At 48.8% G+C, this 50,928-nt stretch carries 45 protein-coding genes; 1 reads left to right on the top strand and 44 read right to left on the bottom strand.

Annotation, left to right across the window (positions count from 1 at the left end):
* The 44 genes from PVA01S_RS20070 to PVA01S_RS19855 all read right to left on the bottom strand — a co-directional run.
* Positions 1-389, bottom strand: a 389-nt coding sequence (locus PVA01S_RS20070) for an NAD-dependent epimerase/dehydratase family protein (protein WP_127609061.1), incomplete at its 3' end; no start/stop codon positions are given.
* Positions 386-1,603 carry a class I SAM-dependent methyltransferase gene (locus PVA01S_RS20065; RefSeq protein WP_127609060.1) on the bottom strand — a complete coding sequence of 406 codons (1,218 nt, stop codon included), beginning with the start codon at positions 1,601-1,603 and terminating at the stop codon, positions 386-388. The genes PVA01S_RS20065 and PVA01S_RS20070, both read right to left, overlap by 4 nt.
* Before the next feature lie 19 nt (positions 1,604-1,622).
* Complete coding sequence (gene rfbG / locus PVA01S_RS20060) at positions 1,623-2,690, bottom strand: CDP-glucose 4,6-dehydratase (protein WP_127609059.1); 1,068 nt, start codon at positions 2,688-2,690, stop codon at positions 1,623-1,625.
* A gap of 18 nt (positions 2,691-2,708) precedes the next feature.
* On the bottom strand, positions 2,709-3,476 hold the full coding sequence (rfbF, locus tag PVA01S_RS20055) for a glucose-1-phosphate cytidylyltransferase (RefSeq protein WP_127609058.1): 768 nt from the start codon (positions 3,474-3,476) through the stop codon (positions 2,709-2,711).
* Positions 3,477-3,499: 23 nt separating this feature from the next.
* A complete protein-coding gene (locus tag PVA01S_RS20050) occupies positions 3,500-4,498 on the bottom strand; it encodes a UDP-N-acetylglucosamine 4,6-dehydratase family protein (RefSeq protein WP_127609057.1) in 999 nt (332 codons plus the stop codon).
* Positions 4,495-6,366 (bottom strand): motility associated factor glycosyltransferase family protein, encoded by a 1,872-nt coding sequence (locus PVA01S_RS20045; RefSeq protein WP_127609056.1) that lies wholly within the window; start codon positions 6,364-6,366, stop codon positions 4,495-4,497. The genes PVA01S_RS20050 and PVA01S_RS20045 overlap by 4 nt, the downstream gene beginning before the upstream one ends.
* On the bottom strand, positions 6,353-6,964 hold the full coding sequence (locus tag PVA01S_RS20040) for a DUF8042 domain-containing protein (protein ID WP_127609055.1): 612 nt from the start codon (positions 6,962-6,964) through the stop codon (positions 6,353-6,355). The genes PVA01S_RS20045 and PVA01S_RS20040 overlap by 14 nt, the downstream gene beginning before the upstream one ends.
* A 158-nt stretch (positions 6,965-7,122) precedes the next feature.
* Complete coding sequence (locus PVA01S_RS20035) at positions 7,123-8,355, bottom strand: flagellin N-terminal helical domain-containing protein (RefSeq protein WP_127609054.1); 1,233 nt, start codon at positions 8,353-8,355, stop codon at positions 7,123-7,125.
* A 171-nt stretch (positions 8,356-8,526) separates the two neighbouring features.
* Positions 8,527-8,754: a carbon storage regulator CsrA gene (gene csrA / locus PVA01S_RS20030; protein ID WP_397375737.1), complete on the bottom strand. Its 228-nt coding sequence runs from the start codon at positions 8,752-8,754 to the stop codon at positions 8,527-8,529.
* Between the two features lie 28 nt (positions 8,755-8,782).
* Positions 8,783-9,214 (bottom strand): flagellar assembly protein FliW, encoded by a 432-nt coding sequence (fliW, locus tag PVA01S_RS20025; RefSeq protein WP_236595743.1) that lies wholly within the window; start codon positions 9,212-9,214, stop codon positions 8,783-8,785.
* 110 nt (positions 9,215-9,324) lie between these two features.
* A complete protein-coding gene (locus PVA01S_RS20020; protein WP_244932998.1) occupies positions 9,325-9,891 on the bottom strand; it encodes a DUF6470 family protein in 567 nt (188 codons plus the stop codon).
* A gap of 11 nt (positions 9,892-9,902) precedes the next feature.
* The gene (gene flgL, locus PVA01S_RS20015; RefSeq protein WP_127609052.1) at positions 9,903-10,823 is read right to left on the bottom strand and encodes a flagellar hook-associated protein FlgL; all 921 of its coding nucleotides are present in this window, start codon (positions 10,821-10,823) and stop codon (positions 9,903-9,905) included.
* Between the two features lie 25 nt (positions 10,824-10,848).
* The gene (gene flgK / locus PVA01S_RS20010; RefSeq protein ID WP_127609051.1) at positions 10,849-12,453 is read right to left on the bottom strand and encodes a flagellar hook-associated protein FlgK; all 1,605 of its coding nucleotides are present in this window, start codon (positions 12,451-12,453) and stop codon (positions 10,849-10,851) included.
* Positions 12,454-12,481: 28 nt separating this feature from the next.
* The gene (locus tag PVA01S_RS20005) at positions 12,482-12,982 is read right to left on the bottom strand and encodes a flagellar protein FlgN (RefSeq protein WP_127609050.1); all 501 of its coding nucleotides are present in this window, start codon (positions 12,980-12,982) and stop codon (positions 12,482-12,484) included.
* A gap of 21 nt (positions 12,983-13,003) precedes the next feature.
* A complete protein-coding gene (gene flgM, locus PVA01S_RS20000; RefSeq protein WP_054796328.1) occupies positions 13,004-13,270 on the bottom strand; it encodes a flagellar biosynthesis anti-sigma factor FlgM in 267 nt (88 codons plus the stop codon).
* Between the two features lie 109 nt (positions 13,271-13,379).
* Positions 13,380-13,799, bottom strand: coding sequence for a hypothetical protein (locus PVA01S_RS19995; protein WP_054796305.1), 420 nt, complete (start codon positions 13,797-13,799; stop codon positions 13,380-13,382).
* 106 nt (positions 13,800-13,905) lie between these two features.
* Positions 13,906-14,637 carry a ComF family protein gene (locus PVA01S_RS19990; RefSeq protein ID WP_127609049.1) on the bottom strand — a complete coding sequence of 244 codons (732 nt, stop codon included), beginning with the start codon at positions 14,635-14,637 and terminating at the stop codon, positions 13,906-13,908.
* Between the two features lie 80 nt (positions 14,638-14,717).
* Positions 14,718-16,580: an ATP-dependent helicase ComFA gene (locus PVA01S_RS19985; protein WP_127609048.1), complete on the bottom strand. Its 1,863-nt coding sequence runs from the start codon at positions 16,578-16,580 to the stop codon at positions 14,718-14,720.
* Positions 16,581-16,600: 20 nt separating this feature from the next.
* The gene (locus PVA01S_RS19980; protein WP_054796301.1) at positions 16,601-16,999 is read right to left on the bottom strand and encodes a glycosyltransferase family A protein; all 399 of its coding nucleotides are present in this window, start codon (positions 16,997-16,999) and stop codon (positions 16,601-16,603) included.
* A gap of 89 nt (positions 17,000-17,088) precedes the next feature.
* A complete protein-coding gene (locus PVA01S_RS19975) occupies positions 17,089-17,814 on the bottom strand; it encodes a response regulator (protein WP_127609047.1) in 726 nt (241 codons plus the stop codon).
* A 5-nt stretch (positions 17,815-17,819) separates the two neighbouring features.
* Positions 17,820-18,974 carry a sensor histidine kinase gene (locus tag PVA01S_RS19970; protein WP_127609046.1) on the bottom strand — a complete coding sequence of 385 codons (1,155 nt, stop codon included), beginning with the start codon at positions 18,972-18,974 and terminating at the stop codon, positions 17,820-17,822.
* An 88-nt stretch (positions 18,975-19,062) separates the two neighbouring features.
* Positions 19,063-21,681, bottom strand: a complete 2,619-nt coding sequence (locus PVA01S_RS19965) for a stalk domain-containing protein (protein WP_127609045.1) — start codon at positions 21,679-21,681, stop codon at positions 19,063-19,065.
* A gap of 160 nt (positions 21,682-21,841) precedes the next feature.
* Complete coding sequence (gene metK, locus PVA01S_RS19960; protein WP_127609044.1) at positions 21,842-23,044, bottom strand: methionine adenosyltransferase; 1,203 nt, start codon at positions 23,042-23,044, stop codon at positions 21,842-21,844.
* A 190-nt stretch (positions 23,045-23,234) separates the two neighbouring features.
* Positions 23,235-23,504, bottom strand: a complete 270-nt coding sequence (locus PVA01S_RS19955; protein ID WP_054799369.1) for an alpha/beta-type small acid-soluble spore protein — start codon at positions 23,502-23,504, stop codon at positions 23,235-23,237.
* 89 nt (positions 23,505-23,593) lie between these two features.
* On the bottom strand, positions 23,594-24,136 hold the full coding sequence (locus PVA01S_RS19950; protein WP_127609043.1) for a hypothetical protein: 543 nt from the start codon (positions 24,134-24,136) through the stop codon (positions 23,594-23,596).
* Between the two features lie 68 nt (positions 24,137-24,204).
* Positions 24,205-27,369 carry an S-layer homology domain-containing protein gene (locus PVA01S_RS19945; protein WP_127609042.1) on the bottom strand — a complete coding sequence of 1,055 codons (3,165 nt, stop codon included), beginning with the start codon at positions 27,367-27,369 and terminating at the stop codon, positions 24,205-24,207.
* A 494-nt stretch (positions 27,370-27,863) separates the two neighbouring features.
* A complete protein-coding gene (locus tag PVA01S_RS19940) occupies positions 27,864-31,784 on the bottom strand; it encodes an S-layer homology domain-containing protein (RefSeq protein WP_127609041.1) in 3,921 nt (1,306 codons plus the stop codon).
* Positions 31,785-32,039: 255 nt separating this feature from the next.
* The gene (locus PVA01S_RS19935; protein WP_127609040.1) at positions 32,040-33,152 is read right to left on the bottom strand and encodes an MraY family glycosyltransferase; all 1,113 of its coding nucleotides are present in this window, start codon (positions 33,150-33,152) and stop codon (positions 32,040-32,042) included.
* Between the two features lie 126 nt (positions 33,153-33,278).
* Positions 33,279-34,022: a WecB/TagA/CpsF family glycosyltransferase gene (locus PVA01S_RS19930; RefSeq protein ID WP_127609039.1), complete on the bottom strand. Its 744-nt coding sequence runs from the start codon at positions 34,020-34,022 to the stop codon at positions 33,279-33,281.
* Positions 34,019-35,149 (bottom strand): polysaccharide pyruvyl transferase CsaB, encoded by a 1,131-nt coding sequence (gene csaB / locus PVA01S_RS19925; RefSeq protein WP_127609038.1) that lies wholly within the window; start codon positions 35,147-35,149, stop codon positions 34,019-34,021. The genes PVA01S_RS19930 and csaB overlap by 4 nt, the downstream gene beginning before the upstream one ends.
* The gene (locus PVA01S_RS19920) at positions 35,122-37,182 is read right to left on the bottom strand and encodes a DUF5693 family protein (RefSeq protein WP_054796285.1); all 2,061 of its coding nucleotides are present in this window, start codon (positions 37,180-37,182) and stop codon (positions 35,122-35,124) included. The genes csaB and PVA01S_RS19920 overlap by 28 nt, the downstream gene beginning before the upstream one ends.
* Before the next feature lie 21 nt (positions 37,183-37,203).
* The gene (locus PVA01S_RS19915) at positions 37,204-38,913 is read right to left on the bottom strand and encodes a phospho-sugar mutase (RefSeq protein ID WP_127609037.1); all 1,710 of its coding nucleotides are present in this window, start codon (positions 38,911-38,913) and stop codon (positions 37,204-37,206) included.
* A 54-nt stretch (positions 38,914-38,967) separates the two neighbouring features.
* Complete coding sequence (gene fabZ / locus PVA01S_RS19910) at positions 38,968-39,399, bottom strand: 3-hydroxyacyl-ACP dehydratase FabZ (RefSeq protein WP_054796284.1); 432 nt, start codon at positions 39,397-39,399, stop codon at positions 38,968-38,970.
* Positions 39,400-39,583: 184 nt separating this feature from the next.
* Entirely contained in the window at positions 39,584-40,105 is a 522-nt protein-coding gene (locus PVA01S_RS19905) for a CDP-alcohol phosphatidyltransferase family protein (RefSeq protein WP_127609036.1), read from the bottom strand.
* Between the two features lie 117 nt (positions 40,106-40,222).
* Positions 40,223-40,342, bottom strand: a complete 120-nt coding sequence (locus PVA01S_RS27765; protein WP_372813690.1) for a DNA-directed RNA polymerase subunit beta — start codon at positions 40,340-40,342, stop codon at positions 40,223-40,225.
* A gap of 127 nt (positions 40,343-40,469) precedes the next feature.
* Positions 40,470-41,342: a flagellar hook-basal body protein gene (locus PVA01S_RS19895; RefSeq protein ID WP_127609034.1), complete on the bottom strand. Its 873-nt coding sequence runs from the start codon at positions 41,340-41,342 to the stop codon at positions 40,470-40,472.
* A gap of 68 nt (positions 41,343-41,410) precedes the next feature.
* On the bottom strand, positions 41,411-42,310 hold the full coding sequence (locus tag PVA01S_RS19890) for a flagellar hook-basal body protein (protein ID WP_127609033.1): 900 nt from the start codon (positions 42,308-42,310) through the stop codon (positions 41,411-41,413).
* Between the two features lie 16 nt (positions 42,311-42,326).
* Positions 42,327-43,325, bottom strand: a complete 999-nt coding sequence (gene mreB, locus PVA01S_RS19885) for a rod shape-determining protein (protein ID WP_127609032.1) — start codon at positions 43,323-43,325, stop codon at positions 42,327-42,329.
* A gap of 228 nt (positions 43,326-43,553) precedes the next feature.
* On the bottom strand, positions 43,554-43,841 hold the full coding sequence (gene spoIIID / locus PVA01S_RS19880) for a sporulation transcriptional regulator SpoIIID (RefSeq protein ID WP_054796282.1): 288 nt from the start codon (positions 43,839-43,841) through the stop codon (positions 43,554-43,556).
* A 181-nt stretch (positions 43,842-44,022) separates the two neighbouring features.
* On the bottom strand, positions 44,023-44,754 hold the full coding sequence (locus tag PVA01S_RS19875; RefSeq protein ID WP_127609031.1) for a M23 family metallopeptidase: 732 nt from the start codon (positions 44,752-44,754) through the stop codon (positions 44,023-44,025).
* A gap of 66 nt (positions 44,755-44,820) precedes the next feature.
* On the bottom strand, positions 44,821-45,882 hold the full coding sequence (gene spoIID / locus PVA01S_RS19870) for a stage II sporulation protein D (RefSeq protein WP_127609030.1): 1,062 nt from the start codon (positions 45,880-45,882) through the stop codon (positions 44,821-44,823).
* Between the two features lie 222 nt (positions 45,883-46,104).
* Complete coding sequence (murA, locus tag PVA01S_RS19865; RefSeq protein ID WP_127609029.1) at positions 46,105-47,439, bottom strand: UDP-N-acetylglucosamine 1-carboxyvinyltransferase; 1,335 nt, start codon at positions 47,437-47,439, stop codon at positions 46,105-46,107.
* A 136-nt stretch (positions 47,440-47,575) separates the two neighbouring features.
* Positions 47,576-47,827, bottom strand: a complete 252-nt coding sequence (locus PVA01S_RS19860) for a DUF1146 family protein (protein WP_054796281.1) — start codon at positions 47,825-47,827, stop codon at positions 47,576-47,578.
* Positions 47,828-47,973: 146 nt separating this feature from the next.
* Positions 47,974-50,490, bottom strand: coding sequence for a S8 family peptidase (locus PVA01S_RS19855; protein ID WP_127609028.1), 2,517 nt, complete (start codon positions 50,488-50,490; stop codon positions 47,974-47,976).
* Between the two features lie 199 nt (positions 50,491-50,689).
* On the opposite strand from PVA01S_RS19855, the gene PVA01S_RS27760 reads away from it, so the two are divergent.
* Entirely contained in the window at positions 50,690-50,911 is a 222-nt protein-coding gene (locus PVA01S_RS27760; RefSeq protein ID WP_372813644.1) for a zinc-ribbon domain-containing protein, read from the top strand.
* The last annotated feature ends 17 nt before the right edge of the window (positions 50,912-50,928 follow it).

The following is a 50,928-nucleotide window of genomic DNA, read 5'->3' as shown; positions in this document are numbered from 1 at the left end:
TTATTAAGAGGACCGTATTCAGCTTGAGAACCTGTACCAATCCACTTCGTGCAGTTTAAGGACTTTGCCAATCGTAACGTTTCGAGGCTGTAAAGGACATTATTCATCTGTTGAATAGAGTTTCTTTCTAGATTGCTAACTCCATCCCAAGCTAGGTGAAAAAAACACCTGAAATTTAAATCTAAATTGGAAAGCTGTTTATACCATCCACTAACATCATTTAAATTCCCCGGGACTAATATAATATTCTTATGATTAGACAAACGCTCTAAACTACTTTCTTTTCGGGTAATAACAGCAACCTTATATTCCTTTTTCAATAAACTTTTTACCAGCCAGGAACCAATGAAGCCCGTAGCCCCTGTAACTATAACAGCTTTGCTTGTCATAGTACCTCCAATAGAGATACTATGCTCTTAGGAGGGTTAGGAAGTGCATTCACATGTTTTGATATTTCATCCATGTATCCATAGCTAAATACGATTAGAGTATCAACCGGCTGTTCTGACAGAAAGGTTGTCGGAACAACGGGAATGTTCGTTTTAGGTGTAAACTTCCCATGAAAATTATGATTTTGATCGCACAAATATTTCAAGTATTTCGCATTATTTAAAGCAGCTAATGTCATAACTCCGCGGCCACCTGCCCCATAGCCGGCAATTTTTTTATTTGCTTTAATTTCTTGTTCAATAAAAAGATCCAGCTCTTTTATCCCGGTTTCTAATCGATTGGAGAAGCTATTGAGATCGTCCAATGTTTGATGTACACCTTGAGTTTCAGATTCATAAGTAATTTTTGAATTTTCGTTAGCCGCAACGATCAGCAGTGAATTTCCTCTTCTGCTTTGAAGAGGAACTAAATTATCTGTAATTAGCTTATAGCCACAGCGTTTTAGTAGTTGTTCCATTGTTTTCAACGATAAATAAACGGAATGTTCATGCTCAAATAAGCAATATTCTCGCTTAGCTATGATTTGATCTAAGTCGTGAACTTCGATAATGAGCAATCCGTTATCAGGGTTTAATATGTCTTTTACGGATAATAAAAAATCAACCGGATTTGGAATATGGTCAAAAGTATAAGTTAAAAGAATGACGTCAGCACTTGAAAATTCTTTGGGGATATACTTACTTGCATCGTTATCAAAAAGGCCCGTATATACCGGAACTCCACGTTGCCTACTAATCTCCGTTAACAGCTCTGACGGTTCAAAACCAAATACATTTGCGCCCAATTTTTTATATTCTAAAAGCTGACTGCCATCACCAGAACCTACTTCAACTACTTTCAACCCTGGCTTTAGGTTAAACTTATCTATCGTATTTGTAGCAAGCTGCTGCATAAATTGATTCGCAAAACCGGATTTTGTAACTGTATATGAATATTCTTTATAGTATGATCCGTAATCAATATCATGAAGTGTCTGACTAACTTGGCAGTCCAAACACACATAAATGTTGATATCATGTAAAAAAACCTCTTTGTTGACCTGCTTTCTAAGATCATCTGTCATAGGCATTTGAGGTAAATGTACCCACTTCTTTAAATTCGTACTCTTACATACCCTACAACTATCTCTATAACTTACAAAAACATCAGACATCTCTAATTCACTCCCGAATTTAGTTCGTCTTATTTCTTCCCATCAAATATTCATTTATTTGGCTCAGTGTATAGGTATGCATGTCTTTACCTTCAATCCAAGCTGTTGTCCAATTAACCACTTTATCTAAGGCTTTGTCTATCTCCCAAACAGGTGTCCAGTCAAGAATAATAGATGCCTTAGAACAGTCTAACTTTAAATTAGTTGCTTCATGTAATTCTATATCATTTTGAATTTCAAAGCTGCCGGATCCCCATTTTTCAGAAAGCTTTCTAACTACGTTCTCAACAGAAATAACATCAGAATCTCTTGGACCGAAATTCCAGGCTCCTGAGTATTTATGATCATCTTTATATAATTTCTCCGCTAACAATAAGTATCCGAATAATGGTTCCAATACGTGCTGCCACGGCCTAACTGCATGTGGTTTTCTAATAATAATTTTGGTTCCCTTTATTAATGCCTTTATAGAATCGGGAATCAATCTGTCGGTTGACCAGTCTCCCCCACCTATCACATTTCCGGCACGAACGGTCGCTACCCCTATACCTCTCTCTGCAAAGAAAGATTTTCTGTACGAAGTTGTAATAAGATCCGAACAAGCTTTACTTGCCGAGTATGGATCATGTCCACCTAGAGCGTCTACTTCCCTATAACCCCAAACCCACTCTTTATTCTCATAACACTTGTCAGTGGTTACATTAAGAATAACTTTTAAATGATTACTAGTCTTTAGGATCTCCAATAAATTCACGGTTCCCATAATATTTACACTATAGGTTTCCAGGGTATTAATATACGATTCACGAACAAGGGGTTGTGCCGCCATATGAATCACAACCTCAGGTTCAAATGACTGTATTGTATTTCTCAACAAATCATTGTCTGCTATATCCCCAATTACAGTTGGTATCAGAGCATTTAATCTACAGACGTTAAACATATTCGGTTCTGCCGCAGGTTGTTTCGAATAACCCATGACGTCAGCCCCTAATGAAAGGAGCAAAATCGAGAGCCATGAGCCCTTAAAGCCAGTATGGCCTGTAACTAATACCCGTCTTCCATTCCAAAATTGTTTGTCTAGCATTTGTCCCTCTCACCATCCCTACCATAATTTCCAAGGGGCTTGGTTTGAACTCCATAACTCTTCAAGTTTTATCTTGTCTCTTAAAGTATCCATGGGCTGCCAAAACCCATTGTGTCTGTAAGCAGATAATTGACCGCTGGAGGATAACTTTTCCAACGGGTCTTGTTCCCATACGGTCATGTCATTAGGAATAAGATCCAGTACCTCTGGTTCAAGAACAAAGTAACCTCCATTAATCCATGCACCGTCACCTTTCGGCTTTTCCTGAAAACTTGTAATTTTGTTTTCACTGAAATCAAGTGCCCCAAATCGGCCTGGGGGTTGCACGGCTGTTAAGGTTGCCAATGTAGCTTGTTTTTTATGGAAATGTATTAAATCACTTATATTAACATTTGATAATCCATCTCCATAAGTAAAACAGAAAGTTTCGTCTCCGATAAACTTCTTAACTTTCTTAAGACGCCCACCTGTCATAGACTGTTCTCCGGTATCAACCAAAGTGACTTTCCATGGTTCTGAATTATTCTGAAGGACTTCCATACGATTATTTTTCATATCAAATGTAACGTCAGACATATGCAAAAAATAATTTGCGAAATATTCTTTAATTAGATATCCCTTGTAACCAAGACAAATAATAAAATCATTTATCCCGTAATAAGAATAAATCTTTAAGATATGCCATAGTATAGGCTTTCCGCCTACTTCCACCATGGGCTTGGGACGAACGGATGTCTCCTCACTTATTCTGGTTCCCAGTCCTCCAGCTAAAATGACTGCCTTCATAATCATCCCCCAAAATTAACCGATTATATTAATACTTCCGTAAGGAGCCAGTCTCTTAATAAATTTTGCGGAATAGAGCTATTCTCTTGTGGCATTGGTTTAGAAACGATGTTGCCACTGCCCCATTGCTTTCCGGCAAAAAGCGAAGGAATGATATACATCTCTGCTTTTTCAAGGGCAATTCTTGACTCATCTTCCGTCATTAATTCCTCATACATCTTTTCCCCTGGCCGCAGGCCGATTTCATTGATTTTAATATCATGTACGGGAAGATTGTTTTTCGCACATAGTTCTTCTATCATTACAGTTACTAAATCAGACAACTTTACTACAGGCATTTTTAAAACAAACACCTCTCCGCCACTAGCTAATGCATTAGCTTCAAGCAGTAACGAGATGGCTTGAGAGGGAGTCATCATATATCGAACCATATTTAAGTCCGTTACAGTAACACATCTGTTCTCAAGAATTTGTTTTTTAAATAAAGGGATAACCGATCCTCTAGATCCCATCACATTCCCAAATCTCACCGATGAGAAGACCGTTGATTTAGGGCCTTTTTGATACTCTGCAGCGGATATTAATCGCTCTGCAGTTAATTTGGTCGCACCATAAGTATTAGTTGGAGATATAGCCTTATCCGAGCTGGTAAACAGTACTTTCTTTACGCCAGACTGCATGGCCGCCTGTATAACATTCTGCGTTCCAATCACATTGGTTTGAACAGCCTCAAACGGATTATATTCACAGGCCGGCACATGCTTCATCGCGGCAAGATGAAACACGTAATCAATATCTTCCATCGCCCGTAAAATTCTTTGATAATCCCTAACATCTCCAATTAGAAACCGCAGCTTTTCTTGTTGATCCTGAAAATCAATATTCATTTGATACTGCTTGAATTCATCACGGCTAAAAATACGAATTACCTTCGGATTGTCTTGTAATAACCGCCTAGTCAGATGATAGCCTATCGTTCCTGTACCGCCGATGATAAGTATTTTTTTATTATGATAGATCATACTGCCGCTCCATATTGATTCAATAGATTTTCCGTGACTTCGTTAAACATCGGTGTTACTTCTCGAACATCTTCTAAACATCCGTCTAGATAAGGCTTAAATAGTTCAGCGATGGCTTTGGCTTTAATCACTTTACTTTTCTCTAACCGTACCGCCTTAGCCTCGAGCGCCCTTATTAATAAGTCGTTCTGAAGTCGGTTCATTGGCTTTACGATAGTATTGTAAAAAGCGTTATTCTCCAAATCCTTTATTAGCAATTCGAAATTTTCCAGTTTTCTATCTAATTTATTGGGAGAAGACAATATGTACGTGCTTTTTAGAGTCTTCGTAACAGCCACAAGAGATTCTAAAATTTCGCCAACCCGCTCATGCTGTTGAACCATATATTGCACTCTCTCTACTACGAGTTGAAGCGAATAACTTTGTTTATTTTGATACCAATCCGTCACAACCTGCTTATGCTGCAATCGTTCCTTTACCAGCTCATCGATCGTGATAAAGGTGGTTCCCTCAATATGGGCCCCGCCTTTTGTCGTATTATAAATATTAGTCATGCCATGCAATCTGATTACCGATTCCATATGAGTTCTCATTCGATCAAAGCCAGGACTAGTATAAATATCATTACCGTGTACGTCTTTAATCAATTTAGCATTCGCTAACTCTTCTTCTGTCAAACTTGACGGTCTGTATTCGTAACCGATACCCTTGGAATAAAACTGATCTCCTTTGTACGCCAAATTTTGTCCAGCTAGAATAATCGGGTTACACCCTAATTTGTGAAGCAGTTCTAAAGCTACTACTGCAATCGTTGGTGCATCCGACACTTGCTCTAATGGCCTGCCATCGTTTCGATTAAGAAAAACCGTGGCCAAAGTATCCTGACTCGTAATCATATGAGCTAGCGGGCCAGGATAATGTTCGAGAGTTTCATATCCTACACTGCTTCCGTAAAACAACGGTATCGAGGTAATTTGATGTTTCCTTACATCCTCAAAAACATTGAGGTTCCACGGCATCGGATCATATGTACACGCTGCATCCGGGTATATACCATGTCCGATTAACGCTTTTATGGCTGATCCTACGCTAAATATATAAGCGAGACCGTTCTCCCTAATATAACGTATTGTAGGAATATCCTCTTCTAAGGATGGACCCGCCGCTACAACAATAGCCGGCTTATCCTTAAACTTATCTTTAAAATCTTGAATAATGTTGGGGGTTTTTATAGTGTAAGGCAGATTTTTTAGGCAATTCACGGTCCATCGCTTTTCAAACCTGAAATCGGCTGAAAAAGAAAACATTTGAAGATTTAAAGCTTCTCTAAACTGATTAACAAAGCTCATATAACGGACTGGATTTAGTTGCTCATAGCTTGGCAAAGTTACAAGCAACGTCTTACCGCTTACACTAGAAACGAAATCTCGTATAAATATGCTTTGGTCCTGCTCGTCTCTAGCAATATAAACTTTGCGCAGGCGTTTAATCGGTAAGTCTGCAAGAGACTTTTGAGACAGATATAGACGAAAAACTTCAAATTCAGGCTCATATAAAGTAAACGTTAAGTGAGGAAATTTCTTTAACAGCAAATCAACATGGTACCCCAACCCTACTCCATAGAAAAAAACATGCTCAAATTCGTCCAGTTGCTCAAATTGTTTGATAAACTGTTCTGATTCATTTAGCGGATTGTATTTGCTGTGTAAATAAATGGACCGCCCATTAGCACCATATACAACTGTATTTATTCCATTTTTTGCGGATTCCAGATGAAACGAACCTTCATTCTCGGAAGGCTCTTGAAGTTTAGCAATTGCCCCGTAGAAATTTTCTTCCAGCCACTTCATGTTCTTAGTTAAGATCATCACGCACAACCTCTTGATCAATAATCATGCTTATTTGAAAATGTAAAGATTCGTATCGGGGCAAAATCTCATGGGTTAAAATATCGCCAACCAGTGTCCAATCCCCATGTTCCATCGCTTGTTCCAAATCAACTAAAAAAGGGTGAGTTTCAAAAAAAGTTTGTTTGCATTGATCCCAACCAATCGGCAGGTGACAAGAAATCGTTATGTTCTCTAGCATGCGCTGTATCCATTCAAACCCTTCAGACCATTGCTGAAACAGTGTCCAGGTATCTTCCGAAGGCTCTCGGTAGAACTGCGACGACATTTGCTTTAGAGCCGGATTTGCCCGCATTAAATATTGCTCTGTAGAGAGCAATAAATTATCCCTGATTTCTTTTCTGGTAGCAACCATAGGTTTAATCGTACTATACCGGCCAACTTCTTCTTCTAAGTGTTGTATGTAATCGTCAAATATTTCTTTATCGTCAATTTTTATCCCATACAAGACCAAGTTTCTTTCTGCTAGGAGGCGGTCCATATCTTGGAATAATGCTTTAAGGGATCCCGCCTTTGAGTCATAATTAATACTCAACTCCTGAAATATCAGTTCCAACATGACTCCCCCATAAATGTCTTTTATCGTCGTTTTATATCAAATTTTGCAATGCTCGATGCTACTATTATCGGATTTTTGAAAACAAAATGTTAGAGGTATTATCCGGAATATAAAAAGAGATCCTAGCCATACTAGGATCTCTTTGGTAATAATTTTCATTAGCCCAACAATTGCAGAACGCCTTGTGGTTGTTGGTTCGCTTGTGCCAACATAGCTTGAGCCGCTTGCGTAAGGATGTTGTTCTTCGTGAAGTCCATCATCTCTTTCGCCATGTCTACATCGCGAATACGGGATTCGGATGCCGTCAAGTTCTCGGATGCCGTTCCCAAGTTATTGATCGTGTGCTCCAGACGGTTTTGCATAGCTCCCAATTTGGAACGCTCTGCAGATACCTTCTGCGTAGCTTCGTCAATCGCTTTGATGGCTACGTTAGCTCTATCTTGCTTATCAATTTTCAGGTCTTTCACACCAAGTGCAGTCGAGCCCATATCATTAACAGACAAGGAGACATTCTCATCCGTGTTCGAACCGATGTGGAACAGCAAGCTGCCGTCTTTTACTTGCTTGTCGTATGCACCGGAAGTTTCCGTGAAGGAAGACAATGCTTTAGTAGCTGCCGAATTGATGTTGCCGCTGCTGTCCTTGACAGTAAGAGTCAACCCGTGGATGGCATTGGCAAGACCTGTGTTGGAAGTAAGGGAGATGTTACTATTGCTATCAACAGCAACCGTAGCGCCGCTCAGTGTTGTTCCGAGTGTATTAAAGGTATCCAAACCAGTGAGGGTCGCAGTGTGGAAAGTACCGCTGGAAACCCAGGATACTTGAATGGTGCTGCCGCCGCTGATTCCCAGGGACTTACCGTTGACATCTGTCAACGCACTGAATGCAGTGGTGGCCGCTATCGCAGAAGCACCACCGCTAATAGCTGTGTTTGCAGATACATTACCGCCGGAAGCCGCATGCCTAGAAGCCAATTTACCGTCCAGCAGACTCTTCGTGTTGAACTGTGTGGTGTCACGGATACGGTCGATCTCTTTAGTCAACTGATCCATTTCGTTTTGAAGGTTTTTACGGTCTTGGTCCGTGTTCGTATCGGAGGAGGATTGAACAGCAAGTTCACGCATACGTTGCAGAATGCTGTGAGTCTCGTTCAATGCGCCCTCAGCCGTTTGGATCAAGGAGATACCGTCTTGAGCGTTGCGGCTAGCCTGGTCCAAACCGCGGATTTGGCCGCGCATTTTCTCGGAGATGGCAAGACCTGCTGCGTCGTCGCCGGCACGGTTAATACGAAGACCGGAAGACAGCTTCTCCAAAGATTTGTTAGCGCCAACCGTGTTCGTACCCAATTGACGATGTGTGTTCAATGCTGCAATGTTGTGGTTAATTCTCATTTCATTCTTCCTCCCTGAAGGTAAGTTTCATCCACATCCATGTGGAATCTATGTGCCTATTGATAAGGTCGGCCGCCCTCTCAAAATTAGGCCCTACGTATTATATCGGAGGTCGATTTTAAAATGTTAATAGCAATTTAGAAAAAATTTGTTGATGAATGTAAAACCTTGTTACTGGTCCCGCTTCTTGAAGAGCGCGCTCAAAGCGTCTAAGTTCACAGCACTTTTGGATGCTTCTTCGTTGGATTGCTTAATTGCTAAGTGCACCTCTTTACGGTATACCTGAATGTGTTTTGGTGCTCTTATCCCGACTCGAACGGATTCCCCCTCGGTACCAAGGATAACAAGCTCGATTTGGTCCCCGATCATGATGGACTCTCCCTTTTTACGCGAAAGCACTAGCACGGTTCATCACCTCTTTTGGCAGTTATTCCGAAACAGCTAATTCAAATAGCTTATGCTTGGTTGTATACACCGTATCGTGAAGAACCACCTGTTTAGCAAGCATTTTCTTCGTATTAATCACGATGGGAGCAAGCAGATTGGCCGTCGCCTCCTCCAATTTATCTTGAACCGAAACAATGGATTTAATGGCCAAAACCTCCGGGCTGTCAATCTCAATCTCCTCTTGAACACCTCGAGGAACCTCAAATTCATAGCTTTTAAAAAATACAAACGGGTCTGCCAATATAAAATGAAGCTCTTGATCTTCGATCGATTGCAGATAAGAAAAAGGTACACTCGGATCGGGTTCAATAATCGTAAACTTCTCATGATCTTCAAATCCCGGAATGCCGCCCGGAAAGCGAATGATCTGATCGTCACGAATTTCGATCTCTCCAAATAAGACTGTTTCCACCTTGACCAATGCTACGCATCTCCTGTTCTTTCTGAATTTCATCTTCCGTATAAACGAAAAAGCCATAGAACCAATGTCTACAGCTTTATTATGCGCTAGAAAGGATAGGATTACATTCTCTCATCCAGCCGAGGAGGTATAATCTCAACGCTTGGATACTGTGCAAGATAAATATCCAGTTTCCCTCTATAATAATTGTACTCCGGACGATTAGGATGCGTCTCTATGTTTACAGACCCTTCGCTGGTCTCAATCTCTAACGGTCCTGCATCGTATTTTACATCGACGTTGTCGAAAGAAGCTTCGCCCATGATTTTAAATTCAAAAAAATCAAACGCTTGATTACGGGCGATATCTGCAAATGCGTTTGCAGGATTAGTAATCTGCGCCATTCGGTTGCCATCCGCTACAATCTTCGCAATTCCTTGTAAAGCAATGCCCTTGGATTGACTGTATATCCGATTCATGACCGTAAGAAAGGGCCCATGTCCGACGGCGTCAAAAGCCCTGCTTTGTTCAATCGAGAGCTTCCCCTCACCCGCACGAATATCTTGCTTCGGACGAGAAGTGGTAATCTCCAAGGAGGCACGCGGCTGCCTCATATGCTGCCGTCCCAAATCGGCATCGATACCCAGCTTTCCGTATTCCTGCCTAATTTGAATTCTGGGAATATCCACCAATAGCCCCCCTAGCGAAGGAAATCCACCAAGCTGGTACTAATGATTTTCGACCCTACCGATAATGAGGCTTGATACACATTTTCATCTGTTTTTAAGTTCGTGATCACCTCGGCTATGTCCGCATCTTCGGTTTTCGACTGGAGCGTCTGAAGATTCGTATTGATATCTTGAATTCGAGCCTGGGCAAGCTCAATCCGGTTCAGCTTCGCTCCCACATCCGCTCTAGCCTCGAGGAATACATCCATACGGGTATCCAAGCGGCCTAAAGCATTCTCAATACCGGGAATGCTGCCATCCTCCAGCGACTTCGAAAGATCGTCCAACACGCGGAAAAGGTTATCGTTATTTTGCTTAACCGGATCGTTCGGATCATACGGTTCGCCAAACACTTTGTTACCCGGCATATTCGCCGCAATTCGAACGCCTACGCCAATCTCGAACTTGATTTCACCGTGGTCCACGGTAGCTCCCGCCGCAGTCGCTTCTTCATAAGGCGCCTTATCGGTCAACTGGCCGTTAAATACGTACTTGCCATTAAACTCGCTGTTTCCGATGTTAACTAGCTGGGCTCTCAATTGGTCGATTTCGCTCTTGATCGCGTTCAGAGCCTGTTGAGGGTTCGTCCCGGTAGCCGCTTTGACCGTCAACTCCCGAGCCCTCTGCAGCACCTCTCCGGACTGAGCCAGCATCGTGTCCGTATATTCAAGCCAGGACACCGCTGCATCGACATTAGTCTCATACTGATCGTTCGCCGAAAGCTCGCTTCGATAACGAAGAGAGAAAGTAATACCGACCGGATCATCCGAGGCTTTATTAATTTGACGTCCGGTTGATAGCTGATTCTGATGATTATTGATACGGGTCAAGTTGGTATTAATGTTGCGAAGCAGTTGATTATTTAACATCCCTTGGGTTACCCGAGTAGTCATGAGTGATCCTCCCCCTTGTTACTTATTAACGGCCGACCACACCCATGCCATTAATCACTTTATCGAGCATTTCATCAAATGTCGTAAGGGAACGCGCCGCGGCGCTGTATGCATGTTGATATTTGATCATATTCGCCATTTCTTCGTCCAACGAAACACCGCTGACCGCTTGCCTGCGCGATTCAACCTGATCAACGAGAATCTGCTGATTTGCTGCCTGACGCGTAGCCTCCTGACTCTGAACGCCCAGCTCGCCGACAATCGATCGGTAAAATTCATCAAATGTCCCGTCGGTCAGCACCGGCCTTCCGGTAGCGCTCGGGTCAAAGTTGATACGCTTGGTGCGCATATTAGCCAAAAGAAGGGCCATATCGTTGTTGCCTTTGACCACTGTTTCTTGACCTGCATCAAGGTAGGTCCGTGCCGAGGACGAAATATTGGCAACGTCATTCAAAATGACGGAATTAATCGTAACGCTCTCCGCATTAAATTCGGTATATCCAGGCTTAAGCGCAAAGAAAGCCGTACCGGATTTCAAAGGTGAATTTCCCCCGTAACCGAGTTGATGAAGACCGTTAAATCCGTTGACAATCACATCCACGTTATCCCCAAGCGTACGGTCTGCAATCAACCCCGTATATATTTTAGGCGTCGTTGTGCCATCCGGGTTTACGATGTTCAGCGTGGTTCCTTCCGGAACGACCATATCTTTGGGCAAGGTCACTTTGACTTCGCCTTCAACAAGTACCTTAAGCATACTGTCCAGTTGAAATTGATAATTGGAAACATAGTAATCACGGGATTGAATCATCCCGTTCACTTCGCCCGAGTTCAAATCTCCCGACACGGCCGCAGCCTCCAAGGACTCTCTTGTAAATGTGGTCGACACTTGGTTGCCGCTTACCAGTTGCAAATTTCCAAGCCTGACGTTATAGCCTCTGTCTTCTTCGGTATAAGAGACATTCATAATTTTTGAGAGATTGTCCATCAGCAGATCACGTTGATCGCGAAGGTCGTTAGCGTCGTTACCCAGGCCCTCAATCCGGTAAATTTCATCGTTCAGACGTGAAACCTGCGTTAGAATCTGGTTCGCCTCGCTTGCTTTCACTTCGATGTTCTGCGTCAGGTCACCGGACAAATCCTTCAATTGACGAGACATATGGTTGAAAGCGTCCGTCATGGCAAGCGCCCGCTCTTTCACAAGCACGCGAGCGGTCGTATTTTCCGGCGTCTTGCTCAATTCCTGCCATGCATTCCAGAAACCTTCAATCGTTTGGCGTATCCCGGTGTCCGAAGGCTCGTTAATAATCGCCTCCAGCTTCTCAAGCGTATCCTTCCGGATGGACCAATCGCCTAAATTTTTATTCTCATTATGAAACTGATCGTCCAAAAATCGTTCCCTAACCCTCTTGATGTGGTCGAATTCCACACCTTGTCCCATTTGCCCAGGCACATTACTGCGCATGAGACCCGGGTATTCGATCGGACGCGAAGCTACCATATTGACCACTTGCCGGGAATATCCCTTCGTATTCGCATTCGCAATATTATGACCCGTGGTCGTCAAAGCCGCCTGCTGTGTAAACAAGCTGCGCTTTGCAATTTCAATCCCGCCAAAGGTAGAACGCATGAAATGAAACCCCTTTCGCTACCGCGTCTTATGCTCTTGTATCAAAAAGTCCAGGACGTTTATAGCCGGAAGGCTGATGCTGTGGCCTGTGATACAGGACATCATCTTCCGGCGGGCCTACGATAAGGTCCAAAGAATAGTTGACGAACGCCAGCGAGTGCTCAATCAATTGCTGATTCAACTGATTTTGCTCTCTTAATTTTCGAATCGTATTCAACAATTGCCTCTGGGCCTCGATCAGCTTTTTCTTATCCTCGGCATCAAAGATGATCTTGGTAAGATCGCTTACGGTTACACGCTTGTTAGGCTTAAAACTCTTCTCGATCATGAACTGGCCTATCGCCTCTACCCGGTCCGCGTCAAGCTCTCCGATCTGCTTGATCCATTTATTTTCTTTCGTGACGATTTGCGTTAAAGCCTCAACGTCATTTTGGATTAGCGCAGCTTTCTTCAATTCCGCTAATTCCAGCAAGGAGAGATGGACATCGTTCAGTGCCGCCATAATTCGTATCAAAGCCTCAAATGCCATGCTCATCACCCTCGTTGTTTATCACTTAAGAAATGGAAATATTTTCTCCGCAAGCGTCCGCGCATCGACATGATACGTCCCTGACGACACCGAATTTGTCAAAGCTTCAATCTTCTCTCTCGAAGCCGGGCTCGCCCCCCGCGTCTCCAGAAGCTCCTTCGCTTCGCTCGAAATTTCCACCTGATCTTTCTTCTTGCCTATCCTCTGGCCTGTCGAGGCCTGCTGCGATTCTTGGTTCTTCTTATATTGATTAACTGCGCCGACCGGGTTACTACCATTGATTTTCATCAATATCACCTCATTCACATTCCATACAAATAATAAAACCCACCAGTAAAAGCTTTATTACTTTTATCGGTGGGGGGAGATGAAAAGTTTATATGTGATTGACAATTCCTTATTGATGCCGCTCGTGTAATCGATCCTTAATATTGAAGGTTACTTTGCCCTCCTGCTTTTCTTTCTTTCGCTGATCGTCTTCCATCATATTGCTCGCATCCTTCGCCAGCCGCGTACGGCAGGAATCGCAAATGGTATGATCTTTTATAGCTGTCCCGCAAACCTCACAGCTGTACGACATATTCGGGTTATTCTTAATGGAGATACGGCCCTCACGGATGAACTTCGTGATTTGCTTTACCGGTACCTCCGTTGCTTCGCTCAATTCATGGATCGTGCATGTCCGATATTCACGGAGATATTTCAAACATTTCTCATACTGGCTTTCAATATCCTTGATGCAGTTCGGACATAGGCCGTGCATGTTTTTCACATATATTTTACCGCACCGGTAACAGTTTGCCACATTCAGACTCATGACATACCTCCTTGTCTATAAGCCAACCTCTATACCCCTAGTTTAGCTCAAACAATGGGACAATGCACTTCCTTTTTTCGAAAAAGTGGTAAGATTCACACATGTCTTATCTGGCAAAAGCAAGACCAAATACCTGCACGGGCAAGGACTTGCGAATGACCCGGGCACACTCGTTCAAGGTGCTTCCGGTCGTATATACATCGTCTACAATGTAGAGGTGCGTACGCTGCGTGCAAGTGTACGAGAGCAGTTGACTGACCGCCTCCGGAATCAACTCAAACACTCCCTGCATATCGTCCAACCGGTCCGCTCTGCCCTTAAAGCTTTGCTTCGCGGTATGGCGGGTACGACGGAGTAGAGGAAGCACCGGAATGCCGGTCAAGCGGCTTACTTCGACAGCCATTTGCTCAGCCTGATTGAATCCCCGCTCCCCGTAACGCTCCTCGCTTAGTGGAACGAAGGTCATATAGGCTTGATCGGGCTTTGGCCAAGCCTCTTGCTCGAGCGCGAGCCGATGCAGATGATACGCGTGGACCAGCATATTTCCGAGCACGTGTTTGAGCGATTCTTTGCCACGGTACTTGTACAGCGCCAGCCATGATTTCATCTGTTCGTCATAACGAACGCAGCTGCGGTTTTGCACGAAGTACGTCTCCTCCCGCCTTGTGCAGTCCGGGCAGCGCTCGTGCCGGCCGCAGCGCGCACACTGTACGTTTCGTATCCATGGGATTGCCGCCTCGCAGGACCGGCACACCTGCAGCTGCGCCGAGACGCTCCCTTTACTCGCATTGCCGCATACCAAGCAAGTTCGCGCGCGCGGAGCGAGCTGCCCTTCCATACCTCGCACCCATCGTTTCCATAAAGAAAACCATCGTTCTTTCCACGGTTGAATGATGTCCAGATCCTCCTCCTAACGCCCTAGTCGATATATCCTCTTTTTCGAGCTAGCGCATTCATCTCCTTAATCTGCTTGACGGCCTGAACCTGAGATCTGGTCTTCTCCTCAGCGGCAAAATAAACGAATCCGTTCGGGTCCTGCGCAGAGCGTCCCGCTCTACCGGCCATCTGGACCAGCGAAGCGGCATCGAACATGGAAGACCCGGCCTCCAGAATAAACACATCGGATTTCGGAATCGTCACGCCTCGCTCCAGAATGGTCGTCGTCACCAGCAGCCGGATGGCCCCGGAACGGAAGGAGACCACCTTCTCCGCGCGCTCAGCATCCCTCGAGGACGTCCCCTCTATTCCATAACCCGGGAACGCACTACGAAGCAAGGTAACAAAGGAATCAACCGTTTTGATATTCGGCACAAACACAAACACTTGCGCGCCTCGAGTCAGAGACCTCTGAATCGCCGATTGTAAACGTGCCGGCAGCCGCTGTTCCTGCAGCAATCGCTTTATCGGAGAACATCGGAGCAATACCGGTTCGGGCAGCGGGCGCCTATGGTATCTTGCAGGTACCCGGGCATGCGGCAGGAGGCCTGCGCGCACCTGCTGCTGCAGCGCCTCGGGAGGTGTGGCGGATAGCAAGATAAAGGATCCGCCCGGCGAGCATACTTGTTCCACCGCATAGAGCAGCATAGGATTGTTGTGATATGGAAAAGCATCGATCTCGTCCACGATAACCAGATCGAAAGCTTCCTTAAACCGCATCATCTGATGCGTCGTCGCCAAGGTAAGCTCGCCTCGCTCCCAGCGCTGCTCACTGCCGCCGTACAGCGTGACGACACGAATGTGCGGGAATGCCTTCTCCAACCGCGGCTTCAGCTCCAGAACGACATCCCTCCGCGGCGTCACGACCGCCACCTTGCCGTGCGATTCGACTGTGTACTGGATCATCGGAAATATCATTTCGGTTTTTCCCGCCCCGGTGACCGCCCAAATTAAAAACCGGCCCATACCCGTTTTTTCACTGGTAAGGGATTTATTTGCTTTCAAAAAACTCAATGCTTCCTCCGATGCGGCAGCTTGTATCGGGCTTAGCCCCCATGATTCAAGGTAAGCGGTATTAGACTTCAACTGTAGCGGACCCTTACTAACCTCGCGTTTCATTCCGGTCGCTCGAATGCCCTGAACCAGCGGGCTGCAAGAGCGAACCCTGCCCATCGTCAAACAGCCCTCGCAATACGGACAATCGGCCCCGCACGACGGACAGCCCGACCATACAACAAGCCCCGCTTCCTCAGGCTTCCCCTGTATGCCTGTGCTCCCGCACCGCAGGCAGCGAGCCTGCGCCCTACGCCAATCGGCTAGTCCCAGGGCGTGACGAACGATCCCTGCCTGTATACCCGGGTGGAGCGCCAACCGCTTTTGCAGCCATGCCAGTTGGAGCAAATAGGGTAAGCCTGCATGAGACTCTGCTTGCCCCCAGGACTTCTCTTTCAGAAGCGCCTCCAGCTCCTCCAGCAATAAGCTTCTTCCTTCGACCCCCTGGGCTAAAGCCGACACTAGACGATCCGTTTCGATCCAAGCTGTTTTGGTCACCTCATCGCTTGCTTGCGGACGCCAAGACCAAAGTCTCCAGTGGTCCGTAGCGGAAGCCTTCCAACCTAACCCGGCGGCTGCCCGCCGCAACGCGGCCAAGTCGTCCCCCCTCCGTCCGTTCAAGCTCTTCACAAGAGCGTAGGCTTGTCCGAATGACAAAGACGGTTCCAGCACACGCAGACGAAAATCTCGAGCGTGTACCCGAACCGAATGATCCCGATCCGCCCGCAGTTCCAAAGAAACGTGCCAGGACTTCTCTTTCGCACTATCCAGCAAATAGACGAATGCTTTCATGCTACTCCTTTATCCGATGATCACATATATTTGAAGGCGGTTTCTAAACCATCTGCTTGATTAAGCTGGACAATCACAATCTGCTCATGCTCGTGCTTCAACATCCACTCGTCCCAATTGTCTTCCACACGCGTATGAATGTTCAGATGATGTTCTTTGCTTAACCGCTCGGCAATAGCGATCGTCTCGTCCGTAGATCCTTCGTCGGCAAGTGTCACCTCGATCGATTTACCCTTTATCCAGGAGAACAAATGCAGTGACCTCAAATACCACTCAATATCGCGTCCGTTATTCCTCGTTCGGAGCACATAATGCGTGATGCGATGGCTTCCGTGCCGCTTCCAACGCCAGTGAAGCGTATGGATGATTGCGATTCCCGCAGCGTAAAAGCCCATGATCCAAACCAAGCCTATCATCATAGCGGCTCCCTCCCTTAAGAGCAGTATATGCCGCTTCCATAAGGTTGGTGCCTTGGGAATCTAAATAAAGACTGCTGTCGTCCGGCAGCTTACAGGGTTACCCAGCCGTTCTTAATAGCGATAATGACCGCTTGCGTCCGATCATCGACTTCCATCTTTTGCAGAATACTGCTTACATGGTTTTTTACCGTCTTTTCGCTTATGTAAAGAAACTCGCCGATCATCTTATTGCTCTTGCCTTCCGCCATAAGACGAAGCACTTCCGCTTCGCGGCGCGTCAGCGGGCTATTGTCCATATGTACATATTTCACGCCGGCTTCCTTGGCCGCGTTACTGGTACCGGAGACGCCTTGCTCGTCCAAGTAAGTCATTCGGCGCAGTTGATTGATCAGCTTGCCTGTCACTTTGGGGTGAATGTAGGCATGTCCCGCGACAACCGAGCGAATCGCGTTAATGAGCGACTCTGCTTCCATGTCCTTCAGCAAATAACCGGAAGCTCCCTTACGAAGCGTCTCAAACACATAGCTTTCGTCATCATGAATGGAGAGAATGATCACCTTAATATCGGGAAAAATATCTTTCAGCTTCTCCGTTGCGACGACGCCATTCTCGACCGGCATGTTGATGTCCATCAGGACGATGTCCGGGTGAAGCGTATTGCATAATTCCAGAACCTGAATACCGTCTCCGCACTCGCCGACGACTTCCAAATCGCTCTCCATATTTAAAATCCGCTTAACTCCCTCGCGAAACAACTGATGGTCATCCGCAAGAACCAGCTTTATCGGGCGCTTGACATTGCCCATGATATCCATAATTCTTACTCCTCTCTGGAATCCGATTTAATTGGTATGACCATGGAAACTTTCGTTCCTACGCCCACCGTCGATTCAATATCCATTCTGCCTTCGAGAAGCTCTACGCGTTCCCGCATGCCCATCAATCCGTAGTGTGTGCCATTGGCAATCTTCTTATCTATGTTTTCGGTCGAAAAGCCCATGCCGTTGTCACTCACCGTCAATTTGACCATTTGCTGTTGGAAGGTCAGCTCGAGCGTCACATGAGTAGCCTGTGCGTGCTTGTGGACATTAGAGAACGTCTCCTGCACGAGTCGATAGATCGCAACCTCCATGCCCGAAGGCAGACGAATTTCTTTACCCACCATTTCGAACTTGGTACGTATTTTCGCTTTCTCTTCGTAATCCTGGACGAATTTACGAAGCGTCGGCACGAGGCCTAAATCGTCAAGCGCCATGGGGCGGAGGTTGAAGATGATTTTCCGAACCTCTTCAATTCCGCTCCGCACGCTTAGCTTCAGATCGCTTAATTCATTTTTTACCGCGTTATAGGCTTCCTTGGCCAACATCCGCTCGGTAATTTCCGTACGAAGCACCATGTTAGCCATATTTTGCGCCAGGCCGTCATGAATTTCCCGGGCAATGCGCTTACGTTCTTCTTCCTGTGCCAATATAATTTTCAAGCCCAATAGTTGGCGGTTCTTGGCGGATTCCAATATGCGCGTCACCTGGTTCAGGTCTCCTGACAAATACTCCAGAACGACGCCGAATTGAGACACTAACGTTTCCGCCCGCTCCAATTGTTTATCTACATTCTTGATTCGCTTCTGCAAATCATCGCGGCGATGTTTTAAATGCAGTTCCTTTTCCCTATGAATAGCCAATTGGGCCTGGAGTTGAGTAGCCGCTTCGTACGCGGCGCGAATATCTTCTTCATTGAATCGTTTGAAATCGCGGCTGACTTCCGTCAATCGGACGCGGGACCGCCGGTAATCGACCTCAAAACGATCCACCGTGTCGATCATCTTCTTCGTTTCTTCAATGACAAGCTGTAGCTCATTGTTAAGCGCTTCGCGTTCAGCCCGGACACTCTCACAAATCTCAAATATCTGGTACTTGCTGTTCTCCATCACATTAATGGCATTCTTGATGACGCGGTCAAAGACGTCGACTTGCATCCGGACAGTGCTCCTTCGCCATTTTTCTCGTTCGTTCTAGCAATATAGTACCATAATCACGAAAGAATGTGAGAGCTTGAAGCACTAATTATTGCATCGTGATTTGCTGAGTCTTAGCGTCCCAAGTCACCTTCCAGCCCAAATTCTCGGATAAAATCCGGAGTGGAACCATAGTTATATCACTTTTAATGACAGGCGCTACCTCGGCTGTGATGCGCTGACCGTTGACAAGCAAGTCTTTCTGATCGATCCATAGGTCGATCATCTTGGTTCCCCGGATGACCGTAACTTTGCGTTCCTTCTCGTCCCAACGAACCGTACCGCCCAGCGCATCCGTTACGAAACGAATCGGAATCAATGTATTTCCTTCCGTAATATAGGGCGCCTGCTCCAAAGTCAGGCTTTTCCCGTTCACCGTAACCGCCTTCTTGTTAATCGTCAACCCTACCGAATTTTGTGCCGGCTGCTGGACGCTGCCGCGATAAGTAAAGGCGATATCGTCGATTCCGATACTGCCTTTCGCCGCCCGTTCGTCCTGTCCGATTTCTTCATTAACCAAATACAAGCTTTTCACACGAATCGGATAATTCATTTTATATTCGGATAAGTCGGCTGTCAACTGCTTCCAGCCTTTCCAGTTAATATTGCGCGCCAAATCGACGTAATGGATTTTTCCGCTGTTATCGAGAATTTCGGCCCGCAGCCAGTTTAAGCTCTCGTCACCGTTCACTTTTACCTTCAGCATTTGCGGCTGACCTTCAATGAGCACTCCGGTATCCAGCGTCGCATAAGCCCATTTGTTGCCTGTCCCCTGCGTAAAATCATACTGCAGCTCGAGGTACTTATTATTCGTCTCGCTCGGCTTGATCTGTACGGACGCTTTAACTTCCGCGGGCTTCTGATCGGACATCGTCATGACAGCAAAATTGTCGAGGTCATACCAGGTTTTGTCGATCCCGACCGGAATTGTCGCCATTGTGCTATAACCGTCATAACGGGCGATCAGTTGAGCGCCAGTGCTGCCGTTGAGGCTTTCAACCGTCAGTTTCCCGTTAGCCGCCTGACCTTTAATGCCGAGAACCTCCCACTCGATGAGTTCCGCCGGAATCTCCCTCGTTTTGCCCGAGACGGTTGTCGCGACTACGGGGATTTTATAAGTCTCGCCTTCGGACAAAGCCAAGCTATCGGTCATGATCTTCATACTGGCGATTTGGTTCCTTCCGGCAACCTCCACGTCAGCCGTAAAGCTTGCTTGGCCGGATACGGCGGTTACTTTAGCCATACCCGCCTTGGTCGGTGTAAATACATTTTCTTTAAAGGTGCCCCTCTGATCGGCGACGCTCCACTGGGCGGTCATCGTACCCGCTTCCATCGGGTTGTAGTATTCGTCGTAAGCTTTGGTGCTAAGCGGCGAATGTTCCCCGAGGAACAATACGTTAGGGGCTTGGACGAATAAACCTTTTACTTGCCCCTTAGGGGCAATGGAGTAGACGCCTACACCATTCACAACTTTCCGTTGAATGCCGGTTTCCGTCTTGTTGACAAGCACCGGCTCGAATTCGCCGAGCGGTCTGGCGACCATTTGCGTAGAGCCGCCGCCGTCGAGATTCAATCCCTTCCATACGCCGACCTGAATCATAAACTGCTGCAGCTCGGTCATACTCAAGCCCTTGCTTTCGCCGCTGTAATCGGCTGTAATGAGATAAGCCGTTTTCTCGTCCTTCGAGTACCCGATCGCCGTTCGGGAACGGGTGCAGCACAAGCTAGCCACTTCACGCGAGAACTTTGCGGGCTGGCCGCCGTCCACCAGAATCGTGTGGCCACCGATCATCATTTTGAACTTGGTCACGTCGTACTTCGTATTCGGGTCCTGAGCAAGCACTTCATAGTCCGCCTTTATCGGATCTCCTACCTTCAGGTGGGCACGCACAAACTCGGCCGCTTTGCCCGATGCGCGCAAAATATACCCGTCTTGGGGAGCAATCATATTCACAACGCCGTTCTCCGGGATCTGCGTGATGATGCCGTTCTGCACCAGCACTTCGGTCGGATAAGTCACTCCGTCGTTGGAGCGGTCCACCTGCCCCCAGGCATTCGTGTACATGAAGAGGCCGTCGATATGACTATGCTCCCCGCCCGGCTCAAACCAGTAATACGTCTTATTAATCCCGCCAAGCGGATAGCTCGCTCCATCTTTCGCTATGATGTTTCCTTTAAAAGTAATTAAGTCCACAATCGGTTTATTGTTCTGATCGAGGGCGAATGTGTAAAAGCCCGGTAAATACGGCGGAGTCGCCATAAGCTGTCCGTTACTTATTTGCGGGCCCATCGGCACCCCTTCAGCCTGCGTGTTATAGAAATCTCCGTTCACCCCGGCTACGGCTTTCGTCTCTATAGCCATTCCGAGCACGGTCTGCTTTTTCGTAAACTGATTGTTGGTACCCGTCATCACATCCAATTTGACGTTCGAATTCGTCAAGTCCACTTCCACTACATTCGCGTTCACTTTTACGTCCTTATTGTTACGGGTCGTCTGCCAAGTGTATTTTTTCAATATAGCGCCTGACGTTAAAATTTCCTGGTTCACCATCGTTAGAACAGGTTGGCTTTGTGCAAAGGCAGCGGTTGTCGCTGACCAAGATGATAGGATAACGCTAGCTGCTAGTACGACATACGACAACTTTCGCCACTTCTTGTGCAAAATCACGCTATTAATCTCCTCTCTATTTCCGCTCTCCTTTCTATTAGACTCTTATTCTATGAGAAAAGTTACGTTCATTGCATAGTATAATATTCGACAAAGTCAAAAAAGACGATCCGAATCGAATCGGATCGTCTTGCTTAGACAGATCATGAACGCTGATATATTACAGTGCGTCTGCTTTCAACTGATCCGCTTTGTCCGTACGCTCCCAAGGCAAATCGATATCCGTACGGCCAAAATGTCCGTAGGCTGCCGTTTGCTTGTAAATCGGGCGACGCAGGTCGAGCATTTTGATAATGCCTGCAGGGCGCAGGTCGAAGTTTTTGCGAACGATTTCGACCAGCTTCTCTTCGCTCACTGTACCTGTACCGAATGTATCGACGGAGATCGATACCGGCTTAGCCACACCAATTGCGTAGGCAAGCTGTACTTCGCACTTGTCGGCAAGACCTGCGGCAACAATGTTCTTCGCAACATAGCGTGCTGCATATGCGCCAGAACGGTCAACTTTCGTCGGATCTTTACCGGAGAAAGCGCCGCCGCCGTGACGAGCGTAACCGCCGTACGTATCGACGATAATTTTACGGCCTGTGAGACCTGCATCCCCTTGTGGTCCACCGATAACGAAGCGCCCCGTCGGGTTGATGAAGTATTTGGTATCGGCATCGATCAAGTGCTCCGGTACAACCGGCTTGATGACATGCTCTTTAATGTCAGCTTGAATTTGCTCCAGCGTAATTTCTTCCGCATGCTGGGTAGAAACGACAATCGTGTCGACACGAACCGGCTTTGCTCCATCGTATTCGACAGTAACTTGCGTTTTACCATCCGGACGGAGGTAGCCAAGCGTTCCGTTCTTGCGAACTTCGGACAAGCGGCGGGACAATTGGTGAGAAAGAGAAATCGGCAATGGCATCAATTCAGGAGTTTCATTGACTGCAAAACCGAACATCATCCCTTGGTCGCCCGCTCCGATCGCTTCGATTTGATCGTCCGACATTTGACCTTCACGTGCTTCGAGGGCTTGGTCTACCCCTTGTGCGATGTCAGGCGATTGCTCATTCAAGGAAACAAGCACGGCGCAAGTGGACGAGTCAAAACCATACTTAGCTCGCGTATAGCCAATATCTTTAATCGTTTGACGTGCGATCGATTGGATATCGACAAACTCCGAACGGCTTGAAATTTCACCGATCACAAGCACTAAACCTGTAGCAACGGAAACTTCGCACGCAACACGCGCGTTAGGGTCATTAGCAAGAAAAGCATCCAGAACGGAGTCGGATATTTGGTCGCAAATTTTATCCGGATGACCTTCGGTAACGGACTCGGATGTAAACAAGCGACGACCGGTTGAATTGGACATTAGAACAACCTCCTACTGCTAGTATTAATTAATGAATAAGTCTACATGCAAAAAATTAACCTTTTCCGAGTGGAAAAGGTTTCTTTAATGTTTACCTTCATTCTGTATGTTACTGGATTTGTCCAACACTGTCAATGAATTCGGGACTTGTTCAAAAAAATTAACAATTAGTGCTTTAAATTGTTTCCAGCTAGAGGCCGAACAACGTTTCCTCTGCCTTTTTAATTAGGCGGGAAGTAATCGTTCCCCCGACAGCGCCTGCATCACGAGATGCGATATGCCCCCAATAATCCTCTTTCACTTGTTGGGACGGAATTGAACCAAGCTCTGTCGCAAACTCCACATTCATGCTCGCCATCTGTTTACCTACCGGTAGCCCCAGTTCGGCCGCAATTTCATACTTCAGAATATCCAACGCTTTTCCGCTCTCCGGTACGACCTTCTTGTTTGTTTTCGACATAATCGAAAGCCTCCTTCATCGGGATGTGGGTTTAGTATGACCGATCCGAAGGAAGTCAAACGTATAAATGATTGGTCGCAAGGGTAAAATTATGGAGTAGCTTTTGTACCATCGGCGTTTAAGATGGAATAGCTTCCGCGTACCATAACAAATATATCTTGTTTGTTTTTTGGATCCGGCTTAATTCCCCGTCCTTCGCGTGGAACAATAAGCAAATGATTCAGCTCGACCGGTGCGCCATTCGTAATATCTTTACCTATGGTAACGTCAGCGATACCGCTTTCATCGGAGCTGGTGACGAGTACTTTACCGCTTCGAACAATGATTTCGGTGCCTGAGCCGCCATAGAGAGCTTGCGATTGCTGGAGTTCAACGATAGTGAGGTTAGTCGTAGATGGAGCAGGTTGAGTAGAAGGATCCGGCGCTTTACCGCCGCTGCTTGTCTGATTCGCAAGGGCCTCTGTAATTTTCTTCTCGATTTGTTGATCCAAGTAGCTTTTGGTAATGACAGGATCGTTGACTGAGCCTGGTGTTACTGCCGTGTCAGAACTGCTGGCATTGGCTATGTATATGGTGCTCGTGCAAATCAGGACCATACAAAGCATTAACTTTTTCTTGAACGTGTTCAACATATATAATCACCTCTGGATAGGTTCTTAAAATAAAAGAGACCCTTTCGGGTCTCTCTTATAAACTTCTGTTACGGAGTCACAGTAACGTCAGTAGTTACAGATTTAGTACCGGAAGTAGCTTTCAGTACGAAGCTTCTAACCGTACCGCTAAGTGTGATAGTACCGTCACCAGCAACAGTTACAGTACCGCCTCCAACTACATCAGACACGGAGTAAAGAACGTTCGTGAATTGTCTGAAGTTGAAGATTTCACCTTTCGTGTACTCAATACCGTAGTTGTCAACTACTTTAAGATCCATAATTGTGTACGCTTTGTCAACCAAAGCAGTGCCTGCGCCGTTTTTCGCTGCATCAGCGGAGCTGTTACCAGCTGTCAAGGAAGCTACAGATACTGGATCCGTTTTGACATTAACGTTCACAACTTCTGTTTTTTGCTCACCTTTGAGGTTCGTGTAAGCAATCGTGATTGTAGCAGTACCTGCTTTGTTACCAACGATTGCCGCTTTACCTGCATCGGTAGGGTCAACAGTTTCAGTTACGTTGCCACTTGCGTCAACGGAAACTCCGAAACCATTATTATAAACAGCATGAGCTACGCTAGTGTTAGAAGAAGTTACTGCTGTAATCAGGTTTTCAGGAATCGCAACTTCGTTACCGGATTTGTCTTTTGCTTTGATCGAAACGACTCTGCCAAGAGCATTGTAGTACTCTTTAGCATCGCTATCTTTAAAGTTCTTAGTCATGCCGCTATCCAACACTGCAAACAGGTCTTTAACCGGCTCGATTCTGTAAGTCAGCTCAGTAGTGCTTGGAAGTACTTCAACTTCGTTGTCAACAGTTTTCAAAGTAACTGTTTTAGTTGCATCCGTGAAGCCTGTTTTATTTTCCAACAGTTTAACTTCCAGCTTCACTTTTTGAGCAGTGTTCGTTACATTTTGGCCAGTCAACTTGATTTCTTTACCGTTAAACGCTTTGAAGTTCGTGCTAGGAACATCTACTCCATCTGCTACTGGACCGGATACAGTACCATATGTTGCGTTAGATACGCTAACAGCAAGTTTGTAGTTAGCAGCGTTAGAACCAAGGGAGTCCAACTTCTCGCCGTATTGGTCAAGTACTTGCCATTTAACTTTGGAAGCACCGCCGTTAGTAGCTTTGTGAGCTGGCTCAGCGCTTACGAGTTTAATCGTATCAGCTACACGTTGGTCTTGAACCGTGTATTGTTGGTACTTATTAACTTGTACGTTTGCTGTGTAGATACCAAGGTTAACGTAAACTACTCCGCCTTTACCAGCAACAATGGAGTCTAGTTTAATCTGACCTTTGTGTTCACCGCTTTGAACAATTGCATCGTTACCGTTACCCAATGGACCGGTTGCGATGTTTGCTCCAGAAACGGAGATTGTAAAGCGCTTGTTCTTAGCATTGTCTACGATATCATCTGCGCTTAATTGGTTGCCATTAGCATCATAGGCCACGATTGGGATGTATTTATTTACATCGCCTGTTGCTAACACACCGTTGAAAGAACCAAAGTCTACGCTAGTTGCAAGCTTTGTCGATTTAACAGAGATTGTTGCAGTAGCAGAGGATCCGCTAACATATACAGTCGCTGTATATTCGCCTGCTTTATCAATGTTTTTGGACAAGCTGATTTTCAATTTATCTTTCTTAGCTGTAGTAGCATCAAACTTCAACGCTTCATCATTCCAAGGAGTGATGATAACATCAGCTTTCGTACGATCGCTCAAGGAAGCAAATGCGCCCGTAAATTTATCGTTGTCTTTGAAGACATCGCCATATTGATCGTATCTTGTGATTGGAAGCTCTACATACTCGCCTTCGCCATTCAAAGTTGTAGATCCAGTGGAATATACCGGTGCGCCAAGCTCAATTTTGGAAACCATTGGCTCTGTACCAATTTTGAATGTTTTTTGAGCGGAAATGTTGGAGTTCGTCAGGTAAATGTTGATCGGAACAACATCAAGCTCACTTGTAGTTGGAGTCCCTGCAGAGTTTCTAGTAGTGTCCAACTCAATTTCAAGGAAACCTGTATCATCATTTCTCTTAACGGTTTTAGTTTCGCCGCCTGCCATAGCCGTGTAGCTACCGCCGTTGATAGAAGCATTCTCACCGTATTGGTTTTCAGCTTTCACCTTAACGATTACGCTAGGGGATTTAGCAATTTTTTCACTTGGGTTAACGAAGCTCAGCTTAGTCAACTTCTCGTCTTCAGCAGTGAATTCGGCAGTGGATTTATCAATTGTAGCAGCATCCAAGCCAGTAACCGCTACAGAGTAAGAACCTGCAGTAATTTTAACATCATCCAAAGTCAAGATTGCGGATTTTTTGTCTTCGGAGAACTTAGTTGTTGTAGCAATTGCTAGGCTGCCTTTTTTCAGTGTTACTTGAGCTTTGTCAGTATCAACTGGTTTGTTGAAGTTTACAGTAACTTGTCTAACGCCAGTTGCTTTAGCTTCAGTTACGCTAACTTTGCCAGCTGGAACGTATTGTTTGTCAGCAGCGTAGGAAGACAATACGAGCAAGTCACGAGTAGCTGCGGAAGTACCACCGAAAGTACCGTCTTCGCCGCTAGTCAAGATTTTTTTCTCGATTGCTACTGCAACGTAACCTTTAGCCCAGTCGGAAACTGTTTTGTCGCTTACGCCAGCGCTTGCTTTCGCTTCAGCTTCCCAACCAAGACCACGAACCAGGAAAGTTGCGAGTTCTTGTTTAGTAACTTCGCCAGCAGGATTGTATTCACCAGGTGCATAACCGTCAGTCAAACCAGCAGCTTTCAAAGCTTCGATGTAAGGAAGAGCGTAGCCGTTAGCTGGGTCTTCTGCTTTAACATCGCTGAAGCTGGAAGTTTTCAAGGAAGTGTCAACTTCCAGATCAAAGATCAAAGCTGCAACTTTAGCGAATTGAGCGCGGTTCATTTTGTCTTTCAGACCAAATGTTTTTTCGCCTACGCCGTCGAAGATGCCGCCAGAGATCATTGCATCGAAAATTACTTTTTGTTCTGCTGTCAGATCTTTCAGATCGTCGAAGTCAGCAGATGTTTTCTTAGCTTCAGCTTCAGCGCCGAACGCAACGGAAGAAAACATCGAGAATGCCATAGCCAAGGACAAAATTGCAGATAAACTTTTTTTCATAACCTTTTTTTCTCCTCCTCGAATATCTTTCGGTTGTTGAGAGTTTTCTTTAGATAAATTATAGCTCATTTCCCTCATTAGCCGATTCACCCCCTTCCCAGAGTTTAGAGCAAAAATGATTTTAACTTAGTTAAGTCTGCAACGTATAAGTTTGCAGAAACTAGTAAACACTAATAATGTCCCTACTTAGAGACTCGCATGCCATTTAACATTATACACTGACATGCTACCAAAGGTAAAGAGCAAATTTTGTGAATATTATCCAATGTTTAATGCTCTTTCCTTGTTCCTTGCGTGATTCACTGTATTAAACGCAAGGTTTTTTAAAAAGTTGCGCCTCTCGAAAAACTTTTTTTGTTTTTCTGTCGTTTTTTTAACCCGCAAGCTTCGCTTCACTTTCATCTATCATTTCGTGTGCCGCTCACTTACGAAACTTAGTATATCGTGATATATCACTTTCGTCATTACTTAGTATTTTCCATACACCATACTCATTGGACATCCCTTGTATGTAACGAAACTATCTTCGTCTGCAGCTGCTTGCAGCGAAGATAGTTTCTTGTCGTGATTTCTTATTTCGGGAATTTCTTTTGCTGCTGCAGGACACGATAAGCGATAGTTGCAGCTTGCGCTCTGGTGATGTTGGAGCCAGCGTCAAAGCGGACTGTTTGTTTGCTTTGTCCCTCAAGCAAATCATTCGGAATTCCGTCCATCAATTTTGCTTTCGTGATAGCTTCAATAGCCGGAACAAACTCAGGATCCGTAATGTTAACCCCGTCGGTATAAGCTTTCTGAAGCGCTTGGGACGCTTTCGTGAGATCGGAGTTCATTTTCAAATCCGCCGCTCTTGCGATCATCAGAGCCGCTTGCGCCCGCGTTAGCGATTGGTCATGCCCGAAGATATTGCCGGCTTGGCCACGAATAATACCTGCACGGGCAGCCGCTTCAATATGCTTAAAGTCATACAGGCCAAAGCCGCTTCTCAAGTCGCTGCCGCGCGGAACATCGATAAACATGCCGTTATAAGTGCGATCCCCGGTATCGACACGTGTATCCGGGTTTTCTAACGGCAGATCGAAGATATTAACGAGCATCTGCACGAATTCGCCCCGGGAAATAAACTCATCCGGCAAGAAACGGTTCGGTTCCGTATCCTTGCTGCGCATAATGCCTTTGGAATACAAAGCTTCAATATAAAGCTTCGCCCAGTGTTTGTTCGTAGCCGTATCCAGATCGCCAAAACCATTGTCCATGTACATGACCTGGAAGTAGCCGAATGAATCGATCGGAACGGTAATCGTGTTGTTCTTCGGATTCACGACGCCGCCGATATTGCGCCATTCTCCGTTTGGTCTTGAAGGCGTGAGACTCCCATTCAAATTCTCAAATACATTATATTGATACACGGTGAGATAACGCCATGCATCGTCACGGATTACGGCATCGTATTTCAGAGTAAGCGTACCCGGTTTGCTTGGAACGACTAAATAATTGATATCGCGATTCTGGAATTGACCTACACTTGAATTAATGTCGGACGGTTCCGTCGGCAAACGGCCGCCGCCCTTGGTCAAAGCTTGCGTCATAAGCGCTTCTTTGTTTGGATCGCTGTCGGCAATATTCTCAATCGTACCGGCATCGATCCAGAAACGTTTACTTGCCGGTCTGAACCGTCCTGTCGTTTCATTCAAGAAATCTTTGAACGCCGGTGTTTCTGTTTTCTCGACACGTCCGTCAACCGTGCTGGCAATCGCAAACAGAAGGCTCCGCTCGGATGTAATGAACTTATCATTACGATCGTTACGAATCAGTTTCGTGTCTTTAGGGAACGTTAAGCTGACATCCCCCTCGAATACTTTAAACGAAGTGCCCATTTTCGCTTTGTATTGCAGACCTTCAATAGCTGTATTCGTATTGTTCAACACGATAGAACCCGCCTGTTGATTCGTACCGCGTACGACAGTGAATTTAATTTCGTTTTTGCCTGCTTTTAAATTTGTCACTTCATAACGGAACACGCCTGGATATGCCTTTTGCTCCAGCGCCTCTTCTTTGCCGACGAGAACTTGTGTTGCTTTCTCCGCATAAATCAGAAGCGTCTGATAGTTTTTGTTGATATTCAGCTGCGCCTTGCCGTCCGAGTTTTTAATCAATACAAGGTCTTGGAAGCCCGTAGAATTGCCCAGCGATAACGGATCAATGATGCGGTAAGGCTGCGGTTCCTTCGTAATACGAATTTGCTGCTTCACTTCGGACCCGCTTGCAGCCTTGACTCTTAAATTGAATATAAACTCCCCGTAGGTATCTGCAGGAAAGGTGTAATCGTTCACGCGCACATCGTCATACGCAGGATCTCCATTCGCCGGAGTTACGGTCGTAATGGTTTTGGCTATCGCTATTTCCGTCGACTTGCCCGGCAGCTGTACGGTTACATCAATGACAGCATTGTGGGACAACCCGTTCGTGACACGACCGATCAAATCAATCTGCGTAGCTGTCGTAATGTAGCTCTGAGCGTTCTTGACGAAGCGCGGATCGCTCACATTGTAGTCCAGATCGAACAAGGTAATGGTAGGACCGTTATCGGAAATAATGAAAAATTCGTATTTGAATGTAACCTCTTGACCATTGACCTTCACTTTGAACGTCAATGTCTTTTTACCGTCGGTGTTGAGCACGTTGTTGACGTTCAATCCCGCCCCGGAGATTCGGAACGTTTCAATGTCAGCCGGGCTGTTCGGATAGTCTATCGTTAACGGCTCTCCATTAAGGGTCGCCTCCATCGTTGCCGAGGCTTTATTAATAATACGTCCGGAAATACACACCTGCCCCAGCATAGCCGCGGCCGTACATTTCAGTTGATCCTTACCTGTAATCACCATACCGTTATAAACGTTGTCCAAGAGCAGCAACGGCGAAGAGGAGATTTGCAGATTATAGGTTTTCGTCGAAGCCAGTCTTGGTGCCGAGCATGTGGCGTCCGCGCACGGAACAACTTCCAGAAGAGCGGATCCGTCCGGAATTCCTTGTAATGTCACCGTCATCTCCCCGGTATGAGTCGCCGGTGCAGCCGGAGTTACAGCAGTAACCGGATAGATGCCGCCTGTATTGGCTGTGGCCGCGTCCATATCGTCATACGGCTGGCCGTTGATTTTCACCAGGACACCCGCCGAGTTGTTGGTCAGGACCTTCAATTTTGCTGGAAATCGGGTGATTTGCGTGAATCCGTTCGGCTTGTTCAGCGCAACCGTCTTCGTCGCATCTACAAACAATTGCACGTCTTGATTAATATACGGTTGGTCTTTATCGACAAAATCGAAAAAGAACTGTCTTTTAAAAGAAGGAAGACGGTTATCGGCATCGACATAATTAACCTCAAAAATCTGGTTGGAGCTTCCTGTCGCGACAGGCAACTGTACGGTTATATCATGAATGGAAAAATCGGGGCCATCCGGCGTCTCCGAATGAAACGTGTTCACACCCGCCGTATCATTGTTCAAATCGGGATCGGTCCCCGTACTGGTAAACCCGTTCGACGCAAAATCATAACGGACAGTATATTTCCCTGCCGTACCGGATATGTACAAATCGGCATACTCGTATTGGTATACAGACGTTGTTACATTGGACTTCAGCTTCAAACGAAGTTCGACGTCACTGACGTTGTTGGTTTCAATCGTCGGACGATAGAGAAGCTCTAACGGGGAGGTGGCTGCGCCCAATCCTTTAATGACTGCGTCATATGGATAGGCCTTGCCGTCATCATATAAGAACTTGCGAGTTAACGAGTACGTATTGTTGCCTTGCTTCGAAACAAAAGTAAGCTCGTTATTACCGGCTTCCAGATTCATGTCGCTGATCCGCCCGGTATTAAAATAAAAAGTAAATTTGTTGCGCGAAAAGCTGGCCGGATAATACGCCGTACCATTCAAATAAACGACGATTTCATCGGCATTCGTCGCTGTACCTGTGATGGCCTCAAGCGTACCGGCTCTCTTCACCGTTGAGTTGTCGTTAAGCTGTTGATCGTTCAATTTCAGGTCACTGATCGACAAGGCCGCCGAGAAGTTCGCCCACCCTGGTACGGATGTATATCCGAAGGAATCGTGTTTCATCTCGATTTTATTCAAGCCTTGCGACAGCATAATATTATTAAATGTAATTTCGCTGCCGTTTTGAACGGGTTTAATGGCTTTGTCTTCCGTTACCTTCTTCGTTGTCGTATTCGTAATCCGAAGGTAAATGCCTGCGACTTGGTTATCCGGTATTCCGGCAATATTGGCGCTCACCGTGACGGGATTCGTCGTAAACGTATCCACCGTAGCCGCCGAGCTTGGGGTATCGTCAGTCGCCGATACCGGAGCCGACACGTTATTCAAATTTGAGATGGTGATGGAAACCGCAGCCGCACTTACCGAAAGAGGCGTCCAGAGCGTTAGCAGCATGGCGAAAATAAGTAATGCGGATAACGCACGGTTGTTCTGGCGTTTCAAGTTGATCTCCTCCTTGCTTGCTTATGGTTATGTTGGTTATTCAAAGCATGGGTACGTAATAACGAACGTCTGAGCAGTTCCGAAAGTGCCTCCTTCCAACGCATTTCTACATGATTAGACACACTAACCCTGTATAAAGTCTCATGTACTTTACTTATCGGTTAGAGAAGTAGAAAAATTTAGGTTTGCACTGAAATTCCAACTACAAAAAAATCCCAAGCCGCGGAAGGCCTGGGATTCGCTAAGGAATTAAAATTAATTATTTCGAGATTTCGTATTCAATTGCATTGTCTTCATGGCTTTGTTCAAGAACTGAAGTACCGGCTTCTTTGTCTTACTAATAATCCCTATCGCTTCCGCGCCTAACACCAAGATACACAGAAGCACAGTGACGAGCAATACCGTTCCCCACAGCGTTTGCTGCTGGGACATATAAGAAAGCAGTACCGCCGACGTTCCGAACACTAGGGAGATCCCGTAAATGATCAGCACCGTTGAGCGATGACTGAATCCTAACTGCAGCAGGCAGTGATGCAAATGACTTTTGTCCGCGACAGAAATGGGCAGGTTATTCACCCAGCGACGCATAATGGCAAAGAACGTATCGGACAATGGCACGCCAAGAATCATGATCGGTACAAGCAGTGAAACGACCGTCGCTTGCTTAAAGCCCAGAACGGACAACGTAGCTAGCGTAAACCCGAGGAACAACGCGCCGGAATCGCCCATGAAAATTTTTGCCGGATGGAAGTTGTAGAACAAGAATCCCCCGATGCTTCCTAGCAAGACCGCACACAGCAAGACCACGGTCACATTCCCCATCATCAAGGCGAGTACAAGTATCGTGCAGGTTGCGATTCCCGATACGCCGGCGGACAAACCGTCCAGACCGTCGATGAGATTGATCGCATTGGTCACGCCAACGATCCAGAAGATCGTTAACGGCACCGCCAACCATTCGAGCGAAATAACACCGTCACCGAACGGCACGTTGACAAGATCGATTACAACGCCGGAATAAACGACAACGCTTGCGGCCAAAATTTGTCCGAGCAGCTTAAGCTTTGGCGATAAATCAAAGCGGTCGTCCAACGCTCCGATCACGACGACGATCGCTCCACCCACCAATAGGCCAAAAACGACGTCCGATTTCAGCGCGTCCATCGCAGGCGATACAACGAAGTAAGCGGCAACGAATGCGATGAAAATCGCCAGTCCGCCCAAACGCGGCATGATACGGCTATGTACCTTGCGGTGATTCGGCGCATCGACGGCTCCTACCCAAAAGGCAAATCGTTTCACCAGCGGTGTCATCAGCAGCGCGATCAGCATAGCTACGGCAAAACCGATTACGTATAACCAAGTCATTTGTGTGGTCACAACCCCTTTTTCTATGAAAACCCCAAACACTTCAAATTATACTCGTGCGGCCGGAGAAACTCCATACGCATTTTTTGTGAATTTGGGCGTTTTCAGGATGTTTTCATAGCTTATTCAAGGTTTCTGCACCGTTTCCTTCTCGCGAATCACTTTCAGAGCGAATTTCGGCAGAACAAGCATCCTTTTGTACCGCCACGGCTCCTGCAGTAAGCGATAAAACCATTCGAGGCGCAGCTTTTGGAAGAAGACCGGCGCCCGCTTCAGCTTCCCGGACAAGACGTCAAAGCTTCCGCCGACGCCCATAATGACCGGAACGCCCAACGCTTCTTTGTGCTGCGCGATCCATGGCTCCTGTTTATCCGCCGAACGTCCGACGAGCAGGATGTCGGGAGAGAGCGCCCGAATCGCCTCGATAACGCGGCTGTCCTCTTTTTCACCAAAATACCCGTCCCTGAAGCCTACCAACTGCAGAGCCGGATACAACTGCTTCAAACGATTGGCCGCCGCCTCGATAATATCCGGAGAAGCCCCGACCATATATACTTTCCAGCCGCGGGTTTCGCCTAATTTCATGAGCTCATGCATCAGGTCGTAACCCGCCACGCGCTCAGCCACCGGATTGCCCACATACCCTGCGGCCCATACAACGCCCGCTCCGTCCGGAACGACAAGCTCGGCTTGCTTCATCATCGTCATATAACGCGGGTCTTCCAGTGCGGTCATGACCATGATCGGATTCGCGGTAATAATTTGATGCGGCTTGCCCGTCTCAATGATCTTCGTTAAGTAGGCGACCGTTTCCTTCATATTCATCTTAGAGATCGGCACGCCGAATATGGTCACTTTGGGAAAACTCATACGTTCCCACGTCCTTTCGCATAAAATGCAGCGATTCGTTCAGCCGGACGTTGGGCTTCTTGTTTCAAGCGCTCGATCGCTGGCTGCTTCTCCCGCCGCCAGGCCTCGCGCTCAGATAAAAGGCGAAGCATCTCCGCGGCTAAAGCGTCCGCGTTCGGTTGTTTCGTATTCGCGGCCGATTTCATACCGAGTCGATTCAGGAACTGATCGATCTTCGGATCGTAGGACAGCCCGACCATCGGGACGGACCGGCCTGCCGCATAAATCAAGGCGTGCAGCCTCATACCGAGAAGTATGTCGCAGGAGGCCACTTCCGCCAGCATATCCTGCGGATGCGTGACATTCCGGACAACCGAAATCCGGTGTTTATAGATTTCCCCTAGAAGGTCTTGCACATACAAGGAGGCTTGTTCGTCCGCCGGCAGATGGAACGGCAGAAAACGAATGCTGGCCCCGCTTCGCTCCAACACCGTTCTAAGCGCATCCGCTGCCGCGTGCAGCTCGGATCGGTCTTCGTTCCAGAATCGGACGGAAACGCCAATTACAGGATTCGCAGCGAGCGACCTGGTTTCAGTCGGTTGCCCGCCGCCGCGAAGCGACAGCCCCATAACCGGATCCGGTACGACATCGACGCTGGACGCGCTAATTCCCATCCGGCCAAGCAGTGCTTTGGACTCCTCATCCCGCACGGTGATCGCCTCGGAACGCCGGAAAGCGGAACGAATCCAGCCATAGAACAGCTTGCGGTGAACCGGTCCGATGCCTTGCGCGTAAATAAACACAGGTTTGCCCAGCCACTGGGCCAGTCGGATAACGGCGATATAGTAAGGGATCGTCTTCGGACTCGTTTCATCCTGCAGCAAGCTTCCGCCGCCGCTAATGAGTCCATCGGCGCTGCGCAAAGCCCCCCAGACGTCACGAATCCTCATACGGTGGACGGCTTCCACGCCGTATGTGTTCGAGGTCCATTCTGGATTGACGGACAAAACGACAGGGGTCAGGCGCACACCCTGTCGTTCTCCTTGTTCCTGCAAAGCAAGCAAAATCGATTGAAGCACCGCTTCGTCGCCACTGTTGTTAAATCCGTAGTAGCCGGATATTACGATTCGTTTAACCGGGGTACCCAACGACGCCAACTCCTTACAACAATCTCCCAAACCGCGATCAGAACGAGCCCGATCAAGGTGCCGAACGCAAGCCCGTATACGACACGGATGGAGGAAATGACAAGCGGTGTATGCAGATGCGCGAACGTATCGACGATCGACGCTTGTCCGATGACTCCGATCATGATCAGAATCAACGCGTTCCTGTATTTATAGCTTAAATAAGCGCCTAATAAGAAGAGCGGATGCGCGATCAGGAATTCCTTGGTACGCGGACGCACGCCCAGCGTGTTCTCCAGGAACGAGCGGAAGTATCGCTCGAAGGCCGACGCCTGGCCTTCATTCCCGGTCCGGGATAAGTAATAAAATCCGGCCGCAGCCACCAGCGCGGCGGCGATGATCCACAGCACGCTGATATGTTTGGATAACAGTGCCCGAGTCCGCTTGATTCGTTCCCTGTAATTCATCGGTTCCAGGAAGAGCAGCCAGTAAATGCCCACGATAGCGATTGGCGCCAGATGAAGGAGGCTGACTCCGCGGAATTGTTCCAGTACAAGCATATACGTAATTTGGTTAAGCAAGCCGACGATAAACAACAGCCCGATAACCGAGATAAGCGACGAGCGCAGCAGCAGTCCTATCGCAAAACCCAGACGCGACCCTACCGGCTTCTCCCGCCGGCGCCGGGCCGCTTGGAGTGCGAACATGATGGCCAGCGAAGACGCACACGTTCCGGCCCCCAGCGCCAAGGCTTGTGCAAACAAGCTTGAGCTCAGCACGAACAGTCCGGCCGATCCGATCATGCCAAGCACAAATACCGCTAAGGCAATCTCCGGAATAAAATACGATATCGTAAGCGCAATAAGCGCGACCGCTCCAAGCCACAAGAGAAGCTTGGCCACCGTCTGCCAACTCGAGTGGACGAGCTGGAAGCTCTGCGCCGTTCCGAATTTATACCCGGCGGCCTCTATGCGCGGAAGCGCGCCGTCTTCTTGCCTGTCGAGCGCCTGATACATGGCATCCAGAGGATTGACGATCTTGCCTTTCTCAGCACTCTTCACGGCTCGCGCATTTAGAAAGATCATGCGAATGTTGCGATCCTTCACAGCCAGGACCAACCGGTCAGCTACGCCTTGAATCCGTCCGTCCATCTCTTCCGGCGTAATGTTCTCGGTCAGCTTGGTCGAGTCCGTTTCTGTAAAGGAGTGCAGGCGAACGACATTGTGATGAATACGCTTCGCCAGTCCATTAAAGCCCTTTTGCGGCGTCTTCTGCATTTCAATGGCGGCTAAACCGATGCGATGTTTGCGCATCATCTCGCCCATTTTATCCAAATTCACCGTATCTTCCGCACTGACAAAGCCAGGAACCGCATCCCCGTCTACGATAAACCACTTGACGCCGAGCTTCTGAAGCTCGCCCAGCAGCTTGTCCATCGGGTTCGTTTGGAAAGGCCGGCGATTCGACATCCGAACGACTAACGAGAACCCTTGATCTTTCAACTTCTTCATCGTGGTCAAGTCCGGGTCCATCGTTTGCATGAGCGCTTCTTCCATGCCCATCTCAATGATCATGCCCGGTTGATTCTTGTAGCTCCACGGACGAAGCTTCACATTCTGCGCACTGAACGCTTCCGTGATGGTTTGCTGCAGCTGCCCGACCGACTCCTTCTCCGTGAATAAAATGTACGTAAAATTCTCATTCGGAGAAATCGGCGTTTGGGTCAGCGCAGTCGCTTCGTGGGAAGAGAATACTTCGATACGGCGGCCCAGCTTCAGCTCGTTCAATGTCGATTCATACACCGCAAGCGAGCGAACGCCATGCTGCCCAAGAAGCTTCAATTGTTCTTCGATAAACCTGCGGGGATCGGGCTGCGTATCGGATATTTCAAGCAAATCCCGATAGTCGAAGACGACTTCTACATTTCGTCCTGATCCCTGCTCCGTCTGATGTCGTTCATACGCCACGGGAAGGGAGGCCAGCATCCCGAGGATGACCAGCCACCACAAACCTTTCATCGCCAGTTGATTGAATCGCAAATACCTTTCCTTCACGCTGTCAGCTCCCAAATTATATCAATGAAATTGATCGACGCGGGACATTACGGTTTGAACGAGACCTTGAATGGCACTCGCAGCGCCCTCGCCGGAAGTTCCGCGAACGGCGAAATACACTTTAATTTTCGGCTCGGTCCCCGACGGACGCAGGCAAAACCAGGAATCGTCCTCGAGCGTATACTTCAGGACGTTCTCTACCGGCAGCCCGTACAGCCCTTGAGAGAAGTCCTCGACCTTCACGACCTGCAGTCCGTTGAGCTCGACCGGTGCATTCGCGCGCCAATCCTGCATAATCGACTGGATTTTCTCTACGCCGTCTTTACCCTTCAAGGTACGGGACTCCAATTTCTCCAAGAAATAACCGTACTTGCCGTAAAGCTCCTGCAGCACGTCGTATAGCGTCTTTCCTTGACTCTTGTAATAAGCGGCCGCTTCACAAATCAGCATGGACGCGATGACCGCATCCTTATCGCGCGCATACGTACCCGCGAGGTAACCGTAGCTCTCCTCGTAACCGAACAAGAACTGCGCCTCGCCGGTCCGTTCGTATTGCGTCATTTTTTCGCCGATGTACTTGAATCCCGTTAGCGTGTTTACGACTTGGGCACCATAGTTTTGCGCGACAACCGCACCCATCTCGCTCGTCACGATGGTTTTGACGACAACGCCGTTCGCTGGCAGCTCGCCTCGCTCTTGCAGGCTCCGCAGCAGGTAATCGACCATAATCGCACCCGATTGGTTGCCCGATAAGACGAAATATTCGCCTTGCGCGTCCTTCACAACGGCCCCCATCCGGTCGCAGTCCGGGTCCGTGCCGATAATAATATCGGCGTTAATTTTCTTCGCTTCCCGGATGGCCAGCGTGAACGCTTCGCGCTCTTCCGGATTCGGCGATTTCACGGTGGAGAAGTTCGCATCCGGCAGCTCCTGCTTAGACACCACATGCACTTGGCTGAATCCGATGGTGGCCAGCGCCGCACGCACTGACAGGTTGCCCGCCCCATGCAGTGGCGTAAAGACAATGCGGAAATCATCGCTGATCCGCTGCACAAGCTCCGGATTCAGGCTAACCGACGTAACGGCGCGAATATACGCCGCGTCGACGTCGTCGCCGATCCATCGAAGGAGACCTTGTCTTTCCGCTTCCGCTCTGGACAAGCGCAGCACGTCGGCGAAAGATTGAACGCCGCGAATCTCGGCAATCACTTGTTCCGCCTGATCCGGGACGAGCTGTCCTCCGTCGTTGCCGTATACTTTATAGCCGTTATATTCCGGCGGATTGTGGCTGGCCGTAATAACGATCCCGGCGTCGGCCTTCAGGTACCGGACCGCGAACGAAAGCTCCGGCGTCGTACGGAGCGATTCGAACACGTACGCTTTGATCCCGTTGCCGGCCAGCACTTTCGCCGCTTCAAGCGCAAACTCCGGTGATTGATTCCGGGAGTCATAAGCAATCACAACCGAAGGCGCAGCCGCGTCCGACTTCAACAAAAATTGCGCCAACCCCTGCGTAGCCCTGGCGACCGTGTACGCGTTCATCCGGTTCGTTCCCGCACCGATGACACCGCGAAGTCCCCCAGTTCCGAACTCCAGATCGCGATAGAATCGATCTTCGATTTCTTTGGCGTCTTCCGAAATGGAGCGAAGCTCCTCTTTCGTTGCTTGGTCAATCGCTTGATCGTTCAACCACAATTCATACTGTTCCTGTACGCGTGTCTGTGTACTCATGTTCTCCCATCTCCCTCTACCCATGTATTCGATGTATGTAAAGTATGATCGGTCTCAATTTTTATCGGCTAGCGCGAACATGATTTCACCTTCCGCGACCACGCGATCCCCTACCTTTGCGGTTGCCTGCCCTTTGCCTACCGCACCCTTCATTCGGGTAATGACAACCTCCAGCAGCAGCGTGTCCCCCGGTTTCACCTGATCCCGAAAACGGAAGCCGTCCACGCCGGCAAGCAGTCCGATTTTACCTCGGTTCGCTTCGGCTTGCAATAAGGCGACAGCCCCGACTTGAGCGAGCGCTTCCGTAATAAGGACGCCCGGCATGACCGGATATCCCGGGAAATGACCTTGAAAGAACGGTTCGTTGATCGTGACGTTCTTAAGACCGACAGCTCGAACTCCGGCTTCGACCTCCAAAATTCGATCTACCAATAGGAACGGGTACCGATGGGGAATAATAGCTTGCACTTGTTCGGCGTTCAACATGATGATGCTCCTTCCATAGCGATTTTCGGTTCATTCGGATAATAATTCGAGGTTCGACATACCCTAACGGATGTCCCCTTCATGATCTGCAGTAATGAAGGTTGATATAAGGGAGCTTATGTTAAGGTTTACGGCGCAAGCAGCAAACCCGTACATAAGCTCTTTATATTGAAAAGCAGCGATGTCATGAGCTGACGCTTCGTTTATTTAACAAGTTGAACTGCAGGATGTAGATGATCGAGGTTACGAGTGAAACGACGATCACAAACCACAAATAGGCTTGCGCATACGGCAGCTCAAAGACAATCATCAGGATGGCCAAGTAGTACAATACCGTCGTCAGCTTACCCATTGCGTTCGCCGGCACCGTCTTCTTCCCGCGGAAGTGAGAGACGGCCGATCCAATGATCATACCCGCATCCCGTAAAAACATCGCCAACGCCGCCTCCCATGAAATCATATGGGACAGAACGAGCGATAAAATCACCGCAATCAGCATCGCCTTGTCGGCCAGCGGATCGAGCATGCTCCCGATAGATGTTACGAGGTTGTTCTTCCGGGCGATATACCCGTCCAATACATCGGTCAAACCGGCGGCGAGCAGCACAAAAAAAGCGCTTTTGACGAATCCAGCCTCAAATACAAACCAATAAACGGGAATCAGCAGAAAGCGGGATAGCGTCAAAACATTGGGCAAATTCCACACAACACTCGTTCCCCCTATGAGCAATCAGGCCTTGGTGTTCCCATTCCATTCATTATACCTTTATCACCTAAAAAATAAAACTCCCATATCGGGAGTCTTCGTAATCATCACGCCGTTTTATGTACTAGCAAAAATCAGGTCGAACAAATGACGCCAGGTGGCCAAATCAAACACTTCGCTCATTGGCTGCTTGCCTATATACACATACCCTATCGAAAGTCCTATGAAAAGCGTCACCACGCATACGATCGGTATCCAAGTCCATCGGATGAGGCCGATGACTATTTTTTTCCATCGTTTCGTGGGGGGCGTCGCCTTTTGTCGGTTATCGCTCAAGCGCCCTACCTCACTTTACGTATGGCCCTTATACGCGCAAATTGTTGGCCAGATTCGTCATTTGATCCGCTGAGGTCACCGCGCGAGAATTCAAGGTGAAGGTGCGCTGAATCGTCAGCAGCTCGGTCATTTCGTCCGCTAACCGGACATTGGATTGCTCAATAAATCCTTGCCGTACCGTGATCGGGTCGATGTTGTTGTTATCTGCGGTGACCGTCTGTAAAATTTCTTCCCGCTGCTGAGGCGTGATGTCGGCCGCTAAGCCATACAGGTTATCGCCGACTTGCTGAAGCAGCTGCGGGCGAACGACGCGAACCGTCTTGATCTGTCCTATCTCGATCGGCATAGCGGTCTTGTCCACTTCGTTATAAGCCAAGACTACGCCATTCGGCTGAACGTCTATGCGGTGGCTGTTCGGCACCCGAATCGGGTTATTATCCGCGCCGACGATGTAATGCCCGTCTTTGGTCGTCAAGTAACCGTCCGGATCTTCAGGATCGATCGAAGGCGAAATTTCGAATGCCCCATTGCGCGTCCAATGCGTCGTGGTCACCGGGACGTTATTCGTATCGAGCGTCACCTCGGCGATCTCAAACAAGCCATTGCCTTCGATCGCCAAATCCAGCGGGTTGTCCGTCGCCTGCAGCGAGCCCTGCTCCATGTTCACATGCGCTTCAACCAGCTTGCTCCCCCAGCCTTGATTATAGCCGAGCGGCGTCAAACGGCCTTCCTTCTGGAAGCTGCCGGGCTGCTGCTTCACGCTAGTAAGCACGTCCTGAAAGGACGCTTCTTTGCGCTTATAGCCTGTCGTATTTACGTTGGCGATGTTGTTGGCGATCAAGTCGAGCTTTTGCTGAATCGAACGCATACTAACAGATGAATTAATCATCGAGTTGTTCATGTGTGATCCTCCTGAATCGTATCAAGCGTCAGGCCCGGCTCCAACCGGAAGCGGAGGTCCAGCGGATCCTAGATTCGCCCGATCTCGTTAACCGCTTTTTCCATGCTTTTATCATAAAATTGGACCATCTTCTGGTTCGCTTCATACGCCCGCAATGCCGACATCATGTCGATCATGGACTGACCGGCGTCGACGTTAGAACGCTCCACGTACCCTTGCCGCACTTCGACCTGGTCGGCGGCATCTATCGGGCGGAACCCGCCTTCATCGGGATTGCTTAACCGATACAGACCGTTCCCTTCGCGAACCAGTTCATTCGGATTCTCGATACGCATAATCATCATCGCCATCGGGTCTCCGTTCTCCCCGGCAATGGGTTGTCCGTCGACGTTCGTAAATATGCCCGTTTGCGTGACGCGAAAGTTCGTGATCGGGGTCCGGGTCCCCGGCTCTACCAGCACGATAGGCTGACCGTCGCGGCCAAGCACCCGATGACCCTCGGAATCGATCATTTGCCCGTTCGCATCCAGCGAGAACTTCCCGTTCAGCGAGTACCGTTCCTCTCCCTCGGCATTCAGAATCGTGAAGAACGCCTGCGGTTGAATGATGCGTTGTCCGTTCTCATCGACATATTTACCCGAGCTGTCGAACGTGGCCCCGGGCACTACAATGTTCGAAACAAGCGCAAAATCGAACGGATTATTCGTCTCCTGCACATCCCCTTGCGCATGAAGAGAGACGTTCTCTTCAGCCATGACGCCGGTGTTGATCCGGCCGACCGTAGCTGAACCGGGCTCGTCCTTACCGCTGCGCACCCGAGCAATAAGCAGCTCGGGGAAAGAGCGGTTGATACCTGTCCCACCCTTAAAGCCTGGCGTATTGATATTGGCGATGTTGTTCGTCACGATATCATGCTTGCGCTGCTGGGCGATCATGCCGGAAGCAGCGGTATACAAGCCTCTTAACATCGGGGTCCGTACCTCCCTAGAATTTACGCTTGGTTACTTTATCCAGGTTGTCGAGCATGATGCCTGTCCCTTTGACGACGCAGTGCATCGGGTCTTCGGCAATCAGAACCGGGACCTTGAGCTCGTCCGCCAGCAATTGATCGATACCATGCAGCATGGCCCCGCCGCCGGTTAAGATGACGCCACGGTCGATGATGTCCGCCGACAGCTCCGGCGGCGTCCGTTCCAATACGGTCTTCGCAGCCGTTACGATAGAGGATACCGGTTCCCACAACGCCTCCTGGATTTCCTTCGAGTCGATGGTAATGGTCAACGGCAGCCCGCTTACCATATCCCGCCCGCGAATATCCATCTCTTCCCGTTTGCCGTCCGGATGTACCGTTCCAACCTTAATCTTGATATCCTCGCTTGTCCGTTCACCGATCAGGAGCTTGTACTTGCTTTTAATATATTTCATGATGGAAGAGTCGAACTTGTCCCCCGCGATCTTGATGGAGGAGGAGGTGACGATGTCGCCCATAGACAACACGGCGACGTCCGTAGTCCCTCCCCCGATATCGACGACCATGTTGCCGCTCGGCTGAAAAATATCCATGCCGGCGCCGATCGCCGCAGCCTTGGGTTCTTCCTCCAGAAAAACCTCCCGCGCCCCGCTCCGCTCGGCAGCTTCCCGTATGGCCTTCTGCTCGACGGACGTAATGTTCGTCGGGGCGCAGATCAGAATGCGGGGATGGCTGTACCACTTTCTTCCGCCAACTTTTTGAATGAAGTACTTCAACATCATTTCCGTTATTTCGAAATCGGCGATAACACCGTCTCTCAACGGACGAATGGCGACGATGTTACCCGGCGTCCGCCCCACCATGCGGCGGGCCTCTTCGCCGACGGCGAGCACCCGTTTTGTCTCGCTTTCAATCGCGACAACGGACGGTTCATCCAGGACCACGCCCCGACCTTTCACATGAATCAGGACGTTAGCGGTCCCCAGATCTATGCCGATATCCTTACTTAACATTCCAATCTTATCCTCCCTAACCAACCGTCCATCCTTCATTAATAGAAGCGGCACTACGAATGATATACGTTTCCTATTAATTTCGACGTTAAATCGGAAATTCCTCTTTTTTGCAAATGGTTTTTCGACAAATCTCGCTTCACGGGCGGGCTGGTTCGGGAGAGAGGACAGTGACTCGGCTTCGCCCGTACAGCGGTTTCCCACCTCGGCGCGTCGCGCCGGGAGCGTTTACTTTACCGTCACAAGCTTATCTTGCGATTTCGGGCTGCGCGTTTTGCGATACTTGATTTTCGTCGCTTCTCCCCCGCGCAGGTGACGGATCGACTTGTGGTACTCCAGAATGTGCTTGACCTGATTGGCAAGCTCCGGATTGATTTCCGGCAGACGCTCCGTGAGATCCTTGTGCACCGTGCTCTTGGAAACACCGAACTCCTTGGCTATTGTGCGAACCGTATGCTTGGTTTCCACCAGGCAACGGCCGATCTTAATGGTTCGCTCCTTGATGTAATCGTGCACTCCCCTCGCCTCCCTACTCGAGTTAGTTTGGTACATTATATGAGGGGTGTTCGCTTATATTCTTTGTTTCACGGTTGTGACAAGCTTAGAATGTACAATTATTTTCAAGGACGAGCCGGCGAAGCCCCCGGACAAGCGTTCCGAAAAAAAAAAGCAGGGGGTTCAAGTCCCCCTGCATTCCTTATGGTTGAACGATATGCTGCTCCGGATTCAAGGCCGGACCGCCTTGACCTTGGCGAAGCTCAAAGTGAAGATGTACGCCTTGCTCTTTCTCAAGTTCGTTGCGTCCCGCCATCGCGATGACATCGCCTTTCTTCACTTCCGTGTCTTTCGCGACCTTCACGTCCGCCAGGCTTTGGTACACCGATACGAGACCGTTGCTGTGCGTAATCTCAATGAGGTTGCCGACGATCGGATCTTTCTGCACCGCGGTTACCTTGCCGCTCATCACGGCCATGACGTCAAACGCTGTGTTGTCATGTTTGGCAAAATCCATTCCCATGTGCGGAGTGAACGTATCGCCGTATTCCACCATCGCCGCTTGTCTCACTTCGTTCGAAGCTTTGTTGTCGAAGAACGGGAGAATCACTTCCAGCTCATTGCGGTCTTTAAACGGCCATTGCAACGTTTCCTGCTTTGCGGATGTAGCGACAGCGTCAGAACCGGATACGTTATCCGTAACGGTCCCGGTCTTTGCGGGGTCAGTCCCTACCGTGGTGTCGGAGTTAAACGTGCCCGCACCCTGGTACACCCACATTAACGTTAAGATGATTGCCGCTGCTGCCATGTACGTTGCTGGAAACACCCACTTTTTGCCGAGCAATCTTTTCCAGGATGAGGTATTGCCGCCTTGCGCTCCTTCGATAGTTTTAGGAGCTTCTTGTTTTTGTACATCTTTCTTTTGATCATTCATCTATTATCACCTCGCTAACCAGTCTTGCCGGATTTGCGAGATTTATACGCGGCTAAACCTAGCTTTTTACAAACTTTTTCCTTTCAATAAGGTAGAGGCCTTGCCGAAGTCGATGCCGGTATAGAAATACTTCACGATCTCCTCCGCTTTCCGCCCTTCTCGCGCCATGCCGTTGGCGCCCCACTGGCTCATGCCGACCCCGTGACCGTAACCGAACGTAACAAATGTCCATGTCCCGTTCGCATAGCTCCATTGGAACTGGCTGGAGTTCAAGCCTAGTTTCTCGCGAAACTCGCGGCCAGTGAAAGATTTGCCGCCCACAGTCAGGCGCTTGATCCGATGACCAGCGCTACGCTCCATCACTTTCAGCCCTGTCTTCGCGCCGGCGGTTACCGGTACGGCTGCCGGGAGTCCCAGCTTGCGCTGCAGCTCGCGGGCCGTGAACGTCACGGTTTCCTTGTAGCGCGGCGATAGCTGCGCATCCCAAGGACTCGCCACGCTGCGCAAGTAAGGCAATTTCAAGTTCCAATAATCCTCCGAGTTTTCCGTGTACCCGTTGCTGGTAGAGAAGAAGCTCGCATCGATCGGCTGGCCCTCATACGTAAGCACGATATCCTTCGTCTCCTCGACCGACCGCCTCAGCTTGGCCATATTCGTCGCATATAGCTCCGGCTCCCATCGGCGCCTTAGCTCCTCGTCGTTTACATAGGCCTGATGCGCCGTCGTATCGGTAACCACCGCCTCCGAGCCGGGGACCTCGATCCTGTCTCCGCTCAACACCCTGCGGACGATATACGTGCGCGCAGCCATCGCCTGCGCCTTCAGCGCTTCCAGCTCGAACTCGACAGGCATCTCGGCGGCAACAACTCCAAGCACGTAAGTTTCCAGCGCGATGCGATCGGTCATTTGTTTGCCGCTGACGTAGACGGGAATCCGCATCGAGGCCGCTTCTTCAGCTGAGGGCGGGCTCCCTTCATGGCGGACCGCTTGGGACGATTCATGCTTTCCCCCGGGCGTATGTACAAACAGCCAAGGAACGATCACGATGACAGATAAAAACCCTGCCAACCACAAAGCGAACCAGCGGGCCCATTTCGACTGCGTGCGTGAAAGCTTGTACTTCATCATCGGCTCGCGCTCCTCCGTCCTCTGTTGCATCTTAAACCGTGCTGCAGGTATTTTCAGTTTATGAGGCCAAAAGATAGAATAGAACCCGAAAGAAAGAGACGCCTCCGCACATGCGAATTGAAAGATTCAAGGCCGGAAAGCTGCCGGCACAGCGCCCCCAGACACAGCAAAAAACCGATTCTTCTTGAAAGAATCGGTTCACACGTCAGTCATGAATATAGGTCAAGCCAAAGTCGGCTGCACCACAAACAACGGCAGGGTATCAGGCTCCCTTTGCTTTTCCGTTTCCGGCAATTCGATAGGCATCCGTTTAATATCCGCCCCGAGCCGGGAGAGCTTCTCCGCAATCTCGACATACCCGCGGTCGATATGGTGAATGCCTGTAATCTCGGTATCGCCTTCGGCGGCCAGCGCCGCCAGTATCAATGCCGCTCCGGCGCGCAGGTCGGTGGCGCATACTTTCGCGCCCTGCAGTTTCACACCGCCGCTAACGACGGCAGTCCGGCCCTCTACCTTAATCTGCGCGTTCATGTTCGTCATCTGCTCCACGTGCATGAAGCGGTTTTCGAACACCGTTTCCGTTACGAGGCTGGTACCGTCTGCGGTTAACAATAGCGCCATCATTTGCGACTGCATGTCGGTCGGGAATCCCGGGTACGGCAGCGTCTTCACGTCCACTGCACGAAGCGGCCGATCGGTGGTGTACACGCGCAGCCCGTTCTCGTCTTCATCGATTTGAACGCCCATTTCCTGCATCTTGGAGATAACCGGGCGCAGATGATCGCCAATCGCGCCTTCAATGTATAAGTCGCTGTTCGTGATTGCGGCAGCAATCATATATGTACCTGCTTCGATCCGATCCGGAATGACCGTATGAACAGCACCTCTCAGCCGTTCAACGCCGTCGATGCGAATGGTTCCCGTTCCGGCTCCCCGAATCGTGGCCCCCATGGCGTTCAAATAATTGGCGAGGTCTACAATTTCAGGCTCCTTGGCCGCATTCTCGATCAGCGTCGTGCCTTCGGCAAGCGTGGCCGCCATCATGATGTTCTCGGTCGCCCCAACGCTCGCAACGTCCAAGTAAATTTTGGCGCCCTTCAGTCTGCCGTTAATCCGCGCTTCAATGTACCCTTGGCCGAGCTCGATCTCCGCACCCATGGCCTCGAATCCTTTCAGATGCTGATCGATCGGCCTGGTTCCGATCGCGCAGCCGCCGGGCAGCGAAATTCTTGCTTGGCCCATCCGCGCCAGCAGCGGCCCCATGACGAGGAAGGAAGCACGCATTTTACGCACCAGTTCATATGAAGCTTCACACGTTTGAAGACGGACGGCATTGATGCGAATGGATTCCTGTTTATATTCAACTTCAACGCCCAAACTCTCAAGCACCTTATTGATCACCAAGACGTCATCCAAAGGAGGCGCATCATGGATGACACTCTCCCCTTCCATTCCCAGTAAAGAGGCTGCGATAATCGGCAGCACGGCATTCTTGGCGCCGTGAATTCGCACTCTGCCTGATAATTTCTTGCCGCCGCGGACGATAATTTTGCTCATCTGGATCCCCCTCCGCGTATCATTGTACGTTTTCGTTTATCGATCACGATAGCATTCGTGACGAAGGTTGATTTTAATACGGTTGTACTATCCATTGTTGACAAGATTCTCCTTGGTTATTCGAATACCCGGGATTTCAAAAGATTCCGGAGAACCACGTCGACCAGGCCAAGTAATCGATCACGAACTGCGCAACCTGATAACCGAGCGCGACGGAGAGCAAAATTTGCAGCAATTTGGCCTGCATGCTTCGAGGCCGCTTAAACAAGCTATCAAGCTTCAATTCCTGCAGTGACCACCAGGAAACGCCGATTAACACAAGCACAAGCACAATATTCAGCATGCCCTTCATACCGATGGAGGCGTTCATTTGATCTACATAGTCCATTGGAAATCCACGCTCGCTTTCTCGTTCTCTTCACCATCCCGTATTTGCTTCATCGGTTGACAGTGAGTCTCTACTTGCATGTTTACCCCGGAGCTTGCAGGATTAATCGGTCTTTGGAACCACATGTTAACCGGGCCGTCCCGCTCTTACGGCAATGCCCCTGCAAGCAACTGAACGAATTCGGCTCGCGTCGCTTGTTGATCGGGCCGGAATGTACCGTCGTCGTAGCCGCCGACCAGACCTTCCGCCTTCATCTGCTTCAACAGACCTGCGCCCCAATAATTTTCTTCGATATCGGAAAAAGGCGCCTGTCCCCGGAGCTTGCCGCTCTTGTTCAGGCTGCGCGCAAGCATCGCCGTCATCTCCATCCGGGTAACGGGTTGATCCGGCCCGAACGTACGGTCGGGGTAGCCTTCGATCACGCCGGCCTGCGCCGCTTGGGCGATATAAGTGTAAGCCCAATGCGTGCTGCTTAAGTCCGAATACGCAATGCTCCGCAGTTTATTCAGTTGAAACGCGCGTGACAGCACGGCCGTCGCTTCCGCTCGTGTAATCGGGCGATCCGGTTGAAACGTGTAATTATCATAACCGTTAATGATTTGGCGGTTTGTTAATCGGACAATCGCCTCTTGCCCCCAATGTCCGCGAATATCGCTATACCCGCCAGTGAGCGGCTTGCTATCGACCAGCAGCTGATACATCCGATTGTCGAACGGTTGATTCGAAGTGAGCTTCACGTAGTAAGTGCCGGGATCAAAGCGCCCGGATAATTTCTGGTTATCCGCAAAGTCGTTCATCGAGCCGGCCATTGATTTCAACGTACCGTCGAATAAAGTCATGTAGATTTGGACCTGCGACGGAATTTCGCTGACGACGATCTGCACATAGCTGTCCTCTTCGATGCGGAACTGATACCAATCGATATCGTTCGATTTATCGAGCAAGCCGTTGTATGGCATACCGAGCGAAACAGCCGTCGCCTGATAGGAACGGTTATTCGGCTCATTCGGATCGATCAGCTTCGCGTTGTACTCGATTTTCAGCGTATACTCGCCTACGATCGGATTTTCGTATTCCTTCACGTTCGTTACGCGGATATAGTAGCTGCCCGGGAACACCTCCGACAATTCGTAGCTTTCCGTCACGCCGTCGTCGCCCGAATCTACCGTCACCGACCTCTCGCCTTGTCTCTGCACCAATAAGACCGGGTCGATCCGCGCCGTATCGGTCGACAACGTCACTCGAATAGAGCCGGACTGCTCGACCGGAATTTCAAACCAATCGGCATCGTGGTACTGATGGAACGTGCCTTTGATCGTTTGACTTCGGGCCGGGAGCACATAGGCTTTATACTGTTTATCGTTATCTTCAAAAGGATCGCGGTACGTTTCGAAGGAAGTGGTCCATTGGTACGGAACCATGGAACTGAAGCTGCGATCTTTCAATTGAAGCTGTATGTAACTGCGTCCTTTCGTCACCTTAAAAGGAACGGTCTGTCCGTTCTGCGCCGACTTGCTCGTAAGGACGCCGGAAGCGTCCGTGTGCTGGATGTTAACCGTCTGCCCCGGATCGATATCAAAGGTAACATTAACCGTCCCGTCATAGGGCGCGTCCATATAATACCAATCGGTATCCGATCCTCCGGCGAAGGCGGCAGCCGTCTTTTTGCTGATAGAGATCGATTTCGCCTGATCCTTGCGTTGATTCGGTTCGTACATGTCGAGGGAAAATGGTTCGGTCAACAACCGATCGACGCGCAAACTGCCGTACCCGGTCGAGGAATCCCACCCGCTGGCGTCCAAATCATCGGCGGTTTGACGAATCCACTGCCGAATTTGGTAAGCCTTCATCTCCGGATTCCGCCCCCAGATAAGCGCTGCCGCTGCCGCCACCTGCGGCGCAGCCATGGAGGTGCCGTCTTTGTTCTCATAAGAGCCGCCGAGCCCCGTCGTAAATACGTTCCACGGCGCCACAACGTCGATTTCGAGACCGGTATTCGATCGGGGGTCGATCTGTCCGTTCTCGGTCACTCCCCCTACGGCGAGCACTGTCGGATAAGCAGCCGGATATTTAACCCGGTTACCTTCGTTTCCGGTTGCGGCTACCAGCAGCACATCCCGCTCCTCCGCATACTTGACGATATCGCTTAAATAAGCCGAATATTTATTCAGCCCTAAGGAAAGCACGACGATTTTGGCCCCGTGATCAACGGCATAGCGGATTCCTTCACCCAGCTTCTGCTCGTCTCCCGAGCCATCCGCCTCGAGCGCCTTAATCGGCATCATGCGGGTTTTCCACAGCATGCCTGCGACTCCGCGGTCGTTATTGCCGACTGCGCCGATAATACCGGCGACGTTCGTCCCATGCCCGTTGTCGTCTTCCGGCGGCAGCGACGGCTGAATCAGATTGACGCCTTTTACCAGGTTCGGCTTCAGATCCGGGTGCGACAACTGGACGCCTGTATCGACGATGGCAATCGTCATGCCTGTATTTTCTTGCGTTACGTCCCAGGCTTCGCTCATATGAATTTGCTGCAGGTTCGATTGCTTCGTCAAGAACGGGTCGTCCGCTTGAGCGGCAAAAACCGTCCCGATGCACGTCAGGAAAATCGCAAGGCCTGTGAACGATGCGATCATGGTTTGTTTGAACGTTTTGGGGTTCATCGTCATCAAAATCCTTTGTACTGATTTTCACCTGCCACACTTCATTATCCCATTCTAAGCGTTATGGCTAGAGGGTGCAACTGGATATTTTTTTCGCGTGTTCCTCAGATGCGTGGCCGGTTGTCCGTTCGAGTTTACATATGAATTTACCGGGGCCGTTCCTTCATACGCTAGCTATGCAATCCATAAATTCATATGAATGAGAGTGATGCAGATGGCGGTGTCCTTTTGTTCGCATTGTAATGAAAAGCTGCAAGAAGGTTCTCTGGTCTGCAAGTACTGCGGAGCTCTGGCAAACGAAGCGGCAGAAGCTTCTCGGCCCCACAGCGATGATACGACAACATCCCGCAAAGGCAGGTACGTGTACATTCTCCTCATCGCGATCGTCATCCTCGTCCTACTCTTCTTCCTATACAGCTAACCGATTTGGGGCAGCCT

Source organism: Paenibacillus validus NBRC 15382 (assembly GCF_004000985.1).
In the GTDB taxonomy this organism is placed as follows: Bacteria; Bacillota; Bacilli; order Paenibacillales; family NBRC-103111; genus Paenibacillus_G; species Paenibacillus_G validus.
Note: the sequence above shows the minus strand (reverse complement) of the source record. Positions and strands in the feature narration are given on the sequence as shown.

Excerpts from the sequence above, each read along its gene's own strand:
- PVA01S_RS20050 (WP_127609057.1), bottom strand. The coding sequence starts at position 4,498 with ATGATCTATCATAATAAAAAAATACTTATCATCGGCGGTACAGGAACG.
- PVA01S_RS20035 (WP_127609054.1), bottom strand. The coding sequence starts at position 8,355 with ATGAGAATTAACCACAACATTGCAGCATTGAACACACATCGTCAATTG.
- PVA01S_RS19935 (WP_127609040.1), bottom strand. The coding sequence starts at position 33,152 with ATGACTTGGTTATACGTAATCGGTTTTGCCGTAGCTATGCTGATCGCG.
- mreB (WP_127609032.1), bottom strand. The coding sequence starts at position 43,325 with ATGTTAAGTAAGGATATCGGCATAGATCTGGGGACCGCTAACGTCCTG.
- PVA01S_RS19950 (WP_127609043.1), bottom strand. The coding sequence starts at position 24,136 with ATGTTGAACACGTTCAAGAAAAAGTTAATGCTTTGTATGGTCCTGATT.
- metK (WP_127609044.1), bottom strand. The coding sequence starts at position 23,044 with ATGTCCAATTCAACCGGTCGTCGCTTGTTTACATCCGAGTCCGTTACC.
- PVA01S_RS19895 (WP_127609034.1), bottom strand. The coding sequence starts at position 41,342 with ATGAACAACTCGATGATTAATTCATCTGTTAGTATGCGTTCGATTCAG.
- PVA01S_RS19955 (WP_054799369.1), bottom strand. The coding sequence starts at position 23,504 with ATGTCGAAAACAAACAAGAAGGTCGTACCGGAGAGCGGAAAAGCGTTG.
- PVA01S_RS19975 (WP_127609047.1), bottom strand. The coding sequence starts at position 17,814 with ATGGATATCATGGGCAATGTCAAGCGCCCGATAAAGCTGGTTCTTGCG.
- PVA01S_RS19875 (WP_127609031.1), bottom strand. The coding sequence starts at position 44,754 with ATGAATGATCAAAAGAAAGATGTACAAAAACAAGAAGCTCCTAAAACT.
- PVA01S_RS19890 (WP_127609033.1), bottom strand. The coding sequence starts at position 42,310 with ATGTTAAGAGGCTTGTATACCGCTGCTTCCGGCATGATCGCCCAGCAG.
- PVA01S_RS19855 (WP_127609028.1), bottom strand. The coding sequence starts at position 50,490 with ATGAACCCCAAAACGTTCAAACAAACCATGATCGCATCGTTCACAGGC.
- PVA01S_RS19930 (WP_127609039.1), bottom strand. The coding sequence starts at position 34,022 with ATGAGTTTTCCCAAAGTGACCATATTCGGCGTGCCGATCTCTAAGATG.
- flgK (WP_127609051.1), bottom strand. The coding sequence starts at position 12,453 with ATGCGTTCTACCTTTGGCGGGATTGAAATTGCAAAGCGCAGCTTGTTT.
- flgL (WP_127609052.1), bottom strand. The coding sequence starts at position 10,823 with ATGACTACTCGGGTAACCCAAGGGATGTTAAATAATCAACTGCTTCGC.
- PVA01S_RS19985 (WP_127609048.1), bottom strand. The coding sequence starts at position 16,580 with ATGAAAGCATTCGTCTATTTGCTGGATAGTGCGAAAGAGAAGTCCTGG.
- fabZ (WP_054796284.1), bottom strand. The coding sequence starts at position 39,399 with ATGTTGAACGCCGAACAAGTGCAAGCTATTATTCCCCATCGGTACCCG.
- PVA01S_RS20040 (WP_127609055.1), bottom strand. The coding sequence starts at position 6,964 with ATGTTGGAACTGATATTTCAGGAGTTGAGTATTAATTATGACTCAAAG.
- PVA01S_RS19980 (WP_054796301.1), bottom strand. The coding sequence starts at position 16,999 with ATGATGATAGGCTTGGTTTGGATCATGGGCTTTTACGCTGCGGGAATC.
- flgM (WP_054796328.1), bottom strand. The coding sequence starts at position 13,270 with ATGAAAATCAATGGTAGTAACCCGGTCGGCGCAGTTAATCAATATAAG.
- PVA01S_RS19990 (WP_127609049.1), bottom strand. The coding sequence starts at position 14,637 with ATGGAAGGGCAGCTCGCTCCGCGCGCGCGAACTTGCTTGGTATGCGGC.
- PVA01S_RS19915 (WP_127609037.1), bottom strand. The coding sequence starts at position 38,913 with ATGAGTACACAGACACGCGTACAGGAACAGTATGAATTGTGGTTGAAC.
- PVA01S_RS19995 (WP_054796305.1), bottom strand. The coding sequence starts at position 13,799 with ATGAGTCTGAATGTGGCAAACTGTTACCGGTGCGGTAAAATATATGTG.
- PVA01S_RS19860 (WP_054796281.1), bottom strand. The coding sequence starts at position 47,827 with ATGGACTATGTAGATCAAATGAACGCCTCCATCGGTATGAAGGGCATG.
- rfbF (WP_127609058.1), bottom strand. The coding sequence starts at position 3,476 with ATGAAGGCAGTCATTTTAGCTGGAGGACTGGGAACCAGAATAAGTGAG.
- rfbG (WP_127609059.1), bottom strand. The coding sequence starts at position 2,690 with ATGCTAGACAAACAATTTTGGAATGGAAGACGGGTATTAGTTACAGGC.
- PVA01S_RS19970 (WP_127609046.1), bottom strand. The coding sequence starts at position 18,974 with ATGCAAGTCGACGTCTTTGACCGCGTCATCAAGAATGCCATTAATGTG.
- PVA01S_RS20065 (WP_127609060.1), bottom strand. The coding sequence starts at position 1,603 with ATGTCTGATGTTTTTGTAAGTTATAGAGATAGTTGTAGGGTATGTAAG.
- PVA01S_RS20045 (WP_127609056.1), bottom strand. The coding sequence starts at position 6,366 with ATGATCTTAACTAAGAACATGAAGTGGCTGGAAGAAAATTTCTACGGG.
- murA (WP_127609029.1), bottom strand. The coding sequence starts at position 47,439 with ATGAGCAAAATTATCGTCCGCGGCGGCAAGAAATTATCAGGCAGAGTG.
- PVA01S_RS20005 (WP_127609050.1), bottom strand. The coding sequence starts at position 12,982 with ATGGCATTTGAGGCTTTGATACGAATTATGGCGGCACTGAACGATGTC.
- spoIID (WP_127609030.1), bottom strand. The coding sequence starts at position 45,882 with ATGATGAAGTACAAGCTTTCACGCACGCAGTCGAAATGGGCCCGCTGG.
- PVA01S_RS19945 (WP_127609042.1), bottom strand. The coding sequence starts at position 27,369 with ATGAGGGAAATGAGCTATAATTTATCTAAAGAAAACTCTCAACAACCG.
- PVA01S_RS27760 (WP_372813644.1), top strand. The coding sequence starts at position 50,690 with ATGAGAGTGATGCAGATGGCGGTGTCCTTTTGTTCGCATTGTAATGAA.